The sequence below is a fragment of the Streptomyces sp. BRA346 genome (genome assembly GCF_052851135.1).
On sequence record NZ_JAIWIH010000021.1, the window covers coordinates 113,763 to 171,433 of the forward strand.

Consider the following 57,671-nt stretch of genomic DNA (forward strand, 5'->3'; position numbering starts at 1 on the left):
GTAGCCGTGCACGGATGCCGCGGTCGGCGTGGTGTCGGGTGCGGACGCGAGGTGGGCCGCCGTGGCACTGGCGGCGATGGTGTTGAGCAGTGCGGTGCCGAGTGCGGCTCCCAGTTGCTGGGAGGCGTTGTACGCGGCCGACGCGGCGCCGACGTCGTTGCGGTGCAGGTCCGCGGTGGCCAGGCTCGCCGTCGGGGGCATGACGCAGCCGAGGCCGAGCCCGGTGAGCACCAGGGCGGGTACCAGGTGGAGCGGCAGGATGTCCGTGCTCTGCGGTGTCAGGCGGGTCAGGACGAACATCCCGGCGGACGCGGCGAGCAGGCCGGGCAGGATCAACGCCGCGGGGGCGACGCGTCCGTGCAGTCTCCCGGCGATGAGGGTGGATCCGAGCAGGGCGGCCAGGGCGTTGATGATGAGCGTCAGGCCCGCCCGGACCGGCGAATAGCCCAGGACGGTCTGGGTGTAGTAGCTCAGGAACAGGTAGAAGCCGAACATCGCGACGAACATCAGGGTGATCGAGACGAACGCACCGGCGCGGGCCCGGTGCAGAAGTACCCGCATCGGCAGCAGCGGGCGGGGCGCCCGGACCTCGACGGCCGCGAACGCGGCCAGCAGCAGGACACCCCCGGCCAGGAGCGCCAGCACCTTCGGCGCGCCCCAGCCGAGCGGTTCGGCTTCGTTGAAGGCGTACACCACGGCGGCGAACCCGGTGGCGCTGAGCAGTGCGCCCGCGACGTCGAGCCGTCCGCCACCGCGGGCCGGGCGGGCCGGGCGGTCCGGTGGCACGAAGGTCGTGCCGAGGACGGCGAGGAGGGCGACGGGGACGTTGACGTACAGACACCAGCGCCAGCTGACGTACTCCGTCAGCAGTCCCCCGGCGACCAGGCCGAGGGCCGATCCGGCGGCGCCGACCGCGGCGAACACACCGAACGCCCGGCCGCGTTCGCGCGGCTCGGTGAACGTCATGGTCAGCAACGACAATCCGGCGGGCGCCAGGACGGCGGCGAACACACCCTGGAGGGCCCGGGCCGCGAAGAACATCCCGGGAGCCGCGGCGGCCCCACCCAGCGCGGACGCCGCGGCGAAGCCGACCAAGCCGACGACGAACGCCCGCCGGTGGCCCAGCACGCCGCTGATCCGGCCCCCGATCAGCAGTAACCCGCCGAAGGCCAGGGCATAGGCGGTGATCGCCCATTGCCGGTTCGCCTCGGACATGCCGAGCGCGCTCTGCGCGGAGGGCAGCGCGATGTTCACTATCGTCCCGTCCAGCACCACGAGCAACTGGGCCGCGCTCACCACCGGCAGCGTCCACCACCGCCGCTGCGGCGCGGGGCGTTCCTTGGTGTCGGGAGCGTCGGCGGCAGGCTCCGCCTCGGGCGGTTCGATGTCTTGGGCATCCATGAATTCAAGTGTTTCGTTGAAGTCCTCCCGGAGACTTTTCGTCGCCCCTGGGCCGTCGGTTCAGGGTCGGCGGGCGGACGACCCTCAAGCCGCCGGTTGAACCCGGCCACGCAGGATCAGCATGGCCAACCCCTCCGCGTCGAGCCGTTCCACCCGCTCCCATCCGTCGCTCAGCAGACCGATCTCCGTCTCGTCCAGCGCGATCCCCCGCCGCTCCTCGGGGGTCGTCGCGGCGAGCGGTGTGATCACCACGATCGCGCCGCCTTCCCCCAGCCGACGGCCGAGGTCGTCCATGACCCGGGTGCGGTGGCGGAAGAAGGCATAGACGAGCCTGAGGGTGATCAGGTCGTAGCCGTCCCGGTGCAACGGGGCGAGGTCGTCCCGCTCGACGTCCAGGCGCAGCCACCGCACACCCGACGGGTGATCGGCACCGGCCTGAGCGAGGGCGCTGTCGGCCCAGTCGACGGCGTCCACGGTGTAGCCCACCGACGCCAGATGCGCGGCCAGTTCGCCCAGGCCGCAGCCCACGTCGAGGGCACGGCCGCCCCCGGCGGGGGCGGGCACGTGCGCGGACAGCAGTGCGCGTTCGGTGTCCCCGAGGGGCCGGAATGTCTTCCCGTCGGCGTAGTGGGCGTCCCACTCGTCCTGCCGTGTGTGTTCCAACGGACTGCTCCTCGGGGGGTGGTGGCGACTGCCGGAGGATCTCCCCGGGTTTCCGCTGGTCCAACCAGTCGGTATGTTGCCAGTCTGCCGAACAGACCCGTTGGGAGTGCCCCATGACGCAGCAGTCCGTGCCGTCCGCACCGCGCATCGAAGGCCACTGCGACCCGCGGTTCGCCGCCGTGCGTGCCGCGTTCGAAGCCAACTTCACCGAGCGCGCGGAACTGGGCGCGGCGGTGGCGGTCCACGTGGACGGGCGAACCGTGGTGGATCTGTGGGGCGGTTGGGCGGATGCCCGGCGCGAGCGGCCGTGGGAGCGGGACACCGTGGTGAACGTCTGGTCCACCACCAAGGGGGTGACGGCGCTGTGCGCCCATGTGCTCGCGGATCGGGGGCTGCTGGACTTCGACGCTCCGGTGGCCTCGTACTGGCCGGAGTTCGCGGCGGCGGGCAAGGACACCGTGCTCGTGCGCCATCTGCTCTCCCACCGGGCGGGCCTTGCCGGGTTGCGGGAGAAGCACACCGTGGCCGATCTGTGCGACTGGGAGAAGACCTGTGCGCGGCTGGCCGCCACCGAGCCGTGGTGGGAGCCCGGTACGCGGTCCGGATACCACGCCATAACCTACGGACACTTGGTCGGCGAGGTGATCCGGCGCATCACCGGTGTCCTGCCCGGGGAGTTCCTGCGCCGGGAGATCACCGGGCCGCTGGGGATCGATTTCAGCATCGGGCTGCCGGAGAAGGAGGCCGGGCGGGCGGCGGAGCTGGTCCATCCGCCCGCCGCCGCGTCCAGTGAACAGGCCGCGGTCTTCGCCCAGTTGGAGCCCGTCGCGATCGCCGCACTGGCCAACCCGCTCGTCGGGGCCGCCGAGGCCAACACGCCGCGGTGGCGGGCGGCCGAGATCCCGGCCGCCAACGGCCACGGGACGGCCCGTGCGATCTCCGAACTCTACGGCGTCTACGCCCGCCATGGCCTGTCCGGGGACCACCGGGTGCTCTCGCCCGAGGCCGTCGAGCGTGCCCGCGAGGGGCAGGGGGCGTGCCGGGACCTGATCCTCGGACACGGCTTCACCCATGACACCGAAACCGGGCTCGGGGTGTGGCTGAGCGGCCCCAACCACTCCTACGGCCCCAACCACCGCGCCTTCGGCCACGACGGCTTCGGCGGCTCCTGCGGCCACGCCGATCCCGAAGCCCGGGTCAGCCTCGGCTATGTCATGAACCGCATGGGTCCGCGCATCGCCGACGACCCCCGGAAGATGGCCCTGATCGACGCGGTGTACACGGCACTGCGTTGACGCTGTCGTCGAGGTCGCCGTTGACGTTGCCGTCGGCCTGAGAAAAAACTGTTATCGGCGGTGGTGTGGCTCCGTCTCCTGAGCGTCCCGTGTCATTCCCGTTCAGGAGTTGAGCCACATGCCGCACGACAACAAGCACCGCCTCAGCCGCAGGGGCCTCTTCACCCTCGGCGTGGCCTCGTGGCGACCGGGGCGCTCGGCGGCGGAGTGGCCGCGCTCGCCGGGGGCGGCGCCTCGGCCGCCCCCGGCGGACGTCGCGCACCCCGGCGCGCTGCACAGCGCGGGGGATCTGCACCGTGCCAAGGTGCGGGTGGCGGCGGACGACGACCCGTGGCTGGCGGGCCGGCTGCTCGTCGGCATCGCGCTGGTGCCGCTGCCGGTCGGCTTCACGCTCGCGACGGCGCTGGGCGGCAAGACGGCGGCCGCGGTAACGACGGCTGCGGCCGCTTCCGCCGCGGCTCCGGCGGGCTGGTCGGCCAAGGTGCTCGGCGCGCTGGCCAAACCCGCGGTGGCGGTGACCGCCGGGGCGGCCATCGCCGCGGGCGGGGCATACGTCGTGACGCAGGCGCCGGACGAGCCCCCGCCGCGCGCCGCGCCGCCCACCGCCGCGAGCACGGCGCGCCCGCCGTCGTCCGCGCCCCCGCCCTCCCCGACGCCGTCACCCTCACGCCCCGAGAGGCAGCTGGACGGCACCGTCGTCGACACGGTCGACCGCGCTCCCTCGGCCGCCACCCGGCCCGCGGCGCTGCCGCGGCGCGCCGACGGCACGGTGACGCTGACCGGGGCGCCGCCGACCGGGCTGACCCACCGGGGCGAGCGGGTCACGTTCACGGGGCGCGGACACGTCCGGGTGCGCTGGCAGGTGCTGCCCGGGCAGCGCCCCGGCGCGCTCGCCATGCCGACGTGGACCGGCCTGCGCGGCATGCTCTTCCACGTGGCCTCCGGCGGCGGGCGGCGCCTGGACGACGTGACTCCGGGTTCGACGGACGGCACGACCTGGTTGGGCGGCCCCGCCACCGGCACCACCGTGCTGCCCACCGGGGCCCAGCAGATGTGGCGGAACGAGTACTTCTGGCTGGACGGGAGCGTCACCCTCCACCAGAACGAGCGGGGCGCGGACTACAACCTCTTCGTCCAGGCGTCCCGTTGGGACCAGGTGACGGACGACGTGGCCACGCCGCCCGACGCGGGTGCGGGCCTCGTCCGTTACGGGCTGGTCCGCGACACCGGCGGGGACACGGCACCGGTGCCGCAGCATCTGACGCGCGCACGGCCCGCGGACCCCGCGACCGTGCGGCAGCGATCCCGGGTCGCTCCCCCGCCCCACTGACGCGGGTGCCAACTCTCGTCCTCTCTCTTGACGTGTTCTGACCGGCGTTCTACTTTCTGGTCGCCTTTCCGAACGATGTTTGACATGCCGAACAGCGAACACCTGTCCGTCGCCCCCAGAAACGAGGCCATCCATGGCACCCGCACCCGCCAGACGAGCCGTCCTCCGTGCCGCAGCCCTCGTCGCGGCGGCCCCGGCACTGACCTCGCTCGCCGTCGGCCGGGCAACCGCCGCCTCGGGGGCCGCGACCGGGGCCGGGGTCCCGGCCGCCTGGACACTCCAGCCGTTCAGCCCCGAGGACGTGGCCCTTCGTGAGGGCGTCTTCACCGCCAAGCGCCAACTGATGCTGGACTTCGGCCGCGGCTACGACGCCGACCGGCTGCTCCAGGTCTTCCGGGCCAACGCGGGCCTGGCCACCCGTGGTGCGGTCGCCCCGGGCGGCTGGGAGGGGCTGGACGGCGAGGCCAACGGCAACCTCCGCGGACACTTCACCGGCCACTTCCTCACCATGCTCTCCCAGGCCTACACCGGCACCGGCGAGACGGTGTACGCGGACAAGATCCGCCACATGGTCGGGGCGCTGGACGAGGTCCGCGAGGCGCTGCGGCGCGATCCGGTGGTGCTCAGCGTTCCGGGCAGGTTCGGCACCGCCGCGGAGAACGTCCGCGGGTCCTACCACTACGTCGACCTGCCGGACACCGTGCTCGGCGACGCCACCGCGGTCACCCTCGCCGCCCGGGTCAAGCCCACCCACGACGCGGGCTGGGCCCGGATCCTCGACTTCGGCGACGACACCACCCGCTATCTCTATCTGACCGCCCGCAACGCCAAGGGCAACCCCCGCTTCGCCATCACCACCTCGGGGGCGGGCGGCGAGCAGAGCCTCGACGGCACGGCGCCGCTGCCCCTGGACGAGTGGAGCCATCTGGCGGTGACGATCGCGGACGGCACCGGAATCCTGTACGTCAACGGCTCGGCGGTCGCGAAGAACACCGCGATGACCCTCACCCCGGCCGCCCTGGGCACCCTGCGCGACCACTGGCTCGGCCGGTCCCACTACGCCGCCGACCCGGTGTTCGCGGGGGCCTTCGACGAGGTCGGCATCTGGTCGCGGGCCCTGACCGCGGCCCAGATCGCGGAGCTCCGGGACCGCCCGGCCGCCGAGTCGTCCGCCGGGGCCGGAGACCTGGCCGCGTACACCTTCGCGGAGACCACCGGCGGCACCTTCGCCGACTCCTCGGGCCACGACCGCCACGCCACCCTGCGCCGCACCTGGGGAGGGCCGAGCCACCCCGGGTTCCTCGCGGCGTACCCGGAGACGCAGTTCATCACCCTGGAGTCGATGACGAGCGGCGACTACACCGTGGTGTGGGCGCCGTACTACACCGCGCACAAGATCCTGCGCGGGCTGCTCGACGCCCATCTCGCCACGGGCGACGCGCGGGCCCTGGACCTCGCGATGGGCATGTGCGACTGGATGTACTCCCGGCTGTCCGCGCTGCCCCGGAGCACCCTCCAGCGGATGTGGGACATCTTCTCCAGCGGCGAGTTCGGCGGCATCGTCGAGGCGATCTGCGATCTGTACGCGATCAGCGGCAAGGACCGGCACCTGGCGCTGGCCCGCCTGTTCGACCTCGACAAGCTCATCGACGCCTGCGCGGCGGGCAACGACACCCTGGACGGCCTGCACGCCAACCAGCACATCCCGATCTTCACCGGCCTGGTCCGGCTGTACGACGAGACGAAGGAGGAGCGCTACCTCACCGCGGCGAAGAACTTCTGGGACATGGTCGTCCCGACCCGGATGTACGGGATCGGCGGCACCAGCAACCGGGAGTTCTGGGGCGCCCGCGGCGCCATCGCCAAGACCCTCAGCGACACCACCGCCGAGACCTGCTGCGCCTACAACATGCTCAAGCTCAGCAGGATGCTGTTCTTCCACGAGCAGGACCCGAAGTACATGGACTACTACGAGCGCGCCCTGTACAACCAGGTGCTCGGCTCCAAGCAGGACAAGGCCGACGCGGAGAAGCCGCTCGTCACGTACTTCATCGGCCTGGTGCCGGGGCATGTGCGCGACTACACCCCCAAGGCGGGCACCACCTGCTGCGAGGGCACCGGCATGGAGAGCGCCACCAAGTACCAGGACTCGGTGTACTTCAGACGGGCCGACGGCACCGCGCTGTACGTCAACCTGTACAGCCCGTCCACGCTCACCTGGGCCGAGAAGGGCATCACCGTCACCCAGTCCACCGGCTATCCGAGGGAGCAGGGTTCCACGCTCACCGTGCGGGGCCGCACCGCCGCCTTCGCCTTACGGCTGCGCGTGCCCGCGTGGGCGACGGGCGGCTTCCGGGTGGCCGTCAACGGCAAGGCGGTGAAGGGGACCTGGTCGCCCGGCAGCTATGCCTCGGTGTCCCGCACCTGGCGCGACGGGGACACCGTCCGGGTCGACATCCCCTTCCGGCTGCGCGTGGAGAAGGCGCTCGACGACCCGCGCGTACAGACCCTGTTCCACGGTCCGGTCAACCTGGTGGCGCGCGACGCGCGAACGTCCTTCCTCACCTTCGACCTCTACCGCAACGCCGCCCTCTCCGGCGACCTGCTGCCCACACTCACCCCCGTGCCGGGCAAGCCGCTCCACTACACGCTCGACGGCGTCGAGTTCGCCCCGTTCTGGGAAGGCACCGAGGAGCCGACGCACGCCTACTTCCACCGCTCCGAGCCGACCGTGGTCTTCGGCACCACCGACTCCGGCGTCGCCAACCCGGCCCGGGACGACGGCACCACCCTCCTCGACGCGATCTGGGCCGCCGCCCCGTACCGGAACAAGGACGCGCTGGTCAAGCGCGTCCAGTCCACCGTGGACGCCTGGGTGACCGCGGGGCTGCTCACCGCCGCGGACGGTCGGCGCGTCGTCGCCACGGCGAAGAAGGCCGACTACCTAACCTGAACGAACGTAACGGCGACGGCGCTCGGCACAAGCCCGGCGCCGCGCGCCCTGCCTCAACGCGGCCGTCCGCGGCTATGGTGAGCGGGGGACGAGGGGTACGGGCCCCGGCGGGGGAAGCGCGTCGGCGCTGGTGAGAGAGGGGCTACTGTGGACGGCGGCACGGTGGGGCTCCGGATCGCATCGGCAGTGGTCGTGCCGGTGGTCAAACGGCTGCTGGTGCCGCCCGCGAGCGCACCGGCGGCCGAGTTCGGCGAGCGCCCGATCCCGATCCGCCGGCTGGTGTCCTTCGCCAAGGAGCACCGCACCCTGACCGAGGACGATCTGCACAAGCTCGCCCGGGAGCTGGTCCGCCGCGCCGTGCGGGCCGCGGGTCCCCACGATCCGCCGATCGGCGCCGACGAGCACGACTCCGTCGGGCAGGCGCTGACCCGCACCCTGCACGCGCTCGGCGACCTCGACATGGACGACGTCCACGCCTTCGCGCTCGGCCCCGAGCGGCTGGCCGCGGAGCTGTCCAGGAGCGCGGGCCCCGACACCCGCAGGCTCCTCAGCGACGACGCCGCCCGCTTCCACGACCGCCTCCTGGAGACGGCGTGCGTCCATCTCATGCGCTTCTTCAGCCAGCGGCCCGGTTTCGCCGCCCGTGCGCAGATCGAGCAGAGCCGCGAGATCCGGGAGCAGAGCGAGAAATTGGACAGGATCCTGCGGCGGCTGCCCGACATCAGCCGCCAGGACGCGGAGTTCGAGGAGGACTACGCGCGCTACGTCGTCGAGTACCACGGCAGGCTCACGATCTACGGGGTCGATCTGCGCGAACCGGACGGCCAGGACTGGCCGCTGGAGACCGCGTATCTGAGCCTGGAGGCCAGGCCGTACCGCGAGGGGACCGATCCGCTGCCGGCGGAGAACGGCGAGCCGGGCAGCGACCGGGACGCGGAGGCCGAGCGGGCCGCGGGACCGGCCGATGCCGTCTTCGCCCGCCATGAGCGGGTGCTGCTGCGCGGGGTCGCCGGCACCGGCAAGACGACCCTGGTGCAGTGGCTGGCCCTCGCCACGGCGCAGCAGGAGCGGGTGCCGGGAGGGCTGTCGCAGCTGTTCGGCCGCGTCCCCTTCGTCCTGCCGCTGCGCACCCTGGCGCACAAGGGCGCCGAGCTGCCGATGCCCGAGGAGTTCCTGCGCTGGATCGGCTGTCCACTGGTGGGTACCGAACCGGACGGATGGGCGGCACGGGTCCTTCAGCACGGGCGCGGCGTGCTCCTGATCGACGGGGCCGACGAGATCCCGAAGGAGGACCGGACCCGCACTCGGGCCTGGCTCAAGAAGCTGCTCGCCGTCTTCCCCGGCAACCTGTGGCTGCTGACCTCCCGCCCGTCGGCCCTGGAGCGGGGCTGGCTGGCGCGCGAGGGCTTCCAGGAGTTCGCGCTCGCCGCGATGCGGCCCGCCGACATGAAGCAGTTCATCCGGCGCTGGCACGCGGCGGCCGGGGCATCGGAGGAGCTGGGCGAGTCGCTGGCGCTGTCCCTGCGCAGGAGCCCCGAGTTGAGCCGCCTGGCGACCAATCCGCTGATGTGCGGCCTGATCTGCGCCCTGCACCGGGAGCGCCGCGGCTTCCTGCCCCAGGGCCGCGCCTCGCTGTACGAGGCGGCGCTGTCGATGCTCCTGGAGCGGCGCGACCTGGAGCGCGAAGTGTACGGCCGCAGCCGCCCGGTGCTGGACCAGAAGTCGGCGACGGAGCCGCTCCAGAAGCTGGCGTACTGGCTGATCCGCAACGAGCGGACGCAGCTGGACCGTCCGGACGCGGTGGACGTGGTGCGGCGGCTACAGCCCTCCGTCCCCCGTCTGGCGGAAGTCGGGACGCCGGAGGAAGCTTTGCAGCATCTGCTGGAACGTTCCGGTTTGTTGCGGGAACCCGCCACAGGTGCGGTGAACTTCATTCACCGGACTTTTCAGGATTTCCTGGGCGCCAGGGCCGTACTGGAAGAGCGCGACATGGGCATGCTGGTGAACAACGCGCACTTGGACCAGTGGGAGGACGTGGTTCAGATGGCCGTCGCACAGGCCCGTCACCAGGAGCGCGCCGACCTGCTGACCCGCCTCCGCGAGCGGGGCGACCGCGAGCAGGACGCGGCGGTCCGGGCGCGGTTACGGCTCCTCGCCCTCGCCTCCCTCGAACAGGCCACCCGCCTGGAGCCGACCGTGCGGGAAGCGATCGAGGACCGGGCCGCGCGGCTGCTCCCACCGCGCAGTCTGCGGGAGGCCAGGTCACTGGCGCAGACGGGACCGCTGCTGCTCGGCCTGCTGCCCGCGGCGAAGGATCTGGAGGGCGACGAGGAACTGGCCACCGTCCACGCGATATGCCAGATCGGCGGGGACGCCGCCATCCCCAGGCTCCGGGAGTTCCTGCGCACCGGCCAGCCCGCGGTGCGCGCTCAGCTCCTCGGCCACTGGGACCGGTTCGACACGACGGCGTACGCCGAGGAGATCGTGCGCCCGCTCCTCGACACCGCCCCCGAGGAGATCGTGACGGTGCGCTCGCACGCCGAGCTGGACGCGCTGCGCACGATGTCCGGGTATCAGCGCGTGGGCCTGCACGGCGACTTCGGCCCCGACGAGATCCGCGACTCGCTCGACCCGCGGCGGCTGCGCGAGCTGCGGCTGCGCAACACCCTCCAGCTGGAGGATCTCGGTCTGCTCTCCGCCTACCCCGAGCTGGAGACGCTCGCCCTCCAGGGCTGCCGGAACGTCAAGGACCCGGCGCCGCTGACCCGGCTGCCGCGGCTGCGGAGGCTGGAGCTGCGGGACCTCCCCCAGTTCGAGACGCTGCTGAAGCTGGCGGACTGCCCCCGCCTCGAGGGCCTCCTCGTCGGCCCTGAGGTGCCCTGGCGCGGCCTGTCCGACCTGCCGCGCGCCGCCGAGCTGCGGCTGCTGGCGCTGCCGTCGGCGGCGGCCCAGCTCGCGGGCATCGTGGCCTGCCGGGGGCTGGAGGAGCTGCGGCTGCAGGACGCGAGCGAGCGGCTGACGCCGGACGAGTGGGGCTCGCTCGTCGCCGAGTTGCCGAACCTGCGCAAGCTGACGCTCTCCCCACAGCAGCTGAGCATGCTGCTCTTCGCCCCTCGCACCGAAATCCCCCAGGTCACCCACCTGGATGTATGGGCCAGGGCCGGTGCCGCGGTTCCGCTGCGGCGGATCGCCCGGCGCCTCCCGGGGCTCGAGGAGATCCATCTGTCGCAGGTCGCGGAAGTCGACCTCGCCTCCCTCGCCGGACTGCGCCGACTGCGCCGGGTGCGGCTCGTCTACCCCGGCGAGATCCGCGGGGCGGACTCACTTCCGGACAGCGTCGAACTGGATGTCTATCCACACCCCTGACACCCGGCTCCGCTCCGCACCAGTGTTCGACGCGGAGTCCCCGCTGGTCACTACCGCGTACCGATCCTGCCTTCACCTGGTGTGTTGCTCCCGCGACGGGTAAATTCTCTGTTTACAGGCGTAGTTGGTACGGATGTCAGCGGCTGATGTCTCGGGGGAGCGGTGCCGCCCGCCTCCGGAGTTGTGGCTGCCGGCAGCGTTGAGCAGCGGAGGCGGGACACACCCAGATGCGCGTATCGGAAGGGTCACCGCTGTATGGCCGGGACCCCCTGCTGCGCTCGCTCGTTCCCCGGCTCACCGGCCTGGCCCTCGACGAGCGCTCCCGTACGGCCCGGGAACACCAGGACGATCTGCCCGTGGTGCTGGTGACCGGATACCACGGCATCGGGCGCAGCGCCGTCCTCGGGGAACTGGCCGCGTGCTACCGGGACCGGCTGCCGCTCGCCCACGTACGGGTCGTCGCCACCGAAACCGCCGCCTTCCCGTCCGCGCCGGCCGACGGCGGCCCTCCCACCGCCTCCACCCCGGTCGAGATCCTGGCGGAGCTGGTGTGCGGGCTCGCGCCCTCGCTGCGCCGCCGCTTCCCCGTACTGGTGCCGGGCCTGTTCGCCGTCTCCGGCTGGCACCACGGCAACGCCGAGCAGCGGGACGCCGCGTGTCTCCGCTTCGCCCGGCTGCTGCTCGCCTGCCGCCTCACCGGCGGGGACGAGAACGCGCTGCGGCACGCCTGGGCCACCGCCGTCGAGGGCCGTCTGGAGTCCGTCGGGCCGAACGACGCCATCGGCGCGGAGTCGGACCCGTCGGACGCTTCGGGCCCGTGGGACGCTTCGGACCCGTCGGACCGGGACGCGGTCACCGCCGCCGTGGTGGCCGAGTACGCCGAGCGGTACCCGGCGGCCGCGGCCCAGGAGTGGTACCGGCGGCGCTTTCCCCGGGGCGCGGAGGGGCAGGATCCGCTGGTGCTGCTCGGGCAGTGGTTCCAGCAGGGCGGCGACTACCGGCATGCGGCCGAGCAGAGCCTGATGGCCGCCTTCCTGCACGATGTGGCCGCCTCCTACGGCAAGTTGCAGCGGTGGAACCGGGAGCCGTGGCCGCTCATCCTGCTCGACGACACCCACCACCCGCCCGGGCAGGACTTCCTCGATCTGCTCCTGGAGCACCGGGCGATGCCCGAACGCCCCGACCGCGAGGAGCTGGTCGTCGTGGCCACCCGGCTCGGCGGCCCGCCGGAGGACGCCTCCGCCGCGGTCCACCGCAACCTCCCCGACCTGGTGAAGTCCTCCGGCTGGGAACGCAGGGGTCTCCACCCCTCCGCCGGGCTGCTCACCGTCCCCCTCACCCCGCTGAGCCGGGACGACATCCTGCCGCTCCTGGTGCCGGACCGGCCCGCCCGGCCGCTGCACCCCTATCTGGCCTCCGCCGTGCACTCCCTCACCGGCGGGCATCCCGCGGTGACCACCGTGCTGTGCGCGGCGGTGCTGGACGCCACCGCGAAGGGCGCCGTCGTCGGCCCGCGGGATCTGCTCCACCTCCACGTCGAGGACGGGCGCCCGGTCACCGAAGCGCTCCTCGAGCAGCTGCTGCCGGACCGGCGCCAGCGCGACCGGCTGACCCTGCTCTCGCTCGCCCGCGACAGCACCGCGGCCGAGGCCCTGGCCGACCATCTGCGCCTCCAGGGCCCCGATCAGCTGCCCGCCAACTCCGCCACCGACTATCTCGAAGAGCAGCAGTGGCAGCACCTCACCCCGCCGGACGAGCCGCTGGTCACCGACCCCCTGCTGCGGACCCTGCTGGTGCACGAGGCGCGCCGCACCTCGCGGGCGGCCGACGACGGCCGCGACTGGCAGGACATCCACCGCTTTCTGCGGATGCACCACGCGCAGCGCGGCGAGAGCGGGGAGGCGGACGCGCTGCGGCATACGCTCGCCGCCGGGAACGCCGAGGCCGTGGTGGCCATGCTGGCGGAGGAGTTCCAGTCGGAGCAGGACGAACAGGCCGCCGGGCACTGGCTGTTGTGCCTCCAGTACGCCGCCACCGCGCCCACCCCGCCCGCCGGTGAGTGGACCGACGACCGCATGCAGGTCGCCCTCGGCGCGCACGACGGCCGGTACGCGGGACTGCACGAGATCGAGCGCTGCGTCAACCGGCTGCTGCACGCCCTGTGGCACGTATCCGAACCGCACGCCGAACCGGACCCCGAGTTGTGCAAGGCGGTCGGCGACGAGCTGGCCTACCTCTCGCCCCGGCACCCGTCCTGGCACGCCGTCCTGGGCCAGGCCGCCCGCAGCTGGCCTGCGGCGGCGCGGAAGAAGCGCCCCTTCCCCATCACCGGTCAGTGAGGAAGCATGCTGCTGCGTCTGTTCCGTCGTCATCCCCGCGAGTGGGGTCCGGTCGAGTGGCTGGCCGTCTTCGGACTCGGCGCTCTGGCCGCCGCCGCGATCGCCGTCGTCGTCAGCATGGCGCGGGGCCCGGGCCGATGCGGTGACGATCTGCGGGACATCGACGGAGACTGCGTAGGCGTCACCGCGGACGCCTTCGAGGCGGATCCGGGCCTCAAGAGCCTCATCCGGGCGGTGGCCGACGAGAACGCCCGGGTGCGGCAGAACGCGGAGTCCCCGTCGAGCGGCCCCAGGATCCCGTACGTGCGCATCGCGTTGATGATGCCCTTCACCGCCGACGAACACAGCGCCATGACCACGGACATGATCCGCCGCGGACTCGCCGGTGCCCTCGCCGCGCAACGGCAGGCCAACCGCTTCGGCGGCCCGCACTACCAGCTGCTGCTCGCCCCCGACGGCCGCAACCTCGACCAGTGGGAGCCCGTCGTCACCCGCCTCGCCGAACTGGCCACGGACAAGCGCGCGCCGCTGGTCGGTGTGACCGGCATCCCCAGCAGTACGCCGGAGACGCGCAGCGCGATCGCCGCGCTCAGCGAGCACAAGATCCCCACCGTCGGTCCGGTCATCACCGCGGCCACCATGAACGCCCCGTACTTCTTCAAGACCTCGGCCAACAACGACCAGTTCGCCCGCGCCCTGGCGGGCTACCTGGACAAGCGGCGGGGGGAGCACCGGGGCTTCCTGGTCTGGGACAACCGTGACGGGGACGTGTACTCGAAGAACCTGCGCAGCGTGTTCGAAAGACACTTCGGCAAAGAGTACGGCCTGGCCCGCCACAACACGAACTTCACCGGCACCTCCGGAACCGACCAGGGGATCCCCCAGCGTTTCACCGACCCCGTGCGGAAGATCTGCAACGAGAAGTCCGACACCGTCTTCTTCGCCGGCCGCGACCAGGACCTGCCCGCGTTCATCGAGCGCCTGGCCGAGGAGGGCGACTGCGGCCGCACCACGACGCTGCGCATCCTCAAGGTGGGCATCGGTCTGGAACCCACCCTCACCACCAAGGCGCTCACCCAGCGGCTGGACGACGCCCGGGCGACGATAATCGACGCGTCCTGCGTCGACCCCGCCTGGTGGAACGGGAAGAAGAAGCCCGAGAAGGCCCTCGGCCGCTTCCTCGAGCAGTTCGACCAGCTGAAGGAGCAGCACTCGCTCGACACCGACGACCTCGACGACGGCTACGCCGTGATGTACCACGACGCCTTCGCGCTCCTCGCCAACGCCGTGGACCGCACCTTCTCCGAATTGAACGACGGCGGCCGCCAGTCCCCGAAGTCCCCGCGCATCCCCATGAAGGCCGACGTCTACAACACCCTCAACTACCCGAGCATCTCCGGCGACACCTGCGACTCCTGTCTGATCGGCGCGGGAGGAACGTACGGCTTCGAGGGCCCGGGCAAGAACGACCAATGGGCCGTGTGCAAACCGGTCCCCGTCGTCGAGCACCCGCCCCCGAGCCGCCCCGGCGACCCGTCCTCGTCCACCGTCTACCGCACCTACCGCGACGGCCCCGAGGACGCCTGCCCCTCCTGACCAGGCGACCGGTTCGGCTCCGCGCTCGGCGGGGCGGCAGTTTCGCTTCGATAGTCTGCACGGCGTGATCGACTCATACGCGAGCTCTGACGATGCCGCAGTCGCGATAGCCGGGGCGCGGGCCGGCGCGGACGTGGTCCGCACCATGTACGGCGAGCGGCTCAGCCGCATCGACAAGGGTGCCGGGGACTTTGCCACCGCCGCCGATGTGGAGGCCGAGAAGACGATCCTCGGCGTCATCGGTGCCGCACGGCCCGATGACGCGGCGCTCGGCGAGGAAGGCGGGCAGCAGGGCGCCGCCGACGCTGTGCGCCAGTGGTTGGTGGATCCCCTGTGCGGCACGCTGAACTACGCCGTCGGCACGATGCTGGTGGCTGTCAACGTGGCGCTGCGCGATGGGGCGGCGGCGGTCGCCGACCCGTTCAGCGGCGAGGTTTTCTTCACCGACGGGGAGACCGCCTGGGTGCGGCATGACGGGGCCGACGACGCACTGCTGACGCCCACGCCCGCTACCCGATTGGTGGACGTCAACCTGGATCCGCCGTTCCCGAGTACGCCGGGATTCCGGGCCGTGGAGCTGCTGGCCCGCCCTGAGTTCATCGAACATTTCCGGCCGCGCGTCGTATCCACGACGCTGGCGCTGGCGTGGGTGGCTGCCGGCAAGCGCGCCGCGTATGTCACCGATGGCGGCGACCTCTCCGGGAGCGTGCATTTCGCGGCCGGCATCGCTGTGTGCCGGGCTGCTGGCTGCGTGGTCACCGGCATCGACGGTGCCCCGATAGGTGAGGCGGGTCGTGGGCTTGTGGCCGCTGCCGACGACGAGACTCACGGGCTGCTGATGTCGATGATGCGCAGCTGAAGCTCGTGCTGTGACCGCATGGGTTTCGCCGGGCTGGGTCAGGCTGCGGCCTGGCGGGGCGTGCCGCCCCAGCGGATGCCCCTCTCCCTCTGCACGACGAGGTCCTCATCGTCAGGGCTGAGCAGGCGGGGACGGCCTCCCGCCCACCGAGGGCCCAGGCAGGCCCCCAGCAGTCGGACCGGACGTCACCGTCCATCCAACCGCCCGAACGAACGTCCCGTTGAAACCTTCCCGGTCAGAGCACACTAGGCGCAGGACGGGCACAGGCCGCGGTAGGTGACCTCGGCCTCGGAGACCGTGAAGCCGAAGCGCTCCTCCGTGGGGAGGGCGGCCAAGGGGTCGCCGGTGGGGTGGACGTCGCGGATGGTGCCGCAGCTGGAGCACACCAGGTGCTGGTGGGGGTGGTGTGCGTTGGGGTCGTAGCGCTTGGCGCGGCCGTCGGTGGAGACCTCCGTGACCTCGCGGAGGGAGACCAGCTCGCCCAGCGTGTTGTAGACGGTCGCCCGGGAGATCTCGGGCAGCCGCTCCGCCGCGCGGGCGTGCACCTCGTCGGCGGTGAGGTGAACATGGTCCCCGTCGAGGACCTCCGCGACGACACGTCGCTGGGACGTCATCCGCCAGCCACGCCCTCGCAGTCGCCGCAGCAGGTCACTCATACAGGCTCACCTATTCACGTTCGGTGGGTGTCCCGATCTTACCCACGGGCGTCCGGGACTCTGATGGGATCTGGGTTTGGCGTGCTTATTGACTTAGACCCTGTCCATCGTAGGATCGGTTCCGGCGATAGCCAAGGGACAGGAAGACTCCAATTCGGCAGGAGACGGAGACGTGGGGCCCGGCCCCGACTGTTCCACCGCCCGCAGTTCCTGGGCACCTGATCCGCCTGGTCCGGAAGGATTCCCATGTCTGAGAACCATGAAGCAATCGTCGTAGACGCGAAGACGGAGGGCGAGGGCGGAGGTGGCTGCCCGGTCGCGCACGGGCGCGCCCCGCATCCGACGCAGGGCGACGGAAACCGCCAGTGGTGGCCGGAGCGGCTCAATCTGAAGATCCTGGCCAAGAACCCTGCCGTGGCCGACCCCCTCGGCGAGGACTTCGACTATGCCGAGGCGTTCAACAGCCTCGACCTCGCGGCCGTGAAACAGGACATCGCGGAGGTGCTGACCACCTCGCAGGACTGGTGGCCGGCCGACTTCGGCCACTACGGCCCGTTCATGATCCGGATGGCCTGGCACAGCGCGGGCACCTACCGGATCAGCGACGGCCGCGGCGGTGGCGGCACCGGTCAGCAGCGCTTCGCGCCCCTCAACAGCTGGCCGGACAACGGGAACCTGGACAAGGCCCGCCGTCTGCTGTGGCCGGTGAAGAAGAAGTACGGCCAGAGCCTTTCGTGGGCCGACCTCATGATCCTGACCGGCAATGTCGCCCTGGAGACGATGGGCTTCGAGACCTTCGGCTTCGGCGGCGGCCGTGCGGACGTCTGGGAGCCCGAGGACGACGTGTACTGGGGCCCCGAGACCACCTGGCTCGGCGACGAGCGCTACAGCGGCGACCGGGAGCTGGAGAACCCCCTCGGCGCCGTGCAGATGGGCCTCATCTACGTCAACCCGGAGGGCCCGAACGGCAACCCGGACCCGCTCGCCGCGGCCCGCGACATCCGTGAGACCTTCCGCCGGATGGCGATGAACGACGAGGAGACGGTCGCCCTGATCGCGGGCGGTCACACCTTCGGCAAGACCCATGGTGCGGGCCCGGCGGACCACGTCGGCGCCGACCCCGAGGCCGCCACCATGGAGGAGCAGGGCCTGGGCTGGAGGAGCACCTACGGCACCGGCAAGGGCGCGGACGCCATCACCTCCGGTCTGGAGGTCACCTGGACCACGACCCCGACCCAGTGGAGCAACGGGTTCTTCAAGAACCTCTTCGAGTACGAGTACGAGCTGACCCAGAGCCCGGCCGGCGCCAACCAGTGGGTGGCCAAGGACGCCCCGGAGATCGTCCCGGACGCGCACGACCCGTCGAAGAAGCACCGTCCGCAGATGCTCACCACGGACCTGTCGCTGCGCTTCGACCCGATCTACGGGCCGATCTCCCGCCGGTTCTACGAGAACCCCCAGGAGTTCGCTGACGCCTTCGCCCGCGCCTGGTACAAGCTGACCCACCGCGACATGGGTCCGAAGTCGCTCTTCCTCGGCCCGGAGGTCCCGGAGGAGACCCTGCTGTGGCAGGACCCGCTGCCGGAGGCCGAGGGCGAGACCATCGGCGCCGAGGACATCGCGGCGCTGAAGGCCAAGCTCCTCGACTCGGACCTGACCGTGTCGCAGCTGGTCGGCACCGCGTGGGCGTCGGCCTCGACCTTCCGCGGCAGCGACAAGCGCGGCGGCGCCAACGGTGCGCGCATCCGCCTCGAGCCGCAGCGCGGGTGGGAGGTCAACAACCCCGACGAGCTGGCGACGGTGCTGCGCGTCCTGGAGGGCATCCAGCGGGAGTTCAACTCCGGCGCCAAGAAGGTGTCCCTGGCCGACCTGATCGTGCTCGGCGGCTCCGCTGCCGTGGAGAAGGCTGCCAAGGACGCGGGCCACAGCATCGAGGTGCCCTTCACCCCGGGCCGTGTCGACGCGACCGAGGAGCACACCGACGTCGACTCGTTCGCCGCGCTGGAGCCGACCGCGGACGGCTTCCGCAACTACCTCGGCAAGGGCAACCGGCTCCCGGCCGAGTACCTGCTGATCGACCGGGCGAACCTGCTGACCCTGAGCGCCCCCGAAATGACGGTCCTCGTCGGTGGCCTGCGCGTCCTGGGCGCCAACCACGCCCAGTCCTCGCACGGTGTCCTCACCGACGCCCCGGGCACCCTGACCAACGACTTCTTCGTCAACCTGCTCGACCTGGGCACGCAGTGGAAGTCGACGTCCGAGGCCCAGGACACGTTCGAGGGCCGCGACGCCGCCACGGGCGAGGTCAAGTGGACGGGCACCCGTGCCGACCTCGTCTTCGGGTCGAACTCCGAGCTGCGCGCGCTCGCGGAGGTCTACGCGAGCGATGACGCGAAGGAGAAGTTCGTGAAGGACTTCGTCCAGGCGTGGACCAAGGTCATGAACCTCGACCGGTTCGACCTCGCCTGATCAACCCCGCTCAACAGCGTCCAGGCCGGCCCGCACGGGTCGGCCTGGACGTCTTTTGCGCAGGTTTACGACAGGTTCACGGCATGTTGTACGGGGTGACCACCTGGATCGCCGAGGGCAGGGCGGGCCCGTCGTCGGGCAGCGCATGTGGGCCCGCATGATGGTCTGACAGGCGCGGCGCATGTCCTGGCGCAGGTCGTGGTGGAGCACCGCGGAGAGGCGGCGCTCGCGCAGCAGCCGGGTGTTGTCGTGGTCCAGGTCGTGGGCGATGAACACCGCGCACTCCCGCCCGAGGGTGTCGAAGGCGTCGAGGGTCGCGGCGTTCCCACCGCCGATGGAGTAGACGCCGACGATGTCGCGGTCGCGCTCCAGCGCCGCGAGGACCAGGTCGCGCTGGGTGGCGTCGAGGCCGTCGCTGTCGGTGACCTCCACCAGGGACCGCCCGGGGTGGGCGTTCCGCATCGCGCCGCGGAAGCCCATCTCGCGTTCCTCCTCGCCGCGGAAGGAGCCCCTGCTGATGGTGACGAGCACATGGCCGGGACGGCCGCCGAGCCACTGCCCGACCAGATAGGCGGCGGTGGCCCCGGCGGCGCGGTTGTCGATGCCGACGTACGCCCTGCGCGCGCTGCTGGGCAGGTCGGTCACCAGGGTGACGACGGGGATGCCCGCCTCGGCCAGCCGACCGACGGCGGCCCCGACCTCCGGCACGTCCGGGGCCTTGAGGATCACGCCCTGAGAACCCCGCTTGGCGATCTTGTCCATGGCCGCGATCAGTTCCGAGGAGGGGCCGGTCTCCCGGAAGTGGAAGCGCGAGCGCACCACGGCGGGGTGGAGGGACGGCAGTTCGGCCTCGAGTGCGTCGCGTACGGCGGTGGAGAACCGGTCCGGCGCCTGCATCACGATGTCGATCATGAAGGTGCGGCCCCCGATGCGGACCTGGGTCCGCTGGCGGTCCAGGTCCTTGACCGCCTGGTGGACCTCCATGACGGTGCTCTCCCGTACGCCACCCCGGTGGTTGAGGACCCTGTCGACGGTGGCCTCGCTCAGCCCGGCCTGCCGGGCGATCTCCTTGATCGTATAGGGGTGCCGCATGGCTCGTTTCCCGACGGTCGATGATGGGTTTTTGATGGGTTGCTGCGGATTGTTTGAGGGACGCGGGTTCATAAGACTGGCAAAAACGCAGGCACGGCGAAAGGACCCGGGATGTCCCCCACCGACACGGCACCACGGACGTGGCTGGCCGAGGACGACTGCGCTCTCGACGCGTTCCGTGTCCTGGTCGAGCAGGGCACCGACCCGCACGACCACCCCTCGGCCGAGCGGATCGACCACGGTGTCCCGCTGTACGACGGCGACCGGCTCCGCGGCCTCGCGGCCACCCGGGAGGGGCGCCGGGCGGTGCAGGAGGAGCTGGTGCGGGCCCTGCTGGACGGGCCCGGCGTGGTGGTGCTGCGGCGCGCGTATCCGGACCCCGCCGTCGTGGACCGCGCGTCCGCCGCGTTCAACGCGCTGATCGAGGAGGAGCAGGCACGAGGCGGCGCACGCGGTGACCACTTCGCCAAGCCGGGCGCCAACGACCGGGTGTGGAACGCGCTGGACAAGATGGCCGTGCGCGCGCCGGAGGCGTTCGCCGACTACTACGCCAACGACCTGCTGGAGCTGGTCTCCGAGGGGTGGCTGGGACCCGCGTACCAGGTCACCTCTCAGATCAACGTGGTCAACCCGGGGGGCGCCGCGCAGAGTGTGCACCGCGACTACCACCTGGGCTTCCTCGCCCAGGAGCGGGCGGCCGCCTACCCGGCGCACGTCCACCGGCTGTCGCCCGTCCTGACCCTCCAGGGCGCGGTGGCGCACTGCGACATGCCGGTCGAGTCGGGGCCGACGCTGTTCCTGCCGCATTCGCAGAAGTACGAGCCCGGCTATCTGGCCTGGCGGCTGCCGGAGTTCATCGCCTACTTCGAAGAACACCACGTCCAGCTGCCGCTGGAGAAGGGCGACGCGGTGTTCTTCAACCCCGCGCTGTTCCACGCCGCCGGGCACAACCGCTCCGCCGACATCAAGCGCATGGCCAATCTGCTCCAGATCTCCTCCGCCTTCGGGCGCGCGATGGAGAGCGTGGACCGCCGGGCGATGGCGAACGCGCTCTTCCCGGTGCTGCTGCGCCGCAAGGCCGAGGGCGTCTCCGAGGAGTGGCTGCACCGGGTGGTCGCCGCCACGGCCGAGGGCTACCCCTTCCCCACCAACCTGGACCTCGACCCGCCGGTCGGCGGGCTCGCCCCGCCCTCCCAGGCGGACACCCTCCGGCAGGCCGTGGCCGAGGGCTGGGATCCGGAGCGGCTGCGCCAGGAACTGCACGCGGGCGCCGAGCGCCGCCAGAGCTGAAGGGGGCCCCTCATGGGACTGCTCGAGGACAAGATCGTCCTGGTCAACGGCGGCAGCCAGGGCGTGGGCGCGGGGATCGTGCGCGCGGCCGTTCGCGAGGGCGCGGCCGTCGTCTTCACCGGGCGCCGGGCCGAGGTCGCCGAACCGCTCGCCGCGGACACCGGTGCCCGCTTCGTCCGTGCGGACCTGGCCGATCCGGAGCAGGCGCGCGAAAGCGTCGTACGGGCCGTGGACACCCACGGGCGCGTCGACTGCCTGGTCAACGCGGCCGGGCTGACCTCGCGCGGCTCGCTGCTGGACACCACGCCGGAGCTGTTCGAGGCGCATATGGCGATCAACCTGCGCGCGCCGTTCTTCGCGATGCAGGCGGCGGTGGCCGACATGACGGCCCGCAAGGCGCCGGGGACCATCGTCAACATCCTCTCCAACTGCGCGCACGGCGGGCCGCCCCATCTGGCGCCGTACTCCGCGGCGAAGGCGGGGCTGGCGGGCCTGACCCGCAACGCGGCCTACGCCCACCGCTGGGACCGCATCCGCATCAACGGCCTCAACATCGGCTGGACGGACACCGAGGGCGAGGACTCGACGCAGCGCGCCTTCCACGGTGCGGGCGACGACTGGCGGGAAAAGGCCGCAGCGGCGCAGCCGATGGGAAAGCTGGGGCAGGTCGACGAGATCGCGGACTTCGTGGTCTTCCTGCTCTCCGAGCGCAGCGGTGTGGTCACCGGATCGGTCATCGACTGGGACCAGAACATCATCGGCGGATTCGACTGAACCGCCCCGGGGCTGAAGGAGTACGAAGGCCATGCGTATGGGCATCCTGGGGCTGGGCCGGATCGGCGCGTTCCACGCACAGACCCTGTCCGAACTCGACACGGTGGACTCCCTGGTGGTCACCGACCCGGTGGCCGCCGCCACCGCCCTGGCCACGGAACGGTGGGGCGCCACCGCGGTGGACTCCCCCGAGGCGGTGTTCGCCGCGGGCGTGGACGGCGTCGTGATCGCCGCCGCGACCGACGTCCACCCGGAACTGATCCTCGCCGCGGTCGAGGCGGGTGTGCCCGCGTTCTGCGAGAAGCCCGTCGCCCGCGGGATCGAGGAGGGCGTCGCGGTGCTGCGCGCGGTCGAGGACAGCGGCGCGCACGTGCACATCGGATTCAACCGGCGCTTCGACGCGGGCTGTATGGCCGCGCGCCGGGCCGTGGTGAGCGGTGAGCTGGGGCCGCTGCACACCGTGCGGTCCACCACGCTGGACCCCGCCCCTCCCCCGGCCGCGTACGTCGCGGTCTCGGGCGGCATCTTCCGTGACTGCGCCGTGCACGACTTCGACATCGTGCGCTGGGTGACGGGCCGCGAGGTGGCCGAGGTGTACGCGACCGGCGGCAACCGGGGCGCGGAGTACATCCGCGAGGCGGGCGACGTCGACACGGCGTCGGCGCTGCTCACCCTCGACGACGGCACGATCGCCGTCGTCTCCGACTCCCGGCACAACGCCCGGGGTTACGACGTACGTCTGGAGTTGCACGGCATGACGGACAGCATCGCGGTCGGCCTGGAGGACAGGCTGCCACTGCGTTCGGTCGAACCGGGTGTCACCTTCCCGGCCGGACCGCCGCACGATTTCTTCATGGACCGCTTCGCCGACGCCTACCGCGCCGAACTCACCGCCTTCACCGAGGTGGTGGCGGGCACCCGGACGTCCCCCTGCACGGTGGCGGATGCCATCGAGGCGAGCTGGATCGCCGAGGCGTGCGCCCTGTCGCTGCACGAGCACCGGCCCGTACGGCTCGAAGAGGTGCGCCACGAAGGGGTGCGGACGGCATGACGGACGAGCCCCTGCGGATCGGTGTGCTGGGCGCGGCCCGCATCGCCGAGCTGTCGATCGTCGGCCCGGCGCGTGCGGGCGGCCACCGTCTCGTCGCGGTGGCCGCCCGCGACCGCGGCCGCGCGGAGGCGTTCGCCGCCGCGCACGGCATCGAGCGGGTGGCCGCCTCGTACGCCGCCCTCGTCGCCGATCCGGAGATCGAGGTGGTCTACAACCCGCTGGCCAACGGGCTGCACGGGCCGTGGAACCTGGCGGCCCTGGCGGCGGGCAAACACGTGCTCACCGAGAAGCCGTCCGCGAGCAACGCCGAGGAGGCGGCCGAGGTCCATCGGGCGGCGCTCACCGCGGGCACCGTCTTCATGGAGGGCTTCCACTATCTGTTCCATCCCGTCACCCGGCGGCTGCACGACCTGCTGGACGGCGGGGAGCTGGGGGAACTCCGGCACGTGGAGACCGTGGTGGCCATGCCCGCGCCGCCGGAGACCGATGTGCGCTGGTCGCTCCCGCTCGCCGGTGGCGCGCTGATGGACCTGGGGTGCTACAGCCTGCACGCGCAGCGGGTGCTCGCCCCTTGGGCCGGTGGCGCGCCCCGCCTGGTCGCCGCACGCGGCGCGGAGCGGGCGGGGGCGCCGGGAGTGGACGAATGGCTCGATGCCGACCTGGAGTTCCCGGGTGGCGCGACCGGTACGGCCCGCTGTCACATGGCGTACGACGAGTGGCGGATGAGCTGCCGGGTCGTGGGGACACGCGGCGAGGCGACGGCGGTGAACTTCGTCCAGCCGCATCTGGACGACCGGATCGTGGTGCGTACGGCCGCCGGTGAACGCGTCGAGGAACTCGGCCGCCGGTCCTCGTACACGTACCAGCTCGAAGCCTTCGCCGCCCGTCTGCGCCAGGGAGCGCCGCTGCCCCTCGACGCCGAGGACGCGCCGACCACCATGCGTCTCATCGACGACTGCTACCGGGCGGCCGGTTTCCCGGTCCGGCCGCGGACGGTGGTGCCCACCGCGGTGTGAGAGGCGGTGAGGAGGGGCCCGGGCCCTCGGCCCCTCCTCGTCACCGCGCCGGGTGGAGCACCTCCAGGGCCGTGCGGTACGCCACGTCGGCGGCTTCCCGTACCGGGAGCGCCCGGTGTGCGTCGGAGAGGATCTCCACTCCCCATGGGCCGGACCAGCCGGTGGCGCGGAGCGCGGCGATGATGTCCGGGAGGGCGAAGGAGCCCTCGCCGCACAGGCGGCGCCGCCGGACGGTGTCCTCGAAGAGCGTGCCGAGGACCTGACGGTCCGCGTCGTTCAGCTCCACGCCCACGATGCGCGACCGCGGTACGCCCGCCAGGTCGGCCGGCGGGGTGTGGGCGCGCTCGGTGTGCCAGACGTCGATGATGAGACCGCCCGCCGGGTGACCGGCGGCCTCGACCAGCCGGAGTCCGTCGTGCACCGTCTTGAGGTTGGACCAGGGGAGGAACTCGATGCCGAGCCGGGCGCCCACGCCATCCGCCTGCGCGGCCAGGGCGGCGAACTCCTCGGCCCAGGCGTCGGGATCCCACGGCCGGTCCTCGACATCGGGCCCGATCTTGAGGTGGTGGGCGCCGAGTGCCTCGGCGGTCCGCAGGAGGTCGCGGCGTACCGCGTCCGAGGCCGCGCGCCGGTGGCCGTCGGCCCACCAGTCGACCAGGAGTTCCAGCTCCAGGTGGACGAGTCCGTTGTCCGCGAGGAGCGACCGGATCCCGGCGAGTCCGTACGTACGCTCGGCCTCCACCAGGTCCGCGTACAGCAGCCCGAAGCCCGTGAACCCGGCGGCGCCCGCCGCCTCCGCCCGCTCGCGCAGGGTCAGCGGGCTGCGCTGGTCGTCCCGCCCGGGCGCGGCGTCCCCCGCGGTGGTCCAGCAGGTGGCGAGCAGATCCTCGGCGGCCATGATGGCGTTCCCCTCTCTTCAGTCGCGAGCGGCCTGCGGCCGGGCCGTTCACCTGGACGCCCACGCTAGGCGTGCCCGTGTGGATTGCTGAAGGGACGGAAACCATCATTGACCCATCATCGGCACATCTCTCTCCCCTCGGCATCTCCTCGCCCCGCACGGGCCCGGGCGGGGAGGGCCGACGTCGTGAGCGGTGACCGCCGCGTCTACCGTGGATGATCTCCGCCCGGGGAGCCGGGGACCTTCCCGCCGATCCTGAAAGGCACTCATGGCAACCGTCGAAACCTCGGTACGCGACGGGGTGGCACATCTGGTGCTCAACCGCGCGTCCGCGCTCAACGCACTCGACACCGACACCGTGCTGGCCATGCGCGCGGCGCTGGACCGGTGGCGCGACGACCCCGGTGTCCGCGCGGTCGTCGTCCGCAGCGGCACCCCGAGGGCGTTCTGCGCGGGCGGGGACATCCGGGCGATCCGCGAGGCGGCGCTGCGGGGCGACTTCGCCGCCACCACGCGCTTCTTCCGCGAGGAGTACGCCCTGAACCAGGCAATCGCCGAGTACCCCAAGCCGTATCTGGCGCTCATCGACGGGGTCGCCATGGGCGGCGGCCTCGGCATCTCCGTGCACGGTGCGGTGCGCGTGGCCACCGAGCGGTCGGTGTTCGCGATGCCGGAAACCGTCATCGGTTTCTATCCCGATGTCGGCGCCTGCTTCTTCCTGCCCCGGCTCGGCGGCGCGCTCGGCCGCTACCTCGGGCTGACCGGCGCACGCCTCAGCGGCGCCGACGCCGTCACGGCGGGGCTGGCGACCCACTTCGTGTCCTCCGCCGATCTGCCGGAGTTCACCGCCGCGCTGGACACGACGGAACCGGCGGATGTGCTCGCCAAGTACTCCCGTACCGCGCCGCCGTCCGACCTCGACGACACCGGCGACCGCATCGCCGCCGCGTTCGCGCCCGGCCCCCTGTCCGAGGTGGCCGACCGCCTGCGGGCGGACGGTTCGGCATGGGCCGAGACGACGCTCGGCTCCCTCGCGGCCGCGTCGCCGCTGAGCCTCCGGCTGACCGACGAGCTGCTGCGCCTGGGCGAGCGCGACACTCTCGCCGCGTGCCTCCGGCGGGACCTGGCGGTGGCGTCCCGGCTGGTCCGTGAGCCGGACTTCGCCGAGGGTGTCCGCGCGAAGCTGGTGGACAAGACCGGGGACGCGCGCTGGTCGTACGGCTCGGCGGAGGCGGTTCCGCACGAGCGGATCACCGAACTGCTCGGCGGCTAACCTGGCACCGCTGTGTACCTACCACCACAGAGGGAGTGGTGTGCCGTGCCGGATCCTCCGAGCAGGGGCGTGCTGGTCACCGGGGCGTCCCGGGGCATCGGCCGGGCGGTCGCGCGGGCGTTCGCGGAGCGCGGCGACCGGGTGGCCGTGCACTACGGGGCGCGGGCGGCGGACGCCGAGGAGACCCGGGCGGAGCTGCCGGGCGAGGGACATGTGGTCATCGGCGGCGACCTCGGTGACCCGGCCGAGGCGCAGCGGATCGCGGACACCGCCGAGGAGGCGCTCGGCGGGGTCGATGTGCTGGTCAACAACGCCGCCGTGGCCACCTCGGAGAGCAACGCGCACCGGGTGGCCGACGTGTCGTACGCGGAGTGGCAGCAGGTCTGGCGGCAGATGGTCGACGTGAATCTGCTCGGCGCGGCGAACGTGAGCTACTGCGTGGCGCGGCACCTCATCGCCCGTGGTGCGCCCGGCCGGATCGTGCACATCGGCTCGCGCGGGGCGTTCCGCGGCGAGCCGGACCATCCGGCCTACGGGGCGAGCAAGGCGGCGCTGCACGCGCTCGGCCAGTCGCTGGCGGTCGCGCTGGCGCCGCACGGGATCGCGGTGACCTCGGTGGCGCCCGGGTTCACCGCCACCGAGCGGGTGGCGGGGCGGCTGACCGGGGAGTCGGGGGACGCGCTGCGGGAGCAGAGCCCGTTCGGCCGGGTCGGCACGCCGCAGGAGGTGGCGACCGCGGTGGTGTATCTGGCGTCGGCGGAGGCCACCTGGGCGTCGGGCACGGTCCTGGATCTCAACGGGGCGTCGCATCTGCGGCTGTGAGGGGGCCGCCGCTCATCACCGGAAGGAGGACACGTGGCCACGATGGACGAGGCCGAGCTGCGCCGGGCCGTGGCGGTGGCCGGTGAGCTGGCGCGGTGGGCGGCGGAGGCCATGCGCCGCCCCCGTACCGGCGACGTGCGGTGCAAGGCGAACGCGGCCGACATGGTCACCGACACCGATGAGCTGATCGAGCGCCAGGTCCGCTCCGTGCTGCTGCGCGCCTTCCCCGGCCACCGGGTGGAGGGCGAGGAGTACGGGGTGCGCGAGGGCGCGGCGGGGGCGCCGAGCTGGGTGGTGGATCCGGTCGACGGCACGACGAACTACGCGCACGGGGTGGGCTGGAGTTCGTTCTCCCTCGGCCTGTCCGACGCGTCCGGGCCGCTGCTGGGCCTGGTGGCCGACCCGTGGCGGGGCGAGGTTTTCACCGCGGTGCGGGATGAGGGCGCCCGCCTGGACGGGGAGCCGATCCGGGTCACCGACGCCACGGGGGTGCGGGGGCAGGTGGTGATGACGGAGTGGGCGGCCCATGCCCCGTGGCACGGCATGGACCGCGTCCTCGCGGAGCTGTCCGCCCGCCTGTGCACCGTGCGGATCATGGGTTCGACGGCGCTGTCGCTGGCCCAGGTGGCGGCGGGCCGGGCCGTCGCGGGGGCGATCGGCAGGTTCCAGGCGGTGGACGGGCTGCCCGCCCTGCTGATCTGCCGGGAGGCGGGCGCGCTCGCGTACGACGACACCGGGCCGACCGCGGGCGTGCCGTCGGGCGGGCTGCTGGTCGCGGCGCCCGGGGCGGCGGAGGAGACGTACGGCATCTGGCGCGCCGCCCGGGCGGGCCACGGCGGTGGCTAGTGCCGCGTCAGTCAAGGTTTGCCCGGTAGCGAGGCGTCCTGGTGCGGTCAGATGCAAGGCGCCGGATCGGCCTCGTAGTGGGCCTACTCGGTCGCCAGGGCGGCGAGCGGGGTGAACCTTGGCTGACGCGGCACTAGGCGTCGCCGTCCAGATGGGCGAGGAAGTCCCGCAGCGCGGCGTTGACTTCGTCCGGGCGCTCCTGCTGGGTCCAGTGGCCGCAGCCGTGCAGCGTCACCTCGTCGTGCAGCCGGGGGGCGATCCGGCGCAGTGAGGCGCGCAGGGTGTCCACGCCGCGGAACGAGGTGACCAGGTCGCGGTCGCCCACCACGTACAGTGCGGGCACGTCGATGCCGCGGCCCCGGAAGGGGGCGAGGAGTTCCTGGTTGCGCTCGATGTTGCGGTACCAGTTGAGGGGGCCGGTGAAGGCCCGGGTGCCGTGTTCGGCGTAGTCGCGGGCGAAGACCTCGATGTCCGCTTCGGTGAGCCAGCCGGGCAGCTGGTCCGGCTCGGGCACGGTGTCCAGCAGGGCCCGGCCCTCGGGGACGACCCAGGGCCGGGGCCGCTCGTTCTTCGGGTTGTCGCCGGAGCCGCTGAACAGGATCCGGCGGAGGGACGACGCGATGTCCTGCCCCAACTCGGCGTCGGCGACGCCCGGTTGCTGGAAGTAGTTCTGGTAGAAACCCTCGCCGTAGTACGTCCGGGTGGCCGAGGGCGGGGCCATTCCGGCGGGCAGGGCCGGCGGGACGCTCAGCCCGGCCACGGCGCGTACGACATCGGGGCGCAGCATCGCCGTGATCCAGGCGACCGGCGCGCCCCAGTCGTGTCCGACGACCACCGCCTGCTCCTCGCCGAGGGCGCGGATCAGCCCGATCACATCACCGGCCAGGTGGAGCAGGGTGTACGAGGCGATGTCCTCGGGCTGCTCGCTGCGCGCGTAGCCGCGCTGGTCGGGGGCGACGACGCGGTATCCGGCCTCGGCCAGCGGGCCGAACTGGTGGCGCCAGGAGTACCAGCTCTCCGGGAAGCCGTGCAGCAGCAGGACCAGCGGCCCCTGTCCCTGCTCCGCGATGTGCAACCGCACTCCGTTCACCTCGACGACGTCATGCTTGACCGGGCTGTGCACTGTGTTTCCTCTTCCGGTGGGGCGCTCTACTGCCGAGTAACGATGCTATATGCAACCGGATCGACGCCGGTCAGGGTGCGGCTGATGTCCCACAGCCGCGCCGCGACGGCGGTGTCGGCGAGGTGGGCCCACACCGGTTCGGGCCGGGGCCTGCCGCGCAGGCCGAAGGCGCGCGGTCCCCGCAGCTGCCCGCCGCGCACACGGGGATCGAGCACCGCTCGCACCGCGGGCCACGCCCCGGCGTGCTTGCCCTGGAGGAGGACCCCGGCGGGCGCCGCGCGCAGCCGGGTGCCGGGGGTGCGTACGTGAACGGGCGGCCGCGAGGGGGTGAGGGAGTCGAGGGCGCCGCCGGGGTGGACCACCACGCTCGCCACCGGGCTGCCGGTGGAGCGCAGGCGGCGGTCGAGTTCGAGGCCGAAGGACATCTGCGCCAGCTTGGACCGTCCGTAGGAGCGCTTCGGCCGGTAGTCCTGCCGGGACTGCGGGTCCTCCAGGTCCAGGCGTTCGGTCTTCGCCGCGAAGCTGCCCATGGTCACGACGCGGCCTGTCGGCGCGGCCGACAGCAGCGGCATCAGCCACCGGGTCAGCGCGAAGTGTCCCAGATGGTTCGTGCCGAACATCAGCTCGTGGCCGTCCACGGTCGTACGGCGCGGCGGATCGTCGAGCGCGACCCCGGCGTTGTGGACCACCGCGTCGAGGTGCGCCGACTCCAGCGCGTCCACCGCGGTTTCGAGCGAGGCGAGGTCGGCGAGGTCCAGCCGCAGAACACGCACCCGCGCGCCCGGGACACGCCCGCGGATCGCGGTCACGGCGGCTTCGGCCTTCATCGTGCTCCGGCTGCCCAGTACGACGGTGGCCCCGGTGGCGGACAGTTGCTCCGCGATGAAGTACCCGATGCCCGCGTTGCCGCCGGTGACCAGGACGACGCGGCCATCGGCACGCGGCAGCCGATGGACATCCCAGCGCGGGGTGGAGGACACGGATGGCATGGCGGCGAAGCTCCCTTGCGGCGAAGGACCCGGACGCTCGGAGTGAGGGCCCTGCCGTCGAAGATCCCAGCGGCCACCGACACACCGGCGACGGATCGCCGACGGCAGGGGCCTCCTCGGTCACCATGAGGTTCCTCAGTCACCGAAAAGTGCGTTCTTCCACGTCAGCGGTCGCTCTCTTATGGTTCCCGAGTAACGACAAGAGAGCACGGAGCCCTCAAGGAGGCAGGCAGCATGGCCGTCACTCTGCTCAACCCCAGTGGATTGCCCGAGATCGATGTCTACCGGCAGGTGTCGATCGCGTCCGGCTCGAAGCTGGTCTTCATCGCCGGGCAGGTCGCGTGGGACGCCGAGGGTGTCACGGTCGGCGAGGGCGATCTCGCCGCCCAGGTCGAGCAGTGCTACCTCAACGTCGGCACCGCCCTCGCCGGTGCGGGTGGTTCCTTCGACGACGTGGCGAAACTGACCGTCTACGTCGTCGACTGGACGCCCGACAAGATGCCCACCCTCCTGGAGGGGATCTCACGGGCGGCCGCGAAGCTGGGCGTCACCCCGGCCCCGCCCGCCACGCTGCTGGGCGTCGCGGCCCTGGACGTACCCGACCACCTCGTCGAGATCGAAGCCACCGCGGTCCTCGACTGAACGGCCCCCTCAGTGGCCGGCCGCGGCGGTGGGCTCCGTGCGGCCCGCCCAGATGCCGCGGCTGTGGACGAGGTGGCTGCGCATCAGTTCCACCGCGCGCTCGCCCTCTCCGGCCTCGATCGCGTCCACGAGCGTGATGTGCTCCTCGCCGGACTGGGTCAGCTCGCCCTGGTCCGCCAGCCTCCGCAACCCCTTCGTTGGCCACCGTCGCACGGCGCACCCGGTGGCGGCAGCGGGGACTGGCCCGCGATCAGTGCGTCGATCGCGTCGAACAACTCGGACATGGAACGCCTCCCGCGCCCGTTATACACAGGAACGGACTCCCGGAGCACATATCGCGGACGGCCGCTCGGAGCGGCCGACAGCCGAAAGTCACCTACCGTTCGGGGACGGAGAAACCCGTGGTGGGGGCTACGTCGAGACGTCGTCCAGGTCGCCCCACTGGGCGAGCAGGTCCTCCTCGGTGGGCTCGGGGACGGGGGCGGCGGCGCCGAGGGGCTGCTCGGCCCAGATGATCTTGCCGGTGGGGGTGTAGCGGGTTCCCCAGCGCTGGGCGAACTGGGCCACCAGGAACAGGCCCCGGCCCCCCTCGTCCGTGGAGGCGGCGCGGCGCAGATGGGGGGAGGTGCTGCTGCCGTCGGCGACCTCGCAGATGAGGTTGCGGTCGCGGACGAGCCGCACATGGATGGGGCCGGAGCCGTAGCGAATGGCGTTGGTGACCAGCTCGCTGAGGATGAGTTCGGTGGTGAAGCCGCTCTCCTCCAGGCCCCACCCGGCCAGCCGCCGGGCGGCCTCGGAACGGATTCCGGCGACGGCGGCGGGGTCGGAGGGGACCTCCCACTCGGCGACGGAGTCGGGGTCCAGGAGATGGGTGCGGGCGACCAGGAGGGCGATGTCGTCCCTCGGGTGCGAGGAGGCCATCGCATCGAAGACGGCCTGGCAGATCTCCTCCGGGCCGCGCCCCGGCTGACCCGCCAAGGTGCTGCGCAGCAGGCGCAGACCGGTGTCCCGGTCGCGGTCGCGGTCCTCGACCAGACCGTCGGTGTACAGGGCCAGTCGGCTGCCCTCGGGCAGCAGCAGCTCGGTCGTCTCGACGGGTTCGCCGCCGAGGCCGAGCGGCGGGGCGAGGGGGACCTCGGGGAAGGTGACGGTGCCGTCGGGGTACATCAGGGCAGGACCCGGGTGGCCCGCCCGGGCCATGGTGCAGCGGCCGGTGACCGGGTCGTAGATCGCGTACAGACAGGTGGCCCCGCTGATCGGCGCGGCGTCGGTCTCCGCGGCGGCCTGGTCCTGGTCGAAGCGGGTGACCAGCTCGTCGAGATGGGTGAGGATCTCGTCCGGCGGCAGGTCCAGGGCGGAGAAGTTGTGCACGGCGGTGCGCAGCCGCCCCATGGTGGCGGCGGCGTGCAGCCCGTGTCCGACGACGTCGCCGACGACGAGGGCGACCCGGGCGCCGGGCAGCGGGATGACGTCGAACCAGTCGCCGCCGACACCGGCCTGGGCGGGCAGATAGCGGTGCGCCACCTCCAGGGCCTCCTGCTCGGGCAGCCCCTGCGGCAGCAGGCTGCGCTGGAGGGTGACGGCCATGGAGTGCTCGCGGGTGTAGCGGCGGGCGTTGTCGATGGCGACGGCCGCGCGGGCGACGAGCTCCTCGGTGAGGGCCACGTCCTCCTGGTCGAACGGCTCGGACTTCTCCGAACGCCAGAAGGTGGCGATGCCCAGGGTGACGTCGCGGGCACGCAGCGGAATGGTGATCATCGAGTGGATGCCGTACTCGACGATCCGGACGGCCTGCTCGGGGTCCTGCTCCTGCCATCCCGCGAAGTCCCGGATGTCGGCGTCGAGCACCGGCCGCCCGGCGCCGAAGCCGAGCGCCTGCGGGGCGCCGCGCACATAGGTCGTCCGCTTGCCGACCCGCCACAGCGGATGGTCGTCGCGGATGCCGAAGGTGGCCGTACGGCGCATGGCGTCGCCGGACGGCTCGTCGCCGCGCAGCACCGGTTCCACCAGGTCGACGGTGGCGAAGTCGGCGAACCACGGCACCGCGAACCGGGTCAGCTCCTCGGTGGTGCGGGAGATGTCGAGGGTGGTGCCGATCTTCGCGCCCGAGTCGTACAGCAGCCGCAGCCGCTTCTCCGCCACCTCGGCCTGGCCGGACAGCGCGCGCAGTTCGGTGGTGTCCCGGAGGGTGGCGACGCTGCCGGGCGCGCCGCCGTTCCACTGGGTGGAGCGCTGGTTGACGGCCAGCAGCCGGTCCCCCGCGAGATGCACCTCGTCGGTGGCCACCCGGCCGGAGGACAGCAGCTCGGCGGTGCGCGGTTCGAGCCCCAGGTCGCGGACGTGGTGGCCCTCGGCGTCCGGGGGCAGGTCGAGCAGTCGGCGCGCCTCGTCGTTGACGAGGACGAGGCAGCCCTCACCGTCGACGATGAGCACGCCCTCGCGGACGGAGTGCAGCACCGCGTCGTGGTGCTCGTACATACGGGTCATCTGGGCCGGGCCCAGGCCGTGGGTCTGGCGCCGCAGCCGGCGACCCACCAGCGCGGTACCGGCGGTGGCGAGGGCGAGCGCGCCCCCGGCCGCGCCGAGGACCAGCGGCAGCTGCCGGGTGACCCGGCCGCTGACGTCATGGGCGGTCATTCCGGCGCAGATCACGCCGACGACCTTGCCGTCGGCCCGTCGGATCGGGACCGTGGCCTGCACTTCCTTGCCGAGGGGGCCCTGCACGGTCTCCTTGACGACCTTGCCGCGCAGCGCGGGCTTGTAGTCGGCGACGAGCTGATGGCCGATCTGCTTCGGCAGCGGGTGGGTGTAGCGGACGCCCTTGGGGTTCGCCGCGACGACGAAGTCCAGGCCCGCCCGCTTACGGACCTGCTCGGCCCGCGGCTGGAGCACCGTCGTCGGGTGGCGGGTCGTCATGGCCTCCGCGGTGCCCGGGGAGCCTGCGAAGGCCTGGGCCACGGCGGTGGACCTGTTGATGGCCTCCTGCTCGCTGTCGTTCCGCGCCTGGAGTACGAGCGCCAGCGTCGCCACGGCAATGAGCATGACGACAACGACCGCCTGTACCGCAAACACCTGCCCGGCGATGCTGCGCACGCCCAGCAGGGAGCGCAAGCGACCCCGCGACCGGACAGGCGGGGAGAGCTTCGATCGACCGAAAAATCCGATCACCCCCTATTCCTAACACCTCACGGCGCCAAGACGTGAGCAGCTGGGATGAGACAGTACCCGCGACCGGGCGGTTGATACGTTCCAGTCACCCACCGCTGAGACTCGGTGGCTTTGCGTAGGGGCTCGGCGGGGCGGGTTCAGAGGGTGGGAGGCAGGGGAAGGACCCTGCCGCCGGGTCGTGGTTCCGCCGTGGTTCCCGGGTCCGTCCGGCATCCGCACCACGTGTTGTCCGATCACGGCCGCCGCCTTGAGGGCACGGCCCGGTGAGCATGGAGGCGAATGCCGTTGTCGACGCATCGTTACAGACGGACGCAGCATCACGGACAGGCACAGCGTCACAGGCGGATGCGTCATCAGGATTCCCGGCTCCGGGCCTCGGTGGGGGTCGTCGTCCTGGCGGTGCTGGCCCTGCTGGTGCCTGCCGCCGCGTCCGGCCGGGCGGTGGCGGCCGGCGGACGGACGTCTCCTGCTGGGGCGGTCTGCTGAGCCTGGACGCCTCCCCTGCGCGGGTGCGCGGCGCGGTGGCCGACTGGGCGTGCCGCGACGTCGGCGAGGCCCGCGAGGCGGGCCTTCCCGGTGTGGTCGAGCTGAGCGACCACGGAGACCTCATGACCACGTTCCTGGGTTTGCCGTTTCCCAGGATGTTCATGTACGGCGACCAGAACGCGTCGCTGTCCCATCTGCCGCGGCTGGCCGCGGCGGGCGTCGAACTCGCCGAGATCCCGCAGTGCGGACACTTCCCCATGTATTCCAACCCACCGGTCATGTGGGCCCGCATCGCCGACTTCCAGGGAAGGGTGCCGGACCCGTGGTGGTGGGCCCGGGATCGGCCTATTCTGCGCACGCGTTGATCACTTCCTATGGAGGACGCATGACCGTCGGCAACACTCCCTCCCGGGCCGTGGTGGTGGGCACCGGATCCCGTGCGCAGATGTTCACCACGGCGCTGGCCCGCCGCCCCGGGCTGCGGGTCGCCGCGCTGTGCGACCCGAACCCGGTGCGCATCGCCCACCACCAGCGGCTGCTGAAGGAGGCCGGTGAGCCGGAGGCGGTCGCCTGGAGCCCGGAGGACTTCGAGCGCCGACTGCGTGCCGACGACATCCAGGAAGTGGTCGTGACCTGCGTGGACGCGCTGCACGACGCCTATATCGTGCCCGCGCTGCGGGCCGGTTGCCGAGTGGTCACCGAGAAGCCGATGACCACCGACGCCGCCAAGTGCCGCCACATCCTGCGCACCGTCGAGGAGACCGGCAACCATCTGGCGGTGGCCTTCAACTACCGCTTCAACCCGGTGCACGAGGAAGTCCACCGGCAGCTGTCCTCGGGCGCCATCGGCGAGGTGCTGTCGGTGCACTTCGAGTGGCTGCTGGACACCCGGCACGGCGCGGACTACTTCCGCCGCTGGCACCGCGAGAAGCAGCACAGCGGCGGGCTGATGGTGCACAAGTCCAGCCACCACTTCGACCTGGTCAACTGGTGGCTGGGGGCCAGGCCGCAGGAGGTGTTCGGCTACGGCAGGCTCGGCTTCTACGGCCGCGAGGCGGGCGAGCGCAGCGGTTACCGCCGCGAGTACGAGCGGGCCCACGGCGCGTCCGCCGCGCAGGACGACCCGTTCGCGCTGGAGCTGGCCGACAACGACGCGCTGCGCGCGCTGTACCTCGACGCCGAGGGGGCGGACGGCTACCACCGGGACCGCAACGTGTTCGGCGACGGCATCACCATCGAGGACGACATGTCGCTGCTGGTGCGCTACGACACCGGCGCCACCATGACGTACCACCTGACCGCGTACTCCCCGTGGGAGGGCTACCGCGTGATGTTCAACGGCACCCGCGGCCGGCTGGAGCTGGAGGTGGAGGAGAGCCGGTGGCAGCCGCCCGTGCTGGGCACCACCTCCGGCCGGGGCACCATCCACGGCGACGAGGCGCTCGCCAACGCGGGCGGCCCGCGGGTGGTGCTGCGCCCGCTGTGGGAGCCGCCACGGGAGGTGGAGCTGCCCGCGTTCGACCACGCGGGACACGGTGGCGGGGACGAGCGCATGCTGACGGCGCTGTACGGACCCCTGAACCCCCTCGACCCGGCGGCGGCCACCGGGACGCCCGCCGCCGCGGACGGCTCCGACGCGTCGAAGCAGCGTGCCACCGAGGCGGACGGAGCGCTGGCCCTGGTCACGGGCCTGGCCGCGAACGAGTCGTTCCGTACCGGCAGGCCCGTGGCCGCGGCGGATGTGGTACCCGAGTAGGGAGGGGAATCAGCTCTAGGCGCTCAATCGTTCCTGCCGGTCGGTCAGTTCCAGGTCCATGTGCTGGGCCAGGCCGATGGCGAGGGCCGCCACCGTCGGGTGCTGCCAGACGAAGTTCGCGGCGAGCTTGATGTTCAGGCCGGTTTCCAGGCGTACCCGCAGCTCCATGGCGAGCAGCGAGTCGAAGCCGAGGGACTTCAGCGGGGTCTGCGGGTCGAGGGTGGTGCTGCTCAGCCGCAGCACGACCCGGATGTGGTCGGTCAGATACGCCTCCAGGGCGGCGCGGCGGGCGAGACCGGGCGGGATGGCGGTGAGCCGGGCCCGGATGTCGTCGGTGTTCTCCTGGGCGTCGGCCGGGTGGTCCTCGCCGGGGAGGAGCAGGCCGAACAGGGACGAGTGGTGCCCGGCGGCCGGGATCCAGCTGGTGGGCTCGCCGGGGATGACACCGGTGTGCACCCGCCCGTACGCCAGCAGGGTGCCGAGCGCGCGCAACCCCTGGTCGGTGGGGATGGTCCGGTAGCCGCGGTCGGCGAAGCCGGTGGCGACGCCGGTCTCGCCCCACGGCCCCCAGCCCACGGCCAGGGTCCGCAGCCCCTGCGCGGAGCGCCAGGCGGCGAAGCCGTCCAGCCAGGCGTTCGCGGCGGCGTAGGCGCCCTGCCCGGGGTTGCCGAGCAGCGAGGCCATGGAGGAGAACACCGCGAACCAGTCGGGCCGCAGCCCCGCGGTGGCCCGGTGCAGCCGCCACGCCCCGGTGACCTTGGGCGTCCACACCCGGTGCAGCTGGTCGTCGCGGATGTTGGTGACCGCAGCGTCGTCGAGGACCATGGCGCAGTGGACGACGCCGTCGAGCCGTGCCCCGTCCGCGGTGGCGGCGGCCACCAGCCGGTCGGCGGTGCCGGGGCGCCCGATGTCGCCGAGGATGACGGTGACCCGGGTGCCGGTGGCCGACAGTTCGGCGAGCGTCTGCGCGTCGGCGGCCAGGGGTGCGGTACGGCCGTTGAGCACGAGATGGCCCGCGCCCTGGCTTGCCAGCCAGCGGGCGGTGGCCAGGCCGAGCCCGCGCAGGCCCCCGGTGATCAGATAGGTGCCGCCCCGGCGTACCGGGAGGGGCCCGTCGGGCAGGACGGCGCTGATCTCGCCCTGCTGCGGGAGGGTCAGCACCAGTTTGCCGAGGTGGCGGGCGCCCGCCATCTGCCGGAACGCCTCGGTGACATCGGCCAGCGGATAGGTGGTGCAGCGCAGGGGCTTGAGGCGCCCGGCGGCGAACTCGTCGAGCACCTCGCGCAGCATGGCGGCGAACACCGCGGGGCGGGAGGTCTGGAGCTCCACGAGGTCGACCGTGCTGAAGGTGATGTTGTGGCGCAGGGGTGAGAGTCCGAGCGGGGCGTCGGAGAGGATGTCGCGGACGCCGAGTTCGATGAAGCGGCCGAAGGGGCGCAGCGACTCGAGACCGGCCCGGATGGCCGCGCCGGACAGCGAGTTGAGGACGACGTCGACGCCCTCGCCGCCGGTGGCCTCCATGACCTCGTCGCGGAAGTCGAGCGAGCGGGAGTCCATGACCTGGGTGATGCCCATGGAGTGCAGATAGCGGCGCTTGTCCTCGCTGCCCGCGGTGGCCAGTACCTCGGCGCCCAGCAGCCGGGCGACGGCGATGGCGGCCAGTCCGGTGCCGCCGGTGGCCGAGTGGATCAGCACCCGCTCGCCCTCCCTGACGCGGGCGATGTGGCGCAGCGCGTACCAGGCGGTGATGAAGGCGAGGGGAAGTCCGGCGGCGGTGGCCGGGTCGAGGCCGTCCGGGAGGGGGCCGGTGCAGTCGGCGGGGACGACGGTGAAGGAGCTGAAGGCGCCGCCGCGCGCGTCGGCCGCGACGACCCGGTCGCCGACGCGGACGTGGTCGACGCCGGGGCCGACGGCGGTCACCTCGCCCGCGCATTCGAACCCGAGCCGGTAGCGGACGTCCCCGTCGCCGGGGAGCAGACCCATGGCGGTGAGGACGTCGCGGAAGTTCATGCCCGCGGCCAGGACGCGCAGTTCGGCCTCGCCGGGGCCGGGCGGGCGGCGCCCGGCGGTGGCGAGTTCCAGGGTGCCGAGGTCGCCGAGGCGGCCGGCCCGCAGCCGGAAGCCGTCGGTGCCGCAGCGCACGGTGCGGGCGGCGGCCGTGGTGCGTTCGGTGTCGGTCAGGGGTGCGTAGGCGAGCCGGGCGGTGTGGCGTGTTCCGTCGCGGAGGGCGATCTCGTCCTCGGCGGCGTCGGCGAGGAGTTCGGGGACGAGGTCGAGCGGTGCGGCCGGGTCGGTGTCGACCAGGGTGGCGCGCAGTTCGGGGTGTTCGTACGCGAGGACCCGCACCATTCCGCGCAGTGCGCTCTGCGCCGGGTCGGGCACGTCCTCGGGGGTCACGGCCCGGGCGCCCCGGGTGACGGCGTACAGGCGCGGCGGGCCGGTGGGCCCGGCCGGGACCGCGGCGAGGGCCTGGGCGGTGGCGAGCAGCCGCCGGGTGCGGCGCAGGGCGTCGTCGCCGCCGTCATCGTCGCTGTCATGGCCGTCGCCGTCGGCCTGTGTGGCCTCGGGACCGTCGGTACGTGGCGGGGTGCCGCACAGCAGGACGACGCCTCGCGGCAGGGCGCCGGGGCCGGTGAGCCGGGCGGTGAGGTCCTCGCGGAGGGCATCGAGCGGGGTGTCGTCCAGGGGCGGGTCCCAGAGCCGGGTGGTGGCTCCGGCGGCGCGCAGCGCACCTGCGGCGGCGTGCGCGGCGCCGTCGCCCTCGCCGACGATGAGCCAGTGGCCGGGCGGACGGGTGTCGTCCGGGGCGGGCAGCGCGGCGCGTTTCCAGCCGACCTCCAGGAACCACTGGTCGACCTCGGTGGTCTGCTGGGCGGCGCGGCGGGCGATCCGCAGGCCGTCGATGGCGAGGACGGGGCGGCCGTCCCCGTCGAGCAGCCGGATATGGCCGACGAGGGTCCCGGCGGTGGACTCGGCCGTCAGCCGGGCGTGGCAGTAGACGGCGGTGGCGGGGTCGCCGAGGACGCGGGCGGTCTGGATCCCGACGGGCAGCACCAGCCCCTGGTCGCCGTCCTTCAGCAGCCCGGCGACCAGGAGCTGGGCGCACAGGTCGACCAGGACGGGGTGGATGCGCAGGGCGTGTCCGGGGGTGCGGGCGGCCTCGGGGATCCGTACCCGGGCCCAGAAGCTGTTGCCGTGGCGGGAGGTGTGCGCCTCGGTGATGCCGTTGAACGCCGGGCCGTGTTCGATGCCCCGGGCCCGCAGGTTGGCGTACAGGGCGGCCGGGTCGACGGGAGCGGGGTGGCGCAGGGCCAGGGTGCGTACGGAGGCGGGGCGGGGCCGGGCCGGGGCGGCGAGGCGGCGCAGCACGGCACCGGCCTGCCGGATCCAGGTGCCCTCGTCGTCACGTCCGAAGATCTCGCAGGTGGCGCGGTCGGGGGCGGCCACGGTCACCGTGGTGCTGAGGTCGGTGTGCTCGGCGATGGTCAGGAGTTCGTGGAAGCGCAGATCGGTGACCTCGACCTCGGTGGGGTCGGCGTCGAAGACCTGGCAGGCGGTGGTGAGCGCGAGGGCGTAGTAGGCGGCACCGGGCAGGACGGGGGTGCCGTGTACCCGGTGGTCGTCCAGCCAGGGCAGGGTGGCGGTGCCGGTGCTCGCGCGCCAGGAGTGGCGGAGGGATTCGCCGGGCACTTCGGTGTGGCTGCCGGGCAGTTCACCGGCGGACCGGGCGGCGGTGTCGGCGGTGGCCGCGGGGAGGGCGGGGGCGGCCCAGTGGGGGGTGCGGTCGAAGGTGATGGCGGGGACGTCGGCGAGGTCGCCGTCCCCGTACAGGTGCGCCCAGTCGACGGGGACGCCCGCGCAGTGGAGGGCGGCGAGCTGGGTGCGGAAGGTGGTGGTCTCGTCCTCGCCGCGGCGCAGGGTGGGCAGGACCACCGGGTCCCGGGTCAGATCGGCGAGGGTGCGGGCGACGGGGTGGGTGACCACGGGGTGCGGGGAGATCTCCACGTACACCAGGTGGCGGTCGGCCGCGGCGGCGGCGAGCGCGGCGGAGAAGCGCACCGGGCGGCGGAGGTTGGCGCACCAGTAGGCGGCGTCGAAGGCGGGGACGTCGTGCGGGTCGTCGAGGACGGTGGTGTAGAAGGGGACCTCCGGTCGCCGGGGCGTCAGATCGGCGAGGGCGGTGCGCAGTTCGGGGAGCAGGGGGTCGACCTGCGGGGAGTGCGAGGCCACGTCGACGGCGACCAGGGCGGCGGGCACACCGCGGGCCTCCCAGTCGGCGACGCGGCGTTCCACGCCGGCGGTGTCCCCGGCCACGACGGTGGAGCCGGGCGCGGCCATGACGGCGACGGTGACGCGGCCTTCGGTGGTGTCGAGTTCGGCCTGCACCTCGTCGGCGGGCAGGCCCACGGTGGCCATGGCGCCGTTTCCGGCGATGCGGGTGAGCAGCGCGGAGCGGCGGCAGATGACCTTGACGCCGTCGGCCAGGGAGAGCGCCCCGGCCACCACGGCGGCCGCGACCTCGCCCATGGAGTGGCCGACGACCCCGGCGGGTTCGACGCCGTGGGCGCGCCAGGCGGCGGCGAGGGCGGTCTGGAGCGCGAACAGCACGGGCTGGACGCGGGCGCAGCCGGTCACCGGCTCGCCCGCGCGGATGATGTCGAGCACCGAGAACCCGGTCTCGGCGGCGATGAGTTCATCGGCCTCGGCGAGCGCGGCGGCGAAGGCGGGTTCGCGCTCCAGCAGTCCGCGTCCCATGCCGGGCCATTGCGAGCCCTGTCCGGAGAACACCCACACCGGCCGCCGGGACACCTCGGCGCCCACGGCACCGGTCACCACCGCGGGGTGGGCCCGGCCGGCGGCGAACGCCCGGAGGGCATCGCCGAGTTCGCCGTGGGTGGTGGCGGTGACGCCGAGCCGCCCGCGGCCCGCGGCCCGGCGCAGGGCGAGGGTGTGGGCGATGTCGCGCAGCGGTACGGCCGCTCCGTCGCCCTCCAGCCAGTCGGCCATGCGCCGCGCCGCGACCGGCAACGCTGCGGGGGAACCGGCCGGGAGGAGGACGATGTGCGGGTCGGTGGCGGTGGTGCGGTGGGGCCGCCGCGTACGTCGAGCGACCGGGGTGGCGGGTGGCTGTTCCAGCACCACATGGGCGTTGGTCCCGGAGAACCCGAAGGAGGAGACGGCCGCGAGGCGGGGGCCGGTGCGCACGGGCCAGGGGGTGAGTTCCCGGGGGACGAAGAAGCGGGTGGCCTCGGCTTCGATGGCCGGGTTCCAGCGGGTGAAGTGCAGATTGGGCGGAATGAGGCCCTGGTTCAGGCAGAGCACGGCCTTGATGAGGCCGGTGACCCCGGCGGCGGGTTCGAGGTGTCCGAGGTTGGTTTTGACGGACGCCAGGGCACAGCGGTCGCGGCCGGTGCCGTACACCTCGGCGAGGCTGGTGAACTCGACGGGGTCGCCGACCGGGGTGCCGGTGCCGTGGGTTTCGACCATGCCGACGTCGCGGGCGTCGATTCCGGCGCGGGCGAGCGCCTCCTCGTACAGGGCGCGCTGGGCGGTGGGCGAGGGCGCGGCGAGCCCGTCGGAGTGGCCGTCCTGGTTGACGGCGGAGCCGCGCAGGACGGCGAGGACGCGGTCCCGGTCGCGGATGGCGTCGGGGAGGCGTTTGAGGACGACGATGCCGCAGCCCTCGCCGCGCACGAAGCCGTCGGCGGCGGCGTCGAAGGCGTGGCAGTGGCCGGTGTGGGAGAGCATGCCCATCCGGTCGAAGGACCGGGTGACTCTGGGCTCGAACATCAGGGTGACGCCACCGGCGAGGGCCAGATCGCATTCGCCCGCGCGCAGCGCCTGGGCCGCGAGGTGCACGGCGACCAGCGAGGAGGAGCAGGCGGTGTCCAGGGCCAGGCAGGGCCCCTGGAGGCCGAGGAGGTAGGAGATCCGCCCGGCGGCGACGCAGTGCGCGTTGGACAGGGCCGAGCCCTGCTGTTCCTGGGTGTGCCGGTCGAGGCGGTCCGCGTAGTCGTTGTAGCTGAGGCCGGTGAAGACGCCGGTGGCGGTGCCCGCGAGCCGGTCCGGCGGTGTTCCGGCGTGTTCCAGGGCCTCCCAGGCCACTTCCAGCAGCAGCCGGTGCTGCGGGTCGAGGACGTCGGCCTCGCGGCCGGCGACGCCGAAGAAGTCGGCGTCGAAGCCGGACACTTCGCGCAGATAGCCGCCGAGGGCGGGCAGTCCTGAGCCGTCCGCCGGGCCGTCCGGGGACGGCGGTCCCCACAGGGCGGTGCGCTCGGCGGGCGGCGCGGCGACCGCGTCCCGCCCCTCGGCGAGCAGGTGCCACAGCGCGGCGGGCGAGTCGATGTCACCGGGGAGGCGGCAGCCCATGCCGACCACGGCTATGCGGGTGGGCGGGCGGACGGAGGCAGGGGTGTTGTGACGCATCGGGGTCTCCGTGGGGGTGTTCGGCCTGTGGGGTGGAGGCCGGGGAGGGGCAGGGTCGGACTTACATGGCGTCCGGGCTGCCCAGAAGGATCGCGTGCTTCACGCCGCCGATCTGGTAGTTGAAGCTCAGCGCGTAGTCGAAGTCGAGGGGACGGGTGCGGGTGCCGGGGACCGGGTCGAAGGGCAGGCCGTCGGCGGGTTCCTCGCAGTTGGTGGTGGGGCACACCTCGCCCTGTTCCATCATCATCAGGGTCAGGGCGGCGCCGACGCAGCCGATGGGCGATCCGTGGTGGCCGAAGCACGCCTCCTGGGTGGTCACCAGGACGGAGCTGTCCGGTCCGTACAGCTCCCGGATGGCGTTGACCTCCAGGGCGGTGACGGCGGCGCCGCCGTCGCAGGCGCCGTTGACGTACGGGATCTGCTCGATCCGCCACCGGTCGCCGAGGCAGGCGCGGACGGCCCGGACGAGCTGTGCGCCGCCCGCGTCGGTGGCGAGGGGGTTGTCGAGGCCGTCGCGGGTCATGGCGGTGGCGAGCACCTGGCCGTAGAGGTGTGCGCCGCGGCGCAGTGCGTGTTCCCGGCTCTCCAGGATCACGGTGGCGGATCCCTCGCCGTGGTTGATGCAGTCGGCGCGCCGGTCGTAGGGGCGCATGAGGGAGTCGAACGAGGCGAGGAGGTCCGGCATGGCGGCGGCGTCCATCGCCTCGTGGGCGCGCTGGGCGCCCACTTGCACCTGCTGGCCGTGCTGGATCAGGGCGAGGTCGAAGACGTCGACCCCGGTCACGGCGGCCATCTCGACCTCGCCGGTGGCGATCATCCGGCGGGCGTTGCCGATCTGCACGGCGGCGGACGAGCAGCCGCAGGTCACCGTGAAGCAGGGGCCGGTGGAGCGGGCCGCCGCGGCCTGGACGACCGCGACGTCGGAGGGGGTGGCTCCGAGTGCGGCGGCGACGAACATCTCCACGCCGTCCAGCGCGGTGGCCTCGTCGGACTGGGTGTTCAGCAGCGAGAGGTACACGCCCACGTTGGCGTCCACTCCGCCGCGGCCGACGAGCAGGGCCGCCTCGCTCAGATCCTCGGCCTGGAGGTCGAGTTCGGCGTCGGCGCAGGCCTCCACCAGGGACACCAGGCCGAAGCGGTGGGCGTCGGTGTAGTGGCGGGAGAAGAACTCGGGGATTTCGGGGAGCCGTTCGCCGAAATGTTCTGGGGTGAGGTTGACCGCGCCGTAGGCGATGTCGCGCCGGACGAGGGCGGAGCGGCCGTGGGAGGCCATATCCCACACCTGACCCGCCGTGAATACCGGCTCGGCGTCGCCCGGGAGGCAGAAACCCAGACCCGTGACCACGACGTCCCGGGGTCTTTTCACGGCGCTCTCCTGAAGCTGATAATAGTTGTCATGACGACCACCTGATCATCGCTCGGAAACGATTTATGGAATAGACGACGTTACGCCGCGGTAAGGACCGCCGGAAGGTTGTGCCGTATCACCGAGGCGGATAGAGAAGGTACGTTGCCCGGATTCGCACGCCCGGCGCCCGGGCCACACCACCGCTCCGCTATCGGACCCCGCATTCCCGCGCACGCCCCCTCTTGCAGAAACTTCCTGAAAACCGGGGAAACCGCCGGGAAACACGGCGGTTTGCGGGCATCTCATCGGTACGTCATTTCGACTGTTCATCACCGGCCGCCGAAAGGACCCCCCATGGCGAACCAGTCCGCACCGTTCGACGACCTGGACCGCAAGATCGTCGCGGCTCTGGTGGCGAACGCCAGGGCGAGCTTCGCGGAGATCGGCGCCGCGATCGGGCTGTCGGCGTCCGCGGTCAAGCGGCGGGTCGACCGGATGCGGGAGAACGACGTGATCACCGGCTTCACCACGACCGTGCGCCCGGCCACCCTGGGCTGGCGGACCGAGGCGTACGTGGAGGTCTACTGCGACAGCGCGGCCCCGCCGCGGCGGCTGGCCGAGGTGGTGCGCAGCTACCCGGAGATCACCGCCGCCATGACGGTGACCGGGGGCGCCGATGCCCTGCTGCACGTCATGGCCAGGGATGTGGAGCACTTCGAGGAGGTGCTGGAGCGCATCCGGACCGAGCCCTTCATCCGGAAGACGATCAGCTACATGGTGCTGTCGCATCTGATCGCGGGCAGCGCCGAGGCCGGTGCCAGCCCCTCCGCACCGCCGGGGGCACTGGACGCAATGAACGATCGCTGAACCCGGGAGAGACGCAACATCACTGCACCAATGCGCAATTTTCCTTTCTTGTGTCCCCTCTCGCCCGCTTTCTACCGTTGAATCATTCCCCGGCCCGCGGAAGCGAGAGGACTGCTCCGTGCCCCAGACCCGTGTGCCGCGCCCCCGGCGCTATCTGACCTGTCCCCCCAGATTCTTCGACGTCCGGTACGCCATCAATCCCTGGATGCGCGAGGACACCGTGGTCGACACCGCGCTCGCCCAGGCCCAGTGGGAGACGCTGATCCGCACCTACCGCGACCACGGCCACCATGTGGAGACCGTCGAGCCGGTGCCGGGCCTGCCGGACATGGTGTTCGCGGCGAATTCCGCCCTGGTCCTGGAGGGCCGGGTCTTCGGCTCCCGGTTCCACGCGCCCCAGCGGCGGCCGGAGCAGCTCGCCTACACCTCCTGGTTCAAGGCGGCCGGATTCGAGGTCCACCCGCCGGAGGCGGTGTGCGAGGGCGAGGGCGACCTCGTGCCCGCGGGGCGGTTCGTCCTGGCCGGTACGGGGTTCCGTACGACGCGCGCCGCCCACCAGGAGGTGCAGGAGTTCTTCGGGGTGCCGGTGATCAGCCTGCTCCTGGTGGACCCGTACTTCTACCACCTGGACACCGCCCTGTTCACGCTCGACGACGAGAACATCGCCTACTACCCGGGGGCGTTCTCCCCCGGCAGCCGTGAGGTCCTGGAGCGCCTCTTCCCGGAGGCACTGATCGCCACCCGGGACGACGCCATGGCCTTCGGGCTCAACTCCGTCTCCGACGGCCGCCATGTGTTCGTCGCCCCGCGCGCGACCGGCCTCATCGACCAGCTCACCGACCGCGGTTACGTCCCCGTCCCCGTCGACCTGTCCGAGCTGCACAAGGCCGGCGGGGGCATCAAGTGCTGCACTCAGGAGATCCGCTGATGACCGCACCCGCACGCACCGCCCAGGACACCGGCGCCCGCCCCGCACGCTCCTCGGAGGAGCTGATCCGCGCCGAGGACTCCTCGCTCGCCCACAACTACCACCCGCTGCCCGTGGTCGTGTCCCGCGCCGAGGGCGTCTGGGTGTGGGACGTCGAGGGCCGCCGCTACCTCGACATGCTGGCCGGCTACTCGGCCCTCAACTTCGGCCACCGCCACCCGGCGCTCGTCGAGGCCGCCCACCGCCAGCTCGATCAGCTCACCCTCACCTCGCGCGCCTTCCACAACGACCGGCTCGCCGGATTCGCCGAGGGCCTCGCGCGGCTCACCGGCCTGGAGATGGTCCTGCCGATGAACACCGGCGCCGAGGCGGTGGAGAGCGGCATCAAGCTGGCCCGCAAATGGGCGTACGAGGTCAAGGGCGTCGCCCCGGACCAGGCGACGATCGTGGTGGCCGACGGCAACTTCCACGGCCGTACGACGACGATCGTGGGCTTCTCCAGCGACCCCGTGGCCCGCGAGGGGTTCGGCCCGTTCGCCCCGGGCTTCCGCGTCGTGCCGTACAACGACCTCGCCGCGCTGGAGGCGGCGGTCGACGAGACCACGGCCGCCGTGCTGATCGAGCCCATCCAGGGCGAGGCGGGGGTGTTGATCCCGGACGACGGCTATCTGCGCGGGGTGCGCGACCTCACCCGGCGGGCCGGGGCGCTGTTCATCGCCGACGAGATCCAGTCCGGTCTGGGCCGCACCGGCACCACCCTCGCGGTCGACCACGAGTCGGTCCGGCCGGATGTGCTGCTGCTCGGCAAGGCGCTGGGCGGCGGCATCGTGCCGGTCTCCGCCGTGGTCGCCGACCGCGCGGTGATGGGCGTGCTGCGCCCCGGTGAGCACGGCTCCACCTTCGGCGGCAACCCGCTGGCCGCGGCCGTCGGCTCGGCCGTGGTGGACCTGCTGAGCACCGGGGAATTCCAGCGCCGCGCCGCCGAGTTGGGCCGGGTGCTGGACGCCGGGCTGAGCGCGCTGCACGGCCGGGGCGTGGCCGGGCACCGCTGCCGCGGCCTGTGGGCGGGGGTCGACGTGGACCCCGCGCTGGGGACCGGGCGCGAGATCGGCGAACGGCTCATGCGCGAGGGCGTCCTGGTCAAGGACACCCACGGTTCGACGATCCGGCTGGCCCCGCCGCTGACCATCACCCGCGAGGAACTCGAGGCGTCGCTGGCGTCACTGGAGAAGGTTCTCGGCTGACCGAAGCGGGCCCCGCACAGCCCCAAACAGACCCGACGGCGACTTTGAGCGCCGGGCCGCATTACGTTCCATACGGCCCGGCGCTTCGTCATGTTCAACGTGCCTCCGAGAATCTTTTTCGGGGGCCGGAACAAGCCTCCGAACCGTAGATAACGCGCAGGTCACGGCCCTCTTATCGGGTTTTTATGTACGTTGTTGAGCATTCGACTGTTGCGGATCTCCCGATGTGGAACACTTCCTGTCAACTCGCTGGGAAGACCTGGCGGAGAGCATGAGTCCTTGCAGGTCAGCATGGTTGAGAAGGCGAGCGTGCAGGGTGCGGGAAGGAGTTGCGGCTGGAGTGGACAAGGAGCCGGTCACGGTGACGGCCGCATACCGGGTGGACCCCGGCCGCGAAACCGAGTTCTACGCCTGGGCGATTGAGATGCTCAATGCCGCGGCAAGCCTTCCGGGATACCTCGGGGGCGGCGTCATGGGCTCCGGTCAGGCGTCCTCGGAGTGGCATGTCATCTACCGATTCGACAGGGAAGTATCCGCACAGGAATGGGAATCCTCGCTCGAGCGCGCCCGGTTGGCGACTCGGGCCGGACCCTTCGTACAAGAAAAGGGAACGCAGCGCACCTCAGGGCTACAGAACTGGTTGAAGGGTCCGGTGCGGCCGCTGCCGCCGCCCCCCAAATGGAAACTCTGGCTGGTGAACCTGGGCGCCGTGTTCCCTCCGGTCCTCGTGTTCAACGTGCTGGTGATCCCGTTCCTCGAGGGCACCAATTTCCTGCTGCGGACCCTGGCTCTGTGTCTTGGCGTGACCGCGATGGTGACCTGGCTCGTCATGCCACGCCTACAGCGGGTCCTCAAGAAGTGGCTCTACCCGCCGCTTCAGTCGATCCGAGGACGTCACAGGCGCATGGCGGTGGACGGCCCGAAGCAAGGAGGCAAATCCGGATGGAATCGCTGAGGACGCTCCTCGTCGATAATTACGACTCGTACACGTACAACCTCTTCCATCTGCTCACCGAGGTCAACGGTGAGGAACCGGAGGTGCTTCTCAACGACGCGCCCGAATGCGCGGACATCGACCTCTCCGAGTTCGACAACATCGTGGTCTCCCCCGGCTCCGGACATCCGGCCGACGCCCGTGACTTCGCCGGTGCCGCCCGGCTCATCGAGCGGGCCACGATCCCGGTGCTGGGCGTGTGCCTGGGCCTCCAGGGCATCGCGCTCGGCGCCCAGGCGCGGGTGGTGCCCGCCCCCGAGCCGCGGCACGGTCACCTCTCCCGGATCAAGCACGGCGGGAAGGGCATCTTCCGCGGCCTCCCCCAGGACTTCACCGCCGTCCGCTACCACTCGCTGTGCGTGGCCGAGCCGCTGCCGCTCGGGCTCCAGGGCATAGCCTGGTCCGAGGACGGCGTGCTGATGGCGCTGCGCCACCGGGCCCGCCCGCTGTGGGGTGTGCAGTTCCACCCGGAGTCGGTGCTCACCGGATACGGCCACCGGATGTTCAGCAACTTCCGCGATCTGACGATCGAGCACGCCAACGGCGAATCCGTGACGTCCACCGCCGCCCCCGGCGAACCCCGCAAGCCCCGCGCCCCGCGCCCGAAGAAGCCGGTGGCGGCGAGGGCCCCGGCCGCGGGCGGCGCGAAGGCCCGCGCCTACCGGCTGCACGCCCGCTGGCTGGCCGACGCGACCGACACCGAGGCGGCCTTCACCCGGCTGTACGCGGACGCGCCGCGCGCCTTCTGGCTGGACAGCTCGCGGACCCAGTCCGGCGAGGCGCGCTTCTCCTTCCTCGGCGACGGGCAGGGGCCGCTGGCCGAGTTCGTGTCGTACGACACCGCCACCAAGGTGTGCGAGATCGAGCGGCCCGGGCAGCCCGCCACCACCTACGAAGGCAGCGTCTTCGACTACCTCAAGGGGGAGCTGGCCGCCAGGAAGGTCCACGCCCCGGACCTGCCCTTCGACTTCACCGGCGGCTACGTGGGCTATTTCGGCTACGAGATGAAGGCCGACTGCGGCGCCCCCGGCCGCCACGAGGCCGCCACCCCGGACGCCTGCTGGCTGTTCGCCGACCGCTTCGTCGCGGTCGACCACCAGGAGGGCGTCACCTACATCTGCTGCCTCAGCGAGGACACCCCCGACGGCCACCGCGACGCCAAGGAGTGGCTGGACGCGACCGTGACCGTGCTCAGCGGAGTGCCCGCGCAGAACGACCCACTGCCCCCGCCGCCCCCGCTCACCACCACCGCCGCCGTCGAACCGTGGCTGGTCCGGGACCGGGAGAAGTACCTGGCCTCGATCGAGGCGAGCCTGCGCGAGCTGCGGGCCGGGGTGAGTTACGAGGTCTGCCTCACCAACTCCGCGTGGCTGCCCGCCCCCAGCGACTCGTACACCTTCTACCGGACGCTGCGCCGCTGCAACCCGGCCCCGTACGCCGCCTATCTGCGGTTCGGCGACACCGACGTGGCGTGCGCCTCGCCCGAGCGCTTCCTGCGCGTCACCCCGGACGGCATCGCCGAGGCCAAGCCGATCAAGGGCACGGCGCCGCGCTCCGGCGACCCCGACAAGGACGCGCGGGCGCTGGCCGCCCTCGCCACCAGCGCCAAGCCCCGGGCCGAGAACCTGATGATCGTGGACCTGCTCCGCAACGACCTGGGGCGGGTGTGCAAGCCGGGCAGCGTGTACGTCCCGCGGCTGATGAACACCGAGTCGTACGCCACCGTGCACCAGTTGGTGTCCACCGTGCGCGGCCGGCTGCGCCAGGACACCAGCACCGTGGACTGCGTACGGGCCTGCTTCCCCGGCGGCTCGATGACCGGCGCCCCCAAGCTGCGCACCATGGAGATCATCGACGCGCTGGAGACCGAGGCCCGCGGCGTGTACTCGGGCGCCCTCGGCTTCCTCAGCTGCAACGGCGCGGCCGACCTCAGCATCGTGATCCGCACCGCGGTGTTCACCGGCGGCCGGATGCACATCGGCGCGGGCGGCGCGATCATCCTCGACTCCGATCCGGCCGAGGAGTACGAGGAGATGCTGCTGAAGACCGCGGCGACGATGCGCGCCTACGACGCCTCGGCACGGCGGCCCGCCGGTGAGCTGGACGACCTGCTGGTGGCAGCGGCCCCGTCGCTGCCGGACTCCCCCGCGAAGGAGCTGGAACGGTGACCGCTCTCACGGATCTCTCGGAACTCTCCGGTCTCTCGGATTCCGCCCTCGTCGACCCGGTCCTCGCCCGCTCCGGGCTCGCGTTATCCGGCCCGTCGGTCTTCGTCCCGTCGGTGTCCGCCAACGTGGCCGCGCATCTGGCGGCGCTCGCCGACCGGTGCGGCTGGTCGGCCCGGCCCGCCTTCCTGGAGGCGCACCGGATCTGGACCCACGGCGAGGTCCACGACCGTGCCGCGCGCGCCGCCACCGTGCTGGCGGGGCACGGGGTGGGTGCCGGGGACCGGGTGCTCATGGCACTGCCCGACGGCATCATGTGGGTGGCCACGTTCCTGGGCGTGGCCCGGCTGGGGGCGACGGCGGTGCTGGTCAACCCCGGGCTCACCGCCGACGACCACCGCTTCATGACGGAGGACTCGCAGGCCGCGCTGTGTGTCTCGGGGCCCGACCTCGAGGGCCACTTCGACACCGCGCGCTGGCTCGGCGCGGACCAGCTGTCGGCGCTGACGAACCCGGACGCCGTCGACGCCGCGGAGGCGGCGCGGGAGGCCGAGCCGGTGACGGCCGACGCCCCGCTCTACGTCCAGTACACCTCGGGGACCACCGGCCGCCCGAAGGCGGTGACCCACACCCACGGCCATGTGGCCGCGTACTACGACCTGGTGGGCCGGGACGTGCTGGACATCGGCCCGGACGACGTGACGTTCTCGGTGTCCAAGCTGTTCTACGCCTACGGGTTCGGGAACGCCTTCGTCTTCCCGCTGTTCTCCGGGTCGTCCGCGGTGCTGAGCGCGCAGCGTCCCGGCCCCGGCCTCACCGACGACCTGGTGGCCCGGCACCGGGTGACCCTGCTGTACTCGGTGCCGTCCGCGTACGCCGCCCTGGTGGACGAGCGCGGCACCGGCCACACCCCCTGCTTCGCCTCGGTGCGCGCCGCGGTCAGCGCGGGCGAGAGCCTGCCCCGGGGCCTGGGGAGGCGGGTCGCCGAGATGCTGGGCGCCCCGGTGCTGGAGCAGATCGGCTCCACCGAGGCGGGCCACGCCTTCTGCGCGAACACCGTCTGGGAGAACGCCCCCGGCACCCTGGGACGCCCGGTGCCGCGCTTCGAACTGGAGCTGCGGGACGGCAAGGGCAGGGTGGTGGAGGCCGCCCCCGACGAGGCCGTCGAGGGCGAGCTGTGGGTGCGCGGGCCGACGGTGGCCGCCACCGGCCCGGCGGACGACGGCTGGCTCGCCACCCGGGACCGGGCCCGGCGCAACCCGGACGGCACGTACCAGCACCTGGGCCGGGTCGACGACCTGGAGATGGTCGGCGGGATCACCGTGTCCCCGCTGGAGGTCGAGGAGGTGCTGCGGGACCACCCGGCCGTACGGGAGGTGGCGGTGGCCGCCGTCCCCGACAGCCGCGGTTCGACCCGGCTGCGCGCCTTCGTGGTGCCGGCCGCGGCCGGGGGCCGGACGGTCGACGAGCGGGCCCTGTCGGACGACCTGATCGCGCTGGCCCGGAAGCGGCTCGCCGCGTTCAAGGCGCCGCGCACGGTGCGGGTGGTGTCGTCCCTGCCCCGGACGCAGACCGGCAAGCTGCGGCGCCACGTCGTACGGACGGGCGCCTGGTGACCGGCCCGCGCCCCGCCCGCCGTGCCGCCCCCGCGCGCACCCTCGTGAACGATTCCGAACGGTAGGTACTGCATATGTTGGAGCGGCTACTCCCCGAGCGCGGGTTCTACCTCGGGCTGATGTTCCAGGAGGCCGCGGCACGCCACGGCAGGGTCCGGGTGACGCTCGACCGGCCGCTGGACGTGGCACCGGACGCCGGTACGGACCTCGGGTACACCGATCTGGCGGATCTGGTCGACGACGTGGCCGCCCGGCTGTGGTCGGCGGGGGTGCGGCCGAGCGAGCACGTGGCGATCCACAAGCGCGACAACGTCGACACCGTGCTGCTGGCCTGCGCCGTCTCCCGGATCGGCGCGGTGCCCGCACTGCTGTCGCCCTCGCTGGACGGCGGGGTGGCCGCGGTGCTGCTGGACCGGCTGCACGCGCCCTGGCTGATCACCGACCGGGCCACGCTGGAATCCACCCTGAGCGGTCTGGACACCGGGCTCGCCCGTGGCGTGCTCACGGTGGACGAGGCGCCCGGGCACGCCCACGCGGTCCCGCTCGCCGAGTACGCCGGGGTGCCGCGCCGCGCGCCCATCCGGCTCCACCCCCGCGAACCCTCGCTCATCACGCACAGCTCCGGCACCACCGGCATCCCCAAGCTGGCGGTGCACTGCGCGCACACCATGTGGAACCGGCTCGTGCCGCAGCAGGCGCTGGGGCGGGCCACCCGCGGCGAGTCCGCCGCGCTGCACATGTCGTTCGTGCACTCCCGCTTCTACCATCTGCTGGGCGTGCTGCTGCACTTCGGCAGCCCGCTGCTGCTGCTCCTGGACCCCGACCCGGCCCATGCGGGCCCCCTGCTGGCCAAGTACCGGCCCGGCATCGTGGAGACCCACCCCAACACCTTCGTGCTGTGGGAGGACCTGGCCGAGGCGCCCGGGATGCCGCTGGCCAACGTACGGGCGTACGGCTCCACCTTCGACGCCATCCATCCGCGCACCGTGCAGCGGCTGCTCGGCGCGTCCCGGCGCCGCGACCCGCGGCTGGTGCAGCTGTACGGGCAGAGCGAGACCGGGCCGATCGCCTTCGGCTGGTACACCCGGCGCGGCGCGGACCGGGTGCAGGGGCGGCGGGTGGGCACCGGCATCCCCGGGTTCACCCGGATCCGGGTGGTGGACGAGCGGGGCCGGACGTGTCCGCCGGGCAAGCCGGGGGCCATCGAGGCCCGTACCCGCGGCCGGATCCTCACCTATCTCGGTGCCGCCGACCAGTACGCCCAGCAGGTGGACCGCGGCTGGTGGCGGATGGGCGACATGGGGTACCGCGACCGCTGGGGCGCGCTGTACCTGCTGGACCGCGAGGTCGACCAGCACGCCACGGTCGACTCCAATCTGGAGGTCGAGGACGAGCTGCTGTCCCGGGTCGCCGAACTCCGCGAGGTGATCATCGTTCACGGGCCCAGCCTGGAGCCGGTGCCGGTGGTGTGCACCCGCGGGGACGAGCCCCTGGACGCCGACCGCTGGCGGCTGGCCACCTCGGACCTGCCGCCGCTGGCCGAGCCGGTGCAGTGCCGCTTCGAGGACCTGCCCCGCACGAGCACCTGGAAGATCAAGCGGCTGGAGATCAGCCGGCTGCTGGCCGAGGGCGAACTGCCCACGCTGTCCACCGCCCGGGCCCATGGCTGACCCGGCGGCGGGCGAAGGCCCGGTCCTCGTGGTGGGCGCGGGGCCGGTCGGGATGACGGCGGCGCTCGCGCTGCGCGCCCGCGGGCTGGCGGTCACCGTGCTGGAGTCGGGGGCGAAGGACCGGGTGCGGCCCGGCAGCCGCGCGCTGTTCGTGCACCGGCAGTCGCTGCGGCTGCTGGAGCGGGCCCGCCCCGGGCTCGGGCAGCGCGTCGCGGCGTACGGCACGACCTGGCGGACCCGGCGCACCCTCTACCGCGGGCGCCAGGTGTTCGCGCAGACCTTCCCCGACTCCTCGGGCACGAGTGAGCTGCCCGCCTTCGCGAGCCTGCGCCAGGTGGACACCGAGCGGTTCCTGTACGAGGCGTGCCTGGAGGCGGGCGTGGACTTCCGCTTCGACGCCGAGGTGACCGGCGTCGAGGCCACCGGCACCGGGGTGACGGTGACCGCGGCGGACGGCGACGGCTGGACGGCCGGTCATGTGATCGCCGCCGACGGGGCCCGCTCCGGGGTGCGCGAGGCGCTGGGCATCCCGCTGGAGGGCACCCGTTCCGAGGGCTATCACGTGGTGGTGGACGTGGCGGATCCGGCGGGCGGGGAGTTGTCGGCCGAGCGGGTCTTCCACTACGAGCACCCCGCCGCCGGCGGCCGCACCGTCCTGCGGGTGCCGTTCACCGGCGGCTTCCAGATCGACCTCCAGTGCCGGGCCGACGACCCGCCGGGTACGTACGACACCGAGCAGGCGGTGCGCCGCTGGCTGCCCCGGCTGGTGGGCGCGGACTGCGCGCACCATGTGCTGTGGATGTCCCGGTACCACTTCCTGCGCAAGGTCGCCGCGTCGTTCACCGATCCGACCGGCCGGGTGCTGCTGGCGGGCGAGGCGGCTCATCTGTTCCCGCCGTTCGGCGCGCGCGGGATGAACAGCGGGATCGCGGACGCGGTCTCGGCGGCCGACGCCATATCGGTGGCATGCTCCGACCCGTCGAGGGCACCCGTGGCCATCGGCGAGTTCGCTTCCACCCGCCGCCGTGCCGCGCTGTTCAACAGCGTGGCCGCGGGGGCGGCCCTGGACCATATGCGGCCGCGCCGCTGGGGGCGGATGACCCAGCGGGCGGCGGCCACGCTGGCCCCGGTGGTCCCCCGGTGCGGTGCGTGGCTTGAGCACGCCCCGTACGGCCCCCGCAACGGCCCGATGGCCGATGCGGCGCGGAAGTACTGACGGTGGAGGTGAACGAAGGCGTGAACACGGACATGATCACGGCGCAGGACACCGGTCGGGAGCGGCGCTCCGACCAGCAGCAGTGGACGCTGATGTGGCGCGAGGACGGCGGGCTGATGCCCTCCCGCCCGGTGCCCGACAGCGCGCTGCTGGCCGCCGACTCCTGGCTGGTCGACGAGGGCCGGGTACGGGCGCTGGACCACCACCACCGGCGGTTCGCCGCCGCGTGCGCCGAGGCGACGGGCGACTCCCCGGCCCGGATCGAGAGCTTCTGGCGGGACGTGGCGGCGGCACTGCCGCGCACCGGCCGCTGGTTCCCGCGGGTCGAGCTGGCCGGTCCGGAACCCGCCCGGCTCTATGTACGGATACGGCCCGCCCCGCCCCGGACGGCCCATGTGGCCGTCTGTCTGACCGAGGAGTTCGACCCGCGCATCCATCCGCGCCGCAAGGGACCGGATCTGTCCCTGCTGGCGCATCTGCGCCACCGCGCCGCCCAGCGCGGCGCGCAGGAGCTGATGCTCACCACCCCCTCGGGCCTGGTGCTGGAGGGCACGACGGCGAGCGTCCTGTGGTGGGAGGACGACGTCCTGTGCCTGCCGCCGCCGGACCTGCCGCTGCTGGCGGGCGTCACCTCGGCCCTGATCCAGGAGCGCGCGGCGGAGCTGGGCGTCCGTACCGAACACCGCCGGTGTCCCGTCCAGGAGCTGGACGGGCGCGAGGTGTGGCTGGTCAACGCGTTGCACGGGATCCGGCCCGTGACCGCGTGGCTCGGCCGTCCGCTGCGCGCGGGACCGGCCCTGCGCGCCGCTTCCTGGCAGAGCTGGCTCGACAGCTGTGCCGATGTCCTCATGCCGACGAACGGAGTTCACCGATGACCGCGACCGCACCCGGCCCGCAGGCCACCACCGCCCGGCTGGAGCTGAAGAAGCTGGCCCCGAAGGTGTCCGCCGCGATGGGTGCCCTGCACGCGGCGGCCGTCGAGGCGGCGCAGGAGGCGAAGGTCGAGCCCGAGCTGCTCGAACTGGTCAGAATCCGCGCCTCCCAGCTCAACGGCTGCGCGTTCTGCCTGGACATGCACACCAAGGACGCCCGGGCCCGGGGCGAGACCGAGCAGCGCATCTACGCCCTGAACGCCTGGCGGGAGACCCCGTTCTTCAGCGAGCGCGAGCGGGCCGCGCTCGCCCTGGCCGAGGCGGTGACCGACGTCCAGGACGGCCACGTCCCGGACGAGGTCCACCGGGCCGCGAGCGAGGTGTTCGACGAACCGCAGGTCGCGGCGTTGATCTGGGCCGCGGTCGTCATCAACGCGTACAACCGCACGGCGATCAGCGCCCGGATGGTGCCCGGCGCGTATCAGCCCGCTCCTCGCACCTGACCCACTGCCCGTCGCGTGGCGCCCCGTGCGGCACCCCCGACGCCCGGCGGCGCCACGCGACGACGTCAGCACTTGCTGGAGGCCTTACGACCATGAACACCCACGGACCGCGGGGCGCTTTCGGACCCCATCCGCCCCTGCTGGGCCGTCCGGCCCGGGGGCGCAACCCGCTGCGCAGGCGGACGGACCGGGTCCAGTCCTGGTTCAGCCTGCTCTTCCTGCTGGTCCTCGCGCTCGGCCTGCCGATGGCCGCGGTCAGCGCGGGGAACGCCGCGCACGCGTCGCAGATGCGTGTCGTGCACGACCAGGAAGCGACGCGGCACCAGATCACCGCGCGGCTCGCCGAGACCCCTCCCGGCGGGCCGGGCCAGTCGGAGGCCACCGAGCTGAGGATGGCGAAGGTCAGCTGGACCGGTGACGACGGCGCCCGGCACGCCGGTGTGGCCACGGTGCCCGGCGACGCGGACGCGGGTACGGAGGTACGGGTCTGGGTGGGCCCGGACGGGGATCTCGCCCAGCCGCCCACCTCCCCCTCGACCGCGCGGACGATGGGCTGGTTCACCGGCATGCTGACCGCGGCCGCGGTGGCCGGGGCGGCGTTCGCGGGGCGCGCCCGGGTCCGGCAGGTGCTGGACCGCCGCCGGTACGCGCAATGGGAGGCAGAGTGGAAGGTGGTGGAACCCGCGTGGTCCGGCAGGAACCGTCGCTGACCGCTCTCCGGCCGCCGACCACTCCCCGGCCGCTCCGCCGCGGGTCCGGCAAGCGAGGTGATCGGAGCAGACGATGCCGCACACAGTGGAGTGGAAGGTTTATCTCTATCTCTTCGAGGACGACGAGGGCCGGACGAAGGCGCGCGTCGAGCTGGACACCGGTGCCGCGGCGCTCACCGGCCGCGGAACGGCACGGCGCAACCCGGAGGACCGGAACATCCCCGTGATCGGCGACGAGCTGGCCGCGGGCCGGGCCCTCAACGACCTCGGTCAACAGCTCCTGCGGGCCGCCGAGCACGACATCGAGAGCGAGGAGCCACCGGCGCCGCGTAAGCCCCGGCCCGGATACGGCTGGGTGGTCTGAGGGGCCGACCGGTCAGTCACCGGGCGGGCGGGACGCGGCCGCGCCGACGTCCTCGGCCGCCTTGGCGAGCAGATCGAGCATGGCCAGCTCCGCGCGCGGGGCGTCCCGGTCGCGCACCGCGTCCAGCACCCGGCGGTGGCTGGGCACGGGGTCGTCGGCGTCCCCGTGGGCGTGCACCAGCCGGTCGCGCTCGCGCAGCCCGGGCTCCAGGACCAGATCGAACCGGGCGAGGAGTTCGTTGCCGGTGGCGGCGAGCAGCGCCCGGTGGAAGGCGGCGTCGGCGTCCGCCTCGGCGGCCAGGTCGCCCCGGGCGCGTTCCATCGCGGCGAGCGCCGCGTCCAGCGCGGTCAGGTCGGCGTCGGAGCGGCGCAGCGCGGCGCGGTGGGCGGCGGCGGGCTCCACGACGGAGCGCACATCGGTGAGGTCGCGCATCAGCCGCTCGCCGTCGCCGCCCGCCATGCGCCAGCGGATCACATCGGCGTCCAGCAGGTTCCAGGCGGAGCGGGGGCGGACGTAGGTGCCGCGCTTCTGGCGGGCGTCGATGAGCCCCTTTCCGGCCAGCACCTTCAGGGATTCCCGCATCACGGTGAGGCTG

At 72.6% G+C, this 57,671-nt stretch carries 42 protein-coding genes and 1 pseudogene (2 of these 43 cut by a window edge); 31 read left to right on the forward strand and 12 right to left on the reverse strand.

Translation table 11 applies throughout. The features are described from left to right. On the reverse strand, positions 1 to 1,401 hold the 5' portion of the coding sequence (locus LCH29_RS24085; protein ID WP_446463812.1) for an MFS transporter. 108 nt of this gene lie to the left of the window's left edge; only the first 1,401 of its 1,509 coding nucleotides appear in the window; it begins with the start codon at positions 1,399 to 1,401; the stop codon falls past the left edge of the window. 84 nt (positions 1,402 to 1,485) lie between these two features. Next, the gene (locus tag LCH29_RS24090) at positions 1,486 to 2,064 is read right to left on the reverse strand and encodes a class I SAM-dependent methyltransferase (protein ID WP_446463813.1); all 579 of its coding nucleotides are present in this window, start codon (positions 2,062 to 2,064) and stop codon (positions 1,486 to 1,488) included. Positions 2,065 to 2,177: 113 nt separating this feature from the next. On the opposite strand from LCH29_RS24090, the gene LCH29_RS24095 reads away from it, so the two are divergent. The 7 genes from LCH29_RS24095 (at position 2,178) to LCH29_RS24125 (ending at position 15,802) form a co-directional block, all read left to right on the forward strand. Continuing rightward, complete coding sequence (locus LCH29_RS24095; protein ID WP_446463814.1) at positions 2,178 to 3,359, forward strand: serine hydrolase domain-containing protein; 1,182 nt, start codon at positions 2,178 to 2,180, stop codon at positions 3,357 to 3,359. 118 nt (positions 3,360 to 3,477) lie between these two features. After that, positions 3,478 to 4,689: a sigma-70 family RNA polymerase sigma factor gene (locus LCH29_RS24100; protein WP_446463815.1), complete on the forward strand. Its 1,212-nt coding sequence runs from the start codon at positions 3,478 to 3,480 to the stop codon at positions 4,687 to 4,689. A gap of 133 nt (positions 4,690 to 4,822) precedes the next feature. Beyond that, a complete protein-coding gene (locus tag LCH29_RS24105) occupies positions 4,823 to 7,642 on the forward strand; it encodes a beta-L-arabinofuranosidase domain-containing protein (protein ID WP_446463816.1) in 2,820 nt (939 codons plus the stop codon). A 147-nt stretch (positions 7,643 to 7,789) separates the two neighbouring features. Next, complete coding sequence (locus LCH29_RS24110) at positions 7,790 to 11,008, forward strand: NACHT domain-containing protein (RefSeq protein ID WP_446463817.1); 3,219 nt, start codon at positions 7,790 to 7,792, stop codon at positions 11,006 to 11,008. 227 nt (positions 11,009 to 11,235) lie between these two features. After that, on the forward strand, positions 11,236 to 13,347 hold the full coding sequence (locus tag LCH29_RS24115) for an ATP-binding protein (RefSeq protein ID WP_446463818.1): 2,112 nt from the start codon (positions 11,236 to 11,238) through the stop codon (positions 13,345 to 13,347). Positions 13,348 to 13,353: 6 nt separating this feature from the next. Beyond that, positions 13,354 to 14,943 (forward strand): ABC transporter substrate-binding protein, encoded by a 1,590-nt coding sequence (locus tag LCH29_RS24120; protein WP_446463819.1) that lies wholly within the window; start codon positions 13,354 to 13,356, stop codon positions 14,941 to 14,943. Positions 14,944 to 15,007: 64 nt separating this feature from the next. Then, on the forward strand, positions 15,008 to 15,802 hold the full coding sequence (locus tag LCH29_RS24125; protein WP_446463820.1) for an inositol monophosphatase family protein: 795 nt from the start codon (positions 15,008 to 15,010) through the stop codon (positions 15,800 to 15,802). A gap of 245 nt (positions 15,803 to 16,047) precedes the next feature. Here LCH29_RS24125 and LCH29_RS24130 read toward each other — a convergent pair whose 3' ends face one another. Next, positions 16,048 to 16,458, reverse strand: coding sequence for a Fur family transcriptional regulator (locus LCH29_RS24130; RefSeq protein ID WP_123102789.1), 411 nt, complete (start codon positions 16,456 to 16,458; stop codon positions 16,048 to 16,050). A gap of 246 nt (positions 16,459 to 16,704) precedes the next feature. Here LCH29_RS24130 and katG point away from each other — a divergent pair, with 246 nt between their 5' ends. Next, positions 16,705 to 18,927, forward strand: a complete 2,223-nt coding sequence (katG, locus tag LCH29_RS24135; RefSeq protein WP_446463821.1) for a catalase/peroxidase HPI — start codon at positions 16,705 to 16,707, stop codon at positions 18,925 to 18,927. Between the two features lie 76 nt (positions 18,928 to 19,003). Here the strand turns inward: katG and LCH29_RS24140 are convergent. Continuing rightward, positions 19,004 to 20,019, reverse strand: a pseudogene (locus LCH29_RS24140) (LacI family DNA-binding transcriptional regulator). A 111-nt stretch (positions 20,020 to 20,130) separates the two neighbouring features. Between LCH29_RS24140 and LCH29_RS24145 the strand changes: the two are divergent. From LCH29_RS24145 to LCH29_RS24160, 4 genes are read left to right on the forward strand one after another with little or no spacing between them, the layout of a single operon-like run. Further along, the gene (locus tag LCH29_RS24145; RefSeq protein ID WP_446463822.1) at positions 20,131 to 21,309 is read left to right on the forward strand and encodes a phytanoyl-CoA dioxygenase family protein; all 1,179 of its coding nucleotides are present in this window, start codon (positions 20,131 to 20,133) and stop codon (positions 21,307 to 21,309) included. 12 nt (positions 21,310 to 21,321) lie between these two features. Continuing rightward, on the forward strand, positions 21,322 to 22,083 hold the full coding sequence (locus LCH29_RS24150; protein WP_446463823.1) for an SDR family oxidoreductase: 762 nt from the start codon (positions 21,322 to 21,324) through the stop codon (positions 22,081 to 22,083). A gap of 31 nt (positions 22,084 to 22,114) precedes the next feature. Continuing rightward, the gene (locus tag LCH29_RS24155; protein ID WP_446463824.1) at positions 22,115 to 23,134 is read left to right on the forward strand and encodes a Gfo/Idh/MocA family protein; all 1,020 of its coding nucleotides are present in this window, start codon (positions 22,115 to 22,117) and stop codon (positions 23,132 to 23,134) included. Further along, the gene (locus LCH29_RS24160; RefSeq protein WP_446463825.1) at positions 23,131 to 24,150 is read left to right on the forward strand and encodes a Gfo/Idh/MocA family protein; all 1,020 of its coding nucleotides are present in this window, start codon (positions 23,131 to 23,133) and stop codon (positions 24,148 to 24,150) included. The genes LCH29_RS24155 and LCH29_RS24160 overlap by 4 nt, the downstream gene beginning before the upstream one ends. A gap of 40 nt (positions 24,151 to 24,190) precedes the next feature. Here LCH29_RS24160 and LCH29_RS24165 read toward each other — a convergent pair whose 3' ends face one another. Further along, positions 24,191 to 25,048, reverse strand: a complete 858-nt coding sequence (locus tag LCH29_RS24165; RefSeq protein WP_446463826.1) for a sugar phosphate isomerase/epimerase family protein — start codon at positions 25,046 to 25,048, stop codon at positions 24,191 to 24,193. 268 nt (positions 25,049 to 25,316) lie between these two features. Here LCH29_RS24165 and LCH29_RS24170 point away from each other — a divergent pair, with 268 nt between their 5' ends. Genes LCH29_RS24170 through LCH29_RS24180 form a run of 3 tightly spaced genes read left to right on the forward strand, consistent with a single transcriptional unit; the run spans position 25,317 to position 27,989 of the window. Then, on the forward strand, positions 25,317 to 26,321 hold the full coding sequence (locus LCH29_RS24170; protein WP_446463827.1) for an enoyl-CoA hydratase/isomerase family protein: 1,005 nt from the start codon (positions 25,317 to 25,319) through the stop codon (positions 26,319 to 26,321). A 45-nt stretch (positions 26,322 to 26,366) separates the two neighbouring features. After that, positions 26,367 to 27,143, forward strand: coding sequence for an SDR family NAD(P)-dependent oxidoreductase (locus LCH29_RS24175; RefSeq protein WP_446463828.1), 777 nt, complete (start codon positions 26,367 to 26,369; stop codon positions 27,141 to 27,143). Positions 27,144 to 27,185: 42 nt separating this feature from the next. After that, positions 27,186 to 27,989 (forward strand): inositol monophosphatase family protein, encoded by an 804-nt coding sequence (locus LCH29_RS24180; protein ID WP_446463912.1) that lies wholly within the window; start codon positions 27,186 to 27,188, stop codon positions 27,987 to 27,989. Between the two features lie 133 nt (positions 27,990 to 28,122). Here LCH29_RS24180 and LCH29_RS24185 read toward each other — a convergent pair whose 3' ends face one another. Beyond that, positions 28,123 to 29,112 carry an alpha/beta fold hydrolase gene (locus LCH29_RS24185; protein WP_446463829.1) on the reverse strand — a complete coding sequence of 330 codons (990 nt, stop codon included), beginning with the start codon at positions 29,110 to 29,112 and terminating at the stop codon, positions 28,123 to 28,125. A 26-nt stretch (positions 29,113 to 29,138) separates the two neighbouring features. Then, positions 29,139 to 30,101: an SDR family NAD(P)-dependent oxidoreductase gene (locus tag LCH29_RS24190; protein WP_446463830.1), complete on the reverse strand. Its 963-nt coding sequence runs from the start codon at positions 30,099 to 30,101 to the stop codon at positions 29,139 to 29,141. 234 nt (positions 30,102 to 30,335) lie between these two features. On the opposite strand from LCH29_RS24190, the gene LCH29_RS24195 reads away from it, so the two are divergent. Beyond that, on the forward strand, positions 30,336 to 30,743 hold the full coding sequence (locus LCH29_RS24195; RefSeq protein ID WP_446463831.1) for a RidA family protein: 408 nt from the start codon (positions 30,336 to 30,338) through the stop codon (positions 30,741 to 30,743). Between the two features lie 9 nt (positions 30,744 to 30,752). Here the strand turns inward: LCH29_RS24195 and LCH29_RS24200 are convergent, their stop codons facing one another. Both LCH29_RS24200 and LCH29_RS24205 read right to left on the reverse strand, forming a co-directional pair. After that, the gene (locus LCH29_RS24200; protein ID WP_446463832.1) at positions 30,753 to 30,956 is read right to left on the reverse strand and encodes an FCD domain-containing protein; all 204 of its coding nucleotides are present in this window, start codon (positions 30,954 to 30,956) and stop codon (positions 30,753 to 30,755) included. Between the two features lie 198 nt (positions 30,957 to 31,154). Further along, positions 31,155 to 33,854 (reverse strand): SpoIIE family protein phosphatase, encoded by a 2,700-nt coding sequence (locus LCH29_RS24205; protein WP_446463833.1) that lies wholly within the window; start codon positions 33,852 to 33,854, stop codon positions 31,155 to 31,157. Between the two features lie 402 nt (positions 33,855 to 34,256). Between LCH29_RS24205 and LCH29_RS24210 the strand changes: the two genes are divergently transcribed. The 3 genes from LCH29_RS24210 to LCH29_RS24220 are packed head-to-tail and all read left to right on the forward strand — an operon-like array spanning position 34,257 to position 36,153. After that, positions 34,257 to 34,397, forward strand: coding sequence for a hypothetical protein (locus LCH29_RS24210; protein ID WP_446463834.1), 141 nt, complete (start codon positions 34,257 to 34,259; stop codon positions 34,395 to 34,397). A gap of 23 nt (positions 34,398 to 34,420) precedes the next feature. Continuing rightward, on the forward strand, positions 34,421 to 34,762 hold the full coding sequence (locus LCH29_RS24215; RefSeq protein WP_446463835.1) for an alpha/beta fold hydrolase: 342 nt from the start codon (positions 34,421 to 34,423) through the stop codon (positions 34,760 to 34,762). Positions 34,763 to 34,782: 20 nt separating this feature from the next. Further along, the gene (locus LCH29_RS24220; protein ID WP_446463836.1) at positions 34,783 to 36,153 is read left to right on the forward strand and encodes a Gfo/Idh/MocA family protein; all 1,371 of its coding nucleotides are present in this window, start codon (positions 34,783 to 34,785) and stop codon (positions 36,151 to 36,153) included. Positions 36,154 to 36,168: 15 nt separating this feature from the next. Here the strand turns inward: LCH29_RS24220 and LCH29_RS24225 are convergent, their stop codons facing one another. Continuing rightward, positions 36,169 to 42,579 (reverse strand): SDR family NAD(P)-dependent oxidoreductase, encoded by a 6,411-nt coding sequence (locus tag LCH29_RS24225; protein WP_446463837.1) that lies wholly within the window; start codon positions 42,577 to 42,579, stop codon positions 36,169 to 36,171. 61 nt (positions 42,580 to 42,640) lie between these two features. Beyond that, positions 42,641 to 43,945 carry a beta-ketoacyl synthase N-terminal-like domain-containing protein gene (locus LCH29_RS24230; protein ID WP_446463838.1) on the reverse strand — a complete coding sequence of 435 codons (1,305 nt, stop codon included), beginning with the start codon at positions 43,943 to 43,945 and terminating at the stop codon, positions 42,641 to 42,643. A gap of 336 nt (positions 43,946 to 44,281) precedes the next feature. Here LCH29_RS24230 and LCH29_RS24235 point away from each other — a divergent pair, with 336 nt between their 5' ends. The 12 genes from LCH29_RS24235 (at position 44,282) to LCH29_RS24290 (ending at position 57,076) form a co-directional block, all read left to right on the forward strand. Beyond that, positions 44,282 to 44,794 carry an Lrp/AsnC family transcriptional regulator gene (locus LCH29_RS24235; RefSeq protein WP_446463839.1) on the forward strand — a complete coding sequence of 171 codons (513 nt, stop codon included), beginning with the start codon at positions 44,282 to 44,284 and terminating at the stop codon, positions 44,792 to 44,794. Between the two features lie 118 nt (positions 44,795 to 44,912). Next, positions 44,913 to 45,722 (forward strand): dimethylargininase, encoded by an 810-nt coding sequence (gene ddaH, locus LCH29_RS24240; protein ID WP_446463840.1) that lies wholly within the window; start codon positions 44,913 to 44,915, stop codon positions 45,720 to 45,722. Next, positions 45,722 to 46,966 (forward strand): ornithine--oxo-acid transaminase, encoded by a 1,245-nt coding sequence (gene rocD / locus LCH29_RS24245; RefSeq protein WP_446463841.1) that lies wholly within the window; start codon positions 45,722 to 45,724, stop codon positions 46,964 to 46,966. Before ddaH ends, rocD begins: the two co-directional genes overlap by 1 nt. Positions 46,967 to 47,306: 340 nt before the next feature. Further along, on the forward strand, positions 47,307 to 47,921 hold the full coding sequence (locus LCH29_RS24250) for a hypothetical protein (RefSeq protein WP_446463842.1): 615 nt from the start codon (positions 47,307 to 47,309) through the stop codon (positions 47,919 to 47,921). Next, on the forward strand, positions 47,909 to 50,128 hold the full coding sequence (gene pabB, locus LCH29_RS24255) for an aminodeoxychorismate synthase component I (protein WP_446463843.1): 2,220 nt from the start codon (positions 47,909 to 47,911) through the stop codon (positions 50,126 to 50,128). The genes LCH29_RS24250 and pabB overlap by 13 nt, the downstream gene beginning before the upstream one ends. A gap of 113 nt (positions 50,129 to 50,241) precedes the next feature. Further along, positions 50,242 to 51,741: an AMP-binding protein gene (locus LCH29_RS24260; protein WP_446463913.1), complete on the forward strand. Its 1,500-nt coding sequence runs from the start codon at positions 50,242 to 50,244 to the stop codon at positions 51,739 to 51,741. 74 nt (positions 51,742 to 51,815) lie between these two features. Further along, positions 51,816 to 53,411: a class I adenylate-forming enzyme family protein gene (locus LCH29_RS24265; RefSeq protein ID WP_446463844.1), complete on the forward strand. Its 1,596-nt coding sequence runs from the start codon at positions 51,816 to 51,818 to the stop codon at positions 53,409 to 53,411. Beyond that, positions 53,404 to 54,627 carry an FAD-dependent oxidoreductase gene (locus LCH29_RS24270; RefSeq protein WP_446463845.1) on the forward strand — a complete coding sequence of 408 codons (1,224 nt, stop codon included), beginning with the start codon at positions 53,404 to 53,406 and terminating at the stop codon, positions 54,625 to 54,627. Before LCH29_RS24265 ends, LCH29_RS24270 begins: the two co-directional genes overlap by 8 nt. A gap of 32 nt (positions 54,628 to 54,659) precedes the next feature. Further along, positions 54,660 to 55,502, forward strand: a complete 843-nt coding sequence (locus tag LCH29_RS24275) for an aminotransferase class IV (protein ID WP_446463914.1) — start codon at positions 54,660 to 54,662, stop codon at positions 55,500 to 55,502. Continuing rightward, on the forward strand, positions 55,499 to 56,002 hold the full coding sequence (locus tag LCH29_RS24280; RefSeq protein ID WP_446463846.1) for a carboxymuconolactone decarboxylase family protein: 504 nt from the start codon (positions 55,499 to 55,501) through the stop codon (positions 56,000 to 56,002). The genes LCH29_RS24275 and LCH29_RS24280 overlap by 4 nt, the downstream gene beginning before the upstream one ends. Positions 56,003 to 56,094: 92 nt before the next feature. Beyond that, entirely contained in the window at positions 56,095 to 56,712 is a 618-nt protein-coding gene (locus LCH29_RS24285) for an Rv1733c family protein (RefSeq protein WP_446463847.1), read from the forward strand. A gap of 73 nt (positions 56,713 to 56,785) precedes the next feature. Next, positions 56,786 to 57,076, forward strand: coding sequence for a DUF1876 domain-containing protein (locus LCH29_RS24290; protein ID WP_446463848.1), 291 nt, complete (start codon positions 56,786 to 56,788; stop codon positions 57,074 to 57,076). A 12-nt stretch (positions 57,077 to 57,088) separates the two neighbouring features. On the opposite strand, the gene LCH29_RS24295 is transcribed toward LCH29_RS24290, so the two are convergent. Next, positions 57,089 to 57,671, reverse strand: the 3' portion of a protein-coding gene (locus LCH29_RS24295; RefSeq protein ID WP_446463849.1) for a FadR/GntR family transcriptional regulator. It continues 128 nt past the right edge of the window; 583 of the gene's 711 nt are visible here — the last part of the coding sequence; the start codon falls outside the window, past its right edge; it ends in the stop codon at positions 57,089 to 57,091.

Coding starts and splice junctions, on each gene's coding strand:
- LCH29_RS24235 (WP_446463839.1), top strand. CDS start 44,282: ATGGCGAACCAGTCCGCACCGTTCGACGACCTGGACCGCAAGATCGTC.
- LCH29_RS24160 (WP_446463825.1), top strand. CDS start 23,131: ATGACGGACGAGCCCCTGCGGATCGGTGTGCTGGGCGCGGCCCGCATC.
- LCH29_RS24190 (WP_446463830.1), bottom strand. CDS start 30,101: ATGCCATCCGTGTCCTCCACCCCGCGCTGGGATGTCCATCGGCTGCCG.
- LCH29_RS24225 (WP_446463837.1), bottom strand. CDS start 42,579: ATGCGTCACAACACCCCTGCCTCCGTCCGCCCGCCCACCCGCATAGCC.
- katG (WP_446463821.1), top strand. CDS start 16,705: ATGTCTGAGAACCATGAAGCAATCGTCGTAGACGCGAAGACGGAGGGC.
- LCH29_RS24105 (WP_446463816.1), top strand. CDS start 4,823: ATGGCACCCGCACCCGCCAGACGAGCCGTCCTCCGTGCCGCAGCCCTC.
- LCH29_RS24155 (WP_446463824.1), top strand. CDS start 22,115: ATGCGTATGGGCATCCTGGGGCTGGGCCGGATCGGCGCGTTCCACGCA.
- pabB (WP_446463843.1), top strand. CDS start 47,909: ATGGAATCGCTGAGGACGCTCCTCGTCGATAATTACGACTCGTACACG.
- LCH29_RS24145 (WP_446463822.1), top strand. CDS start 20,131: ATGTCCCCCACCGACACGGCACCACGGACGTGGCTGGCCGAGGACGAC.
- LCH29_RS24100 (WP_446463815.1), top strand. CDS start 3,478: ATGCCGCACGACAACAAGCACCGCCTCAGCCGCAGGGGCCTCTTCACC.
- LCH29_RS24180 (WP_446463912.1), top strand. CDS start 27,186: ATGGACGAGGCCGAGCTGCGCCGGGCCGTGGCGGTGGCCGGTGAGCTG.
- LCH29_RS24220 (WP_446463836.1), top strand. CDS start 34,783: ATGACCGTCGGCAACACTCCCTCCCGGGCCGTGGTGGTGGGCACCGGA.
- LCH29_RS24115 (WP_446463818.1), top strand. CDS start 11,236: ATGCGCGTATCGGAAGGGTCACCGCTGTATGGCCGGGACCCCCTGCTG.
- LCH29_RS24095 (WP_446463814.1), top strand. CDS start 2,178: ATGACGCAGCAGTCCGTGCCGTCCGCACCGCGCATCGAAGGCCACTGC.
- LCH29_RS24195 (WP_446463831.1), top strand. CDS start 30,336: ATGGCCGTCACTCTGCTCAACCCCAGTGGATTGCCCGAGATCGATGTC.
- LCH29_RS24120 (WP_446463819.1), top strand. CDS start 13,354: ATGCTGCTGCGTCTGTTCCGTCGTCATCCCCGCGAGTGGGGTCCGGTC.
- LCH29_RS24265 (WP_446463844.1), top strand. CDS start 51,816: ATGTTGGAGCGGCTACTCCCCGAGCGCGGGTTCTACCTCGGGCTGATG.
- LCH29_RS24285 (WP_446463847.1), top strand. CDS start 56,095: ATGAACACCCACGGACCGCGGGGCGCTTTCGGACCCCATCCGCCCCTG.
- LCH29_RS24165 (WP_446463826.1), bottom strand. CDS start 25,048: ATGGCCGCCGAGGATCTGCTCGCCACCTGCTGGACCACCGCGGGGGAC.
- LCH29_RS24275 (WP_446463914.1), top strand. CDS start 54,660: ATGATCACGGCGCAGGACACCGGTCGGGAGCGGCGCTCCGACCAGCAG.
- LCH29_RS24170 (WP_446463827.1), top strand. CDS start 25,317: ATGGCAACCGTCGAAACCTCGGTACGCGACGGGGTGGCACATCTGGTG.
- LCH29_RS24280 (WP_446463846.1), top strand. CDS start 55,499: ATGACCGCGACCGCACCCGGCCCGCAGGCCACCACCGCCCGGCTGGAG.
- rocD (WP_446463841.1), top strand. CDS start 45,722: ATGACCGCACCCGCACGCACCGCCCAGGACACCGGCGCCCGCCCCGCA.
- LCH29_RS24290 (WP_446463848.1), top strand. CDS start 56,786: ATGCCGCACACAGTGGAGTGGAAGGTTTATCTCTATCTCTTCGAGGAC.
- LCH29_RS24270 (WP_446463845.1), top strand. CDS start 53,404: ATGGCTGACCCGGCGGCGGGCGAAGGCCCGGTCCTCGTGGTGGGCGCG.
- LCH29_RS24130 (WP_123102789.1), bottom strand. CDS start 16,458: ATGAGTGACCTGCTGCGGCGACTGCGAGGGCGTGGCTGGCGGATGACG.
- LCH29_RS24150 (WP_446463823.1), top strand. CDS start 21,322: ATGGGACTGCTCGAGGACAAGATCGTCCTGGTCAACGGCGGCAGCCAG.
- LCH29_RS24210 (WP_446463834.1), top strand. CDS start 34,257: ATGCGTCATCAGGATTCCCGGCTCCGGGCCTCGGTGGGGGTCGTCGTC.